Source organism: Kitasatospora sp. NPDC096077 (assembly GCF_040303245.1).
Classification (GTDB): domain Bacteria; phylum Actinomycetota; class Actinomycetes; order Streptomycetales; family Streptomycetaceae; genus Kitasatospora.
In genome coordinates this window covers 1-53959 of record NZ_JBEOSV010000023.1, presented here as the reverse complement: position 1 = coordinate 53959, position 53959 = coordinate 1, and the positions used below count along the sequence as shown (strand labels likewise).

54 protein-coding genes and 1 pseudogene (1 of these 55 cut by a window edge) are annotated in these 53959 nt (G+C 73.7%); 26 read left to right on the top strand and 29 right to left on the bottom strand.

Annotation, left to right across the window (positions count from 1 at the left end):
* On the top strand, positions 1 to 2064 hold the 3' portion of the coding sequence (locus tag ABTZ03_RS21025; RefSeq protein WP_350514546.1) for an error-prone DNA polymerase. The gene continues 1188 nt to the left of window position 1, outside the view; 2064 of the gene's 3252 nt are visible here — the last part of the coding sequence; its start codon lies beyond the left edge, outside the window; the stop codon is at positions 2062 to 2064.
* 13 nt (positions 2065 to 2077) lie between these two features.
* Here ABTZ03_RS21025 and ABTZ03_RS21020 read toward each other — a convergent pair whose 3' ends face one another.
* Both ABTZ03_RS21020 and ABTZ03_RS21015 read right to left on the bottom strand, forming a co-directional pair.
* Positions 2078 to 2635 carry a Uma2 family endonuclease gene (locus ABTZ03_RS21020; protein WP_350514545.1) on the bottom strand — a complete coding sequence of 186 codons (558 nt, stop codon included), beginning with the start codon at positions 2633 to 2635 and terminating at the stop codon, positions 2078 to 2080.
* A 66-nt stretch (positions 2636 to 2701) separates the two neighbouring features.
* Complete coding sequence (locus ABTZ03_RS21015) at positions 2702 to 3553, bottom strand: TIGR03084 family metal-binding protein (protein WP_350514544.1); 852 nt, start codon at positions 3551 to 3553, stop codon at positions 2702 to 2704.
* 145 nt (positions 3554 to 3698) lie between these two features.
* Between ABTZ03_RS21015 and ABTZ03_RS21010 the strand changes: the two genes are divergently transcribed.
* Positions 3699 to 4550 (top strand): helix-turn-helix transcriptional regulator, encoded by an 852-nt coding sequence (locus ABTZ03_RS21010; protein ID WP_350514543.1) that lies wholly within the window; start codon positions 3699 to 3701, stop codon positions 4548 to 4550.
* Here the strand turns inward: ABTZ03_RS21010 and ABTZ03_RS21005 are convergent.
* The 3 genes from ABTZ03_RS21005 to ABTZ03_RS20995 are packed head-to-tail and all read right to left on the bottom strand — an operon-like array spanning position 4543 to position 7348.
* The gene (locus ABTZ03_RS21005; protein WP_350514542.1) at positions 4543 to 6078 is read right to left on the bottom strand and encodes an AMP-binding protein; all 1536 of its coding nucleotides are present in this window, start codon (positions 6076 to 6078) and stop codon (positions 4543 to 4545) included. The two genes, ABTZ03_RS21010 and ABTZ03_RS21005, sit on opposite strands and share 8 nt — an antisense overlap.
* 51 nt (positions 6079 to 6129) lie before the next feature.
* Positions 6130 to 6561 carry a MerR family transcriptional regulator gene (locus ABTZ03_RS21000; protein WP_350514541.1) on the bottom strand — a complete coding sequence of 144 codons (432 nt, stop codon included), beginning with the start codon at positions 6559 to 6561 and terminating at the stop codon, positions 6130 to 6132.
* Between the two features lie 22 nt (positions 6562 to 6583).
* Complete coding sequence (locus ABTZ03_RS20995) at positions 6584 to 7348, bottom strand: SDR family NAD(P)-dependent oxidoreductase (protein ID WP_350514540.1); 765 nt, start codon at positions 7346 to 7348, stop codon at positions 6584 to 6586.
* A 106-nt stretch (positions 7349 to 7454) separates the two neighbouring features.
* On the opposite strand from ABTZ03_RS20995, the gene ABTZ03_RS20990 reads away from it, so the two are divergent.
* Together ABTZ03_RS20990 and ABTZ03_RS20985 are read left to right on the top strand one after the other, a co-directional pair.
* Entirely contained in the window at positions 7455 to 8402 is a 948-nt protein-coding gene (locus ABTZ03_RS20990) for a GNAT family N-acetyltransferase (protein ID WP_350514539.1), read from the top strand.
* Positions 8403 to 8519: 117 nt separating this feature from the next.
* Positions 8520 to 9167, top strand: a complete 648-nt coding sequence (locus ABTZ03_RS20985) for an NAD(P)-dependent oxidoreductase (RefSeq protein WP_350514538.1) — start codon at positions 8520 to 8522, stop codon at positions 9165 to 9167.
* Between the two features lie 62 nt (positions 9168 to 9229).
* Here the strand turns inward: ABTZ03_RS20985 and ABTZ03_RS20980 are convergent, their stop codons facing one another.
* On the bottom strand, positions 9230 to 10012 hold the full coding sequence (locus ABTZ03_RS20980; protein ID WP_350514537.1) for a dioxygenase family protein: 783 nt from the start codon (positions 10010 to 10012) through the stop codon (positions 9230 to 9232).
* A 125-nt stretch (positions 10013 to 10137) separates the two neighbouring features.
* Between ABTZ03_RS20980 and ABTZ03_RS20975 the strand changes: the two genes are divergently transcribed.
* Entirely contained in the window at positions 10138 to 10605 is a 468-nt protein-coding gene (locus ABTZ03_RS20975; RefSeq protein ID WP_350514624.1) for a MarR family winged helix-turn-helix transcriptional regulator, read from the top strand.
* 107 nt (positions 10606 to 10712) lie between these two features.
* Here the strand turns inward: ABTZ03_RS20975 and ABTZ03_RS20970 are convergent, their stop codons facing one another.
* Together ABTZ03_RS20970 and ABTZ03_RS20965 are read right to left on the bottom strand one after the other, a co-directional pair.
* Complete coding sequence (locus tag ABTZ03_RS20970) at positions 10713 to 11960, bottom strand: RNA polymerase sigma factor (RefSeq protein ID WP_350514536.1); 1248 nt, start codon at positions 11958 to 11960, stop codon at positions 10713 to 10715.
* A gap of 65 nt (positions 11961 to 12025) precedes the next feature.
* On the bottom strand, positions 12026 to 12397 hold the full coding sequence (locus ABTZ03_RS20965) for a YciI family protein (RefSeq protein ID WP_350514535.1): 372 nt from the start codon (positions 12395 to 12397) through the stop codon (positions 12026 to 12028).
* 182 nt (positions 12398 to 12579) lie between these two features.
* Between ABTZ03_RS20965 and ABTZ03_RS20960 the strand changes: the two genes are divergently transcribed.
* Positions 12580 to 12984 (top strand): hypothetical protein, encoded by a 405-nt coding sequence (locus tag ABTZ03_RS20960; RefSeq protein WP_350514534.1) that lies wholly within the window; start codon positions 12580 to 12582, stop codon positions 12982 to 12984.
* Here ABTZ03_RS20960 and ABTZ03_RS20955 read toward each other — a convergent pair.
* A complete protein-coding gene (locus tag ABTZ03_RS20955) occupies positions 12966 to 14501 on the bottom strand; it encodes a PucR family transcriptional regulator (protein ID WP_350514533.1) in 1536 nt (511 codons plus the stop codon). The genes ABTZ03_RS20960 and ABTZ03_RS20955 overlap by 19 nt on opposite strands.
* A gap of 400 nt (positions 14502 to 14901) precedes the next feature.
* On the opposite strand from ABTZ03_RS20955, the gene ABTZ03_RS20950 reads away from it, so the two are divergent.
* From ABTZ03_RS20950 to ABTZ03_RS20940, 3 genes are all read left to right on the top strand, one after another.
* Positions 14902 to 15390, top strand: coding sequence for a molybdopterin-dependent oxidoreductase (locus tag ABTZ03_RS20950; protein ID WP_350514532.1), 489 nt, complete (start codon positions 14902 to 14904; stop codon positions 15388 to 15390).
* Positions 15391 to 15488: 98 nt separating this feature from the next.
* Positions 15489 to 16007: a GNAT family N-acetyltransferase gene (locus ABTZ03_RS20945; RefSeq protein WP_350514531.1), complete on the top strand. Its 519-nt coding sequence runs from the start codon at positions 15489 to 15491 to the stop codon at positions 16005 to 16007.
* A gap of 230 nt (positions 16008 to 16237) precedes the next feature.
* Positions 16238 to 17278 (top strand): endonuclease/exonuclease/phosphatase family protein, encoded by a 1041-nt coding sequence (locus ABTZ03_RS20940; RefSeq protein WP_350514530.1) that lies wholly within the window; start codon positions 16238 to 16240, stop codon positions 17276 to 17278.
* A gap of 29 nt (positions 17279 to 17307) precedes the next feature.
* On the opposite strand, the gene ABTZ03_RS20935 is transcribed toward ABTZ03_RS20940, so the two are convergent.
* Positions 17308 to 18342: a LacI family DNA-binding transcriptional regulator gene (locus ABTZ03_RS20935; RefSeq protein ID WP_350514529.1), complete on the bottom strand. Its 1035-nt coding sequence runs from the start codon at positions 18340 to 18342 to the stop codon at positions 17308 to 17310.
* A gap of 182 nt (positions 18343 to 18524) precedes the next feature.
* Between ABTZ03_RS20935 and ABTZ03_RS20930 the strand changes: the two genes are divergently transcribed.
* Entirely contained in the window at positions 18525 to 19478 is a 954-nt protein-coding gene (locus tag ABTZ03_RS20930) for a DUF4436 family protein (RefSeq protein ID WP_350514528.1), read from the top strand.
* A gap of 10 nt (positions 19479 to 19488) precedes the next feature.
* Here ABTZ03_RS20930 and ABTZ03_RS20925 read toward each other — a convergent pair whose 3' ends face one another.
* Positions 19489 to 20355: a MurR/RpiR family transcriptional regulator gene (locus ABTZ03_RS20925; RefSeq protein ID WP_350514527.1), complete on the bottom strand. Its 867-nt coding sequence runs from the start codon at positions 20353 to 20355 to the stop codon at positions 19489 to 19491.
* A gap of 76 nt (positions 20356 to 20431) precedes the next feature.
* Between ABTZ03_RS20925 and ABTZ03_RS20920 the strand changes: the two genes are divergently transcribed.
* Entirely contained in the window at positions 20432 to 21289 is an 858-nt protein-coding gene (locus tag ABTZ03_RS20920) for an EamA family transporter (protein WP_350514526.1), read from the top strand.
* Between the two features lie 38 nt (positions 21290 to 21327).
* Here ABTZ03_RS20920 and ABTZ03_RS20915 read toward each other — a convergent pair whose 3' ends face one another.
* The 4 genes from ABTZ03_RS20915 to ABTZ03_RS20900 all read right to left on the bottom strand — a co-directional run bounded on the left by ABTZ03_RS20915 (position 21328) and on the right by ABTZ03_RS20900 (position 25864).
* Positions 21328 to 22092, bottom strand: coding sequence for a GNAT family N-acetyltransferase (locus ABTZ03_RS20915; RefSeq protein ID WP_350514525.1), 765 nt, complete (start codon positions 22090 to 22092; stop codon positions 21328 to 21330).
* Between the two features lie 153 nt (positions 22093 to 22245).
* Complete coding sequence (locus tag ABTZ03_RS20910) at positions 22246 to 23340, bottom strand: WD40/YVTN/BNR-like repeat-containing protein (RefSeq protein ID WP_350514524.1); 1095 nt, start codon at positions 23338 to 23340, stop codon at positions 22246 to 22248.
* Positions 23341 to 23554: 214 nt separating this feature from the next.
* The gene (locus ABTZ03_RS20905; protein ID WP_350514523.1) at positions 23555 to 25000 is read right to left on the bottom strand and encodes a dihydrolipoyl dehydrogenase family protein; all 1446 of its coding nucleotides are present in this window, start codon (positions 24998 to 25000) and stop codon (positions 23555 to 23557) included.
* A gap of 129 nt (positions 25001 to 25129) precedes the next feature.
* Positions 25130 to 25864, bottom strand: a complete 735-nt coding sequence (locus ABTZ03_RS20900) for an alpha/beta fold hydrolase (protein WP_350514522.1) — start codon at positions 25862 to 25864, stop codon at positions 25130 to 25132.
* Between the two features lie 111 nt (positions 25865 to 25975).
* Here ABTZ03_RS20900 and ABTZ03_RS20895 point away from each other — a divergent pair, with 111 nt between their 5' ends.
* Entirely contained in the window at positions 25976 to 26965 is a 990-nt protein-coding gene (locus tag ABTZ03_RS20895) for a helix-turn-helix transcriptional regulator (RefSeq protein ID WP_350514521.1), read from the top strand.
* Positions 26966 to 27063: 98 nt separating this feature from the next.
* On the opposite strand, the pseudogene ABTZ03_RS20890 reads toward ABTZ03_RS20895, so the two are convergent.
* Positions 27064 to 27465 (bottom strand): annotated as a pseudogene (locus ABTZ03_RS20890) (thioredoxin family protein); the annotation flags it as partial.
* 346 nt (positions 27466 to 27811) lie between these two features.
* On the opposite strand from ABTZ03_RS20890, the gene ABTZ03_RS20885 reads away from it, so the two are divergent.
* Positions 27812 to 28384, top strand: coding sequence for a sigma-70 family RNA polymerase sigma factor (locus tag ABTZ03_RS20885; RefSeq protein ID WP_400927204.1), 573 nt, complete (start codon positions 27812 to 27814; stop codon positions 28382 to 28384).
* Positions 28381 to 29127 carry an anti-sigma factor family protein gene (locus ABTZ03_RS20880; RefSeq protein WP_350514520.1) on the top strand — a complete coding sequence of 249 codons (747 nt, stop codon included), beginning with the start codon at positions 28381 to 28383 and terminating at the stop codon, positions 29125 to 29127. The genes ABTZ03_RS20885 and ABTZ03_RS20880 overlap by 4 nt, the downstream gene beginning before the upstream one ends.
* 56 nt (positions 29128 to 29183) lie before the next feature.
* Here the strand turns inward: ABTZ03_RS20880 and ABTZ03_RS20875 are convergent, their stop codons facing one another.
* The 3 genes from ABTZ03_RS20875 to ABTZ03_RS20865 all read right to left on the bottom strand — a co-directional run bounded on the left by ABTZ03_RS20875 (position 29184) and on the right by ABTZ03_RS20865 (position 31377).
* Complete coding sequence (locus ABTZ03_RS20875) at positions 29184 to 29894, bottom strand: hypothetical protein (protein WP_350514519.1); 711 nt, start codon at positions 29892 to 29894, stop codon at positions 29184 to 29186.
* Between the two features lie 131 nt (positions 29895 to 30025).
* Positions 30026 to 30538: a DUF1990 domain-containing protein gene (locus tag ABTZ03_RS20870; protein ID WP_350514518.1), complete on the bottom strand. Its 513-nt coding sequence runs from the start codon at positions 30536 to 30538 to the stop codon at positions 30026 to 30028.
* Positions 30535 to 31377 (bottom strand): YndJ family protein, encoded by an 843-nt coding sequence (locus ABTZ03_RS20865; protein ID WP_350514517.1) that lies wholly within the window; start codon positions 31375 to 31377, stop codon positions 30535 to 30537. Before ABTZ03_RS20865 ends, ABTZ03_RS20870 begins: the two co-directional genes overlap by 4 nt.
* A 202-nt stretch (positions 31378 to 31579) precedes the next feature.
* Here ABTZ03_RS20865 and ABTZ03_RS20860 point away from each other — a divergent pair, with 202 nt between their 5' ends.
* Positions 31580 to 31849: a DUF1876 domain-containing protein gene (locus ABTZ03_RS20860; protein ID WP_350514516.1), complete on the top strand. Its 270-nt coding sequence runs from the start codon at positions 31580 to 31582 to the stop codon at positions 31847 to 31849.
* Positions 31846 to 32049, top strand: a complete 204-nt coding sequence (locus ABTZ03_RS20855; protein WP_350514515.1) for a hypothetical protein — start codon at positions 31846 to 31848, stop codon at positions 32047 to 32049. Before ABTZ03_RS20860 ends, ABTZ03_RS20855 begins: the two co-directional genes overlap by 4 nt.
* Positions 32050 to 32137: 88 nt before the next feature.
* On the opposite strand, the gene ABTZ03_RS20850 is transcribed toward ABTZ03_RS20855, so the two are convergent.
* The 3 genes from ABTZ03_RS20850 to ABTZ03_RS20840 form a co-directional block, all read right to left on the bottom strand.
* Positions 32138 to 32578 (bottom strand): PPOX class F420-dependent oxidoreductase, encoded by a 441-nt coding sequence (locus ABTZ03_RS20850; RefSeq protein ID WP_350514514.1) that lies wholly within the window; start codon positions 32576 to 32578, stop codon positions 32138 to 32140.
* Between the two features lie 194 nt (positions 32579 to 32772).
* Positions 32773 to 34308 carry an MFS transporter gene (locus ABTZ03_RS20845; protein ID WP_350514513.1) on the bottom strand — a complete coding sequence of 512 codons (1536 nt, stop codon included), beginning with the start codon at positions 34306 to 34308 and terminating at the stop codon, positions 32773 to 32775.
* 177 nt (positions 34309 to 34485) lie between these two features.
* Positions 34486 to 35166, bottom strand: a complete 681-nt coding sequence (locus ABTZ03_RS20840) for a TetR/AcrR family transcriptional regulator (RefSeq protein ID WP_350514512.1) — start codon at positions 35164 to 35166, stop codon at positions 34486 to 34488.
* A gap of 218 nt (positions 35167 to 35384) precedes the next feature.
* On the opposite strand from ABTZ03_RS20840, the gene ABTZ03_RS20835 reads away from it, so the two are divergent.
* Both ABTZ03_RS20835 and ABTZ03_RS20830 read left to right on the top strand, forming a co-directional pair.
* Entirely contained in the window at positions 35385 to 35966 is a 582-nt protein-coding gene (locus ABTZ03_RS20835) for a Uma2 family endonuclease (RefSeq protein WP_350514511.1), read from the top strand.
* 121 nt (positions 35967 to 36087) lie between these two features.
* Positions 36088 to 36876, top strand: a complete 789-nt coding sequence (locus ABTZ03_RS20830; protein WP_350514510.1) for a VOC family protein — start codon at positions 36088 to 36090, stop codon at positions 36874 to 36876.
* 29 nt (positions 36877 to 36905) lie between these two features.
* Here the strand turns inward: ABTZ03_RS20830 and ABTZ03_RS20825 are convergent, their stop codons facing one another.
* Both ABTZ03_RS20825 and ABTZ03_RS20820 read right to left on the bottom strand, forming a co-directional pair.
* Entirely contained in the window at positions 36906 to 37394 is a 489-nt protein-coding gene (locus ABTZ03_RS20825) for a hemerythrin domain-containing protein (protein WP_350514509.1), read from the bottom strand.
* Positions 37395 to 37494: 100 nt separating this feature from the next.
* A complete protein-coding gene (locus ABTZ03_RS20820; RefSeq protein WP_350514508.1) occupies positions 37495 to 38091 on the bottom strand; it encodes a TIGR03086 family metal-binding protein in 597 nt (198 codons plus the stop codon).
* A gap of 192 nt (positions 38092 to 38283) precedes the next feature.
* Between ABTZ03_RS20820 and ABTZ03_RS20815 the strand changes: the two genes are divergently transcribed.
* Positions 38284 to 38856, top strand: coding sequence for a DoxX family protein (locus tag ABTZ03_RS20815; RefSeq protein WP_350514507.1), 573 nt, complete (start codon positions 38284 to 38286; stop codon positions 38854 to 38856).
* Positions 38857 to 39013: 157 nt separating this feature from the next.
* On the opposite strand, the gene ABTZ03_RS20810 is transcribed toward ABTZ03_RS20815, so the two are convergent.
* On the bottom strand, positions 39014 to 39775 hold the full coding sequence (locus ABTZ03_RS20810; RefSeq protein ID WP_350514506.1) for a PP2C family protein-serine/threonine phosphatase: 762 nt from the start codon (positions 39773 to 39775) through the stop codon (positions 39014 to 39016).
* A gap of 139 nt (positions 39776 to 39914) precedes the next feature.
* On the opposite strand from ABTZ03_RS20810, the gene ABTZ03_RS20805 reads away from it, so the two are divergent.
* The 3 genes from ABTZ03_RS20805 to ABTZ03_RS20795 all read left to right on the top strand — a co-directional run bounded on the left by ABTZ03_RS20805 (position 39915) and on the right by ABTZ03_RS20795 (position 42924).
* Positions 39915 to 41036 carry an LLM class flavin-dependent oxidoreductase gene (locus ABTZ03_RS20805; protein ID WP_350514505.1) on the top strand — a complete coding sequence of 374 codons (1122 nt, stop codon included), beginning with the start codon at positions 39915 to 39917 and terminating at the stop codon, positions 41034 to 41036.
* On the top strand, positions 41033 to 41659 hold the full coding sequence (locus ABTZ03_RS20800; protein WP_350514504.1) for an FMN reductase: 627 nt from the start codon (positions 41033 to 41035) through the stop codon (positions 41657 to 41659). Before ABTZ03_RS20805 ends, ABTZ03_RS20800 begins: the two co-directional genes overlap by 4 nt.
* Before the next feature lie 299 nt (positions 41660 to 41958).
* On the top strand, positions 41959 to 42924 hold the full coding sequence (locus ABTZ03_RS20795; protein WP_350514503.1) for a Dyp-type peroxidase: 966 nt from the start codon (positions 41959 to 41961) through the stop codon (positions 42922 to 42924).
* A 205-nt stretch (positions 42925 to 43129) separates the two neighbouring features.
* Here the strand turns inward: ABTZ03_RS20795 and ABTZ03_RS20790 are convergent, their stop codons facing one another.
* A complete protein-coding gene (locus ABTZ03_RS20790) occupies positions 43130 to 46297 on the bottom strand; it encodes an AfsR/SARP family transcriptional regulator (RefSeq protein ID WP_350514502.1) in 3168 nt (1055 codons plus the stop codon).
* A 277-nt stretch (positions 46298 to 46574) separates the two neighbouring features.
* On the opposite strand from ABTZ03_RS20790, the gene ABTZ03_RS20785 reads away from it, so the two are divergent.
* Entirely contained in the window at positions 46575 to 48704 is a 2130-nt protein-coding gene (locus ABTZ03_RS20785; protein ID WP_350514501.1) for an ATP-binding protein, read from the top strand.
* On the opposite strand, the gene ABTZ03_RS20780 is transcribed toward ABTZ03_RS20785, so the two are convergent.
* Together ABTZ03_RS20780 and ABTZ03_RS20775 are read right to left on the bottom strand one after the other, a co-directional pair.
* Positions 48659 to 49243: a hypothetical protein gene (locus ABTZ03_RS20780; RefSeq protein WP_350514500.1), complete on the bottom strand. Its 585-nt coding sequence runs from the start codon at positions 49241 to 49243 to the stop codon at positions 48659 to 48661. The two genes, ABTZ03_RS20785 and ABTZ03_RS20780, sit on opposite strands and share 46 nt — an antisense overlap.
* The gene (locus tag ABTZ03_RS20775; RefSeq protein WP_350514499.1) at positions 49240 to 50520 is read right to left on the bottom strand and encodes a CDP-glycerol glycerophosphotransferase family protein; all 1281 of its coding nucleotides are present in this window, start codon (positions 50518 to 50520) and stop codon (positions 49240 to 49242) included. Before ABTZ03_RS20775 ends, ABTZ03_RS20780 begins: the two co-directional genes overlap by 4 nt.
* 372 nt (positions 50521 to 50892) lie before the next feature.
* Between ABTZ03_RS20775 and ABTZ03_RS20770 the strand changes: the two genes are divergently transcribed.
* Both ABTZ03_RS20770 and ABTZ03_RS20765 read left to right on the top strand, forming a co-directional pair.
* Positions 50893 to 51678 (top strand): electron transfer flavoprotein subunit beta/FixA family protein, encoded by a 786-nt coding sequence (locus ABTZ03_RS20770; RefSeq protein WP_350514498.1) that lies wholly within the window; start codon positions 50893 to 50895, stop codon positions 51676 to 51678.
* Between the two features lie 40 nt (positions 51679 to 51718).
* A complete protein-coding gene (locus tag ABTZ03_RS20765; RefSeq protein ID WP_350514497.1) occupies positions 51719 to 52681 on the top strand; it encodes an electron transfer flavoprotein subunit alpha/FixB family protein in 963 nt (320 codons plus the stop codon).
* A gap of 99 nt (positions 52682 to 52780) precedes the next feature.
* On the opposite strand, the gene ABTZ03_RS20760 is transcribed toward ABTZ03_RS20765, so the two are convergent.
* Positions 52781 to 53215 carry a PhlB family protein gene (locus ABTZ03_RS20760; RefSeq protein WP_350514496.1) on the bottom strand — a complete coding sequence of 145 codons (435 nt, stop codon included), beginning with the start codon at positions 53213 to 53215 and terminating at the stop codon, positions 52781 to 52783.
* Positions 53216 to 53375: 160 nt separating this feature from the next.
* Here ABTZ03_RS20760 and ABTZ03_RS20755 point away from each other — a divergent pair.
* On the top strand, positions 53376 to 53959 hold a 584-nt coding region (locus ABTZ03_RS20755), incomplete at its 3' end, for an acyl-CoA dehydrogenase family protein (protein ID WP_350514495.1).

Genomic DNA, 53959 nt, shown 5'->3' with positions numbered 1-53959 from the left:
CAGGACATCTGGTGCCAGGGCCGCGGCTCGGCCGCCAACTCGGCGGTCTGCTACGCCCTCGGGATCACCGCCGTCGACCCGATCCACTACAAGCTGCTGTTCGAGCGCTTCCTCTCCACCGCCCGGGACGGCCCGCCCGACATCGACCTGGACATCGAGAACCGCCGCCGCGAGGAGGTCATCCAGTACGTCTACCGCCGTTACGGGCGCGAGCACGCCGCCCAGGTCGCCAATGTGATCACCTACCGGCCCCGGCTGGCGATCCGCGACGCCGCCAGGGTGCTCGGCTACCCGCAGGGCCAGGTGGACGCCTTCAGCCGGCAGACCGACTTCCGCTCCGCCCCCGGCGCGGACGCCGTCATCCCCGCCGACGTGCTCTCGCTCGCCGGCCAACTCCACGGCCTGCCACGCCACCTGGGCATCCACTCCGGCGGCATGGTGCTCACCAAGGAGCCGATCGGGGAGATCTGCCCGACCGAGTGGGCCCGGATGCCCGGACGCTCCGTGCTACAGTGGGACAAGGAGTCCACCGCCGGCGCCGGGCTGGTGAAGATCGACCTGCTCGGCCTCGGCATGCTCGCCGCGCTGCACGACGCCTGCGACCTGATCGCCCGGCACCACGGGCTGCACTACGACCTGGCGAGCATCCCGGACGACGACGAGGGCGTGTACGCGATGCTGCGCCGCGCCGACACCGTCGGGGTGTTCCAGGTCGAGTCCCGGGCGCAGATGGCCACCCTGCCCCGGCTCAAGCCGGACCACTTCTACGACCTGGTGGTCGAGGTCGCGCTGATCCGCCCCGGCCCGATCCAGGGCGGCTCCGTCCACCCGTACCTGCGCCGCCGCGCCGGGGCGGAACCGCCCGGCTGCCCGCACCCGCTGATGGAGAACGCCCTCGGCAAGACCCTCGGGGTGCCGCTGTTCCAGGAGCAGATGATGCAACTCGCCATCGACTGCGCCGGGTTCACCCCGCCCGAGGCCGATCGGCTGCGCCAGGCGATGGGCGCCAAGCGCTCGCACGAGCGGGTCGCCCGGCTGCGCGAGCGGCTGCTCACCGGGATGGCCGAGCGCGGCATCCCGCCCGAGGTCGCCGAGGACGTCTACGGCAAGATCGAGGCCTTCTCCAACTACGGCTTCCCGGAGAGCCACGCGATCAGCTTCGCCTACCTGGTGTACGCCAGCGCCTGGCTCAAGCACCACTTCCCGGCGGCCTTCACCTGCGCCCTGCTGGCCAACCAGCCGATGGGCTTCTACTCGCCGCTCAGCCTGGTCGCCGACGTACGGCGGCACGGCGTCCGGGTGCGCGGGGTGGACGTCAACGCCAGCGGGCCGCGCCCCACCCTGGAACCGTACCGGGGGCCGACGCCGGTGCCGCCGCTGACCGCGGGCCGCCCGCAACCCGCCATCCGGCTCGGCCTGGAGACGGTGCGCGGCATCGGCGGCCCGCAGGCCGAGGCGATCGCGGCCGGGCAGCCGTACACCGACCTGGAGGACTTCGCCCGCCGCACCGGCCTGCCCGCGCCCGCCCTGGAGGCGCTGGCGACGGCCGGCGCCTTCGACTGCTTCGACCTGACGAGACGTCAGGCCCTGTGGGCGGCCGGGGCGTTCGCCGGGATCTCGGCCGCACTGATCCCCGGCACCACCCCCGGCACCGAGGCGCCGGAACTGCCCGGGATGAGCCCGGTCGAGGAGACCATCGCCGACCTGTGGGCCACCGGCACCTCCGCCACCAGCCACCCGCTCCAGCACCTGCGCGCCCACCTGGAGCGCGGCGGCGCGCTCAGCGCCGCCCAACTCCCGGACGTACCACCGGGAACGGCGGTGGTGGTCGGCGGCCTGGTCACCCACCGGCAGCGGCCGCCGACGGCCGGCGGGGTGCTCTTCCTCAGCCTGGAGGACGAGACCGGCCTGATCAACGTGATCTGCAACCGCCCGGTCTGGGAGTCCCAGCGCCGCACCGCCCTGGACCGGGCCGGCCTCCTGGTGCACGGCCACATCGAACGCGACCGCGGCGCCACCAACCTGATCGCCACCCGCCTCACCCCGCTCCGGATCGGCCTCTGAGCACGCGGACGCCTCAGTCGGGGTACCGCACCAGCTTGCTCAGGTCCAGGTCGAAGTCGAACGGCTCGGGGATGCGCATGCTGTCCCCGAACTTCCGGTCGTGCCGCACGTGGTAGCGGTCGTGGTTCGGCTCGGAGAACAGCGTTACCGCCCCCTCGCGCGGATCGACGATCAGATAGAGCGGGATGCCCATCAGCGCGTAGTCGCGGAGCTTGTCCACCCAGTCGTTCCCCGGGTTGGACGGCGAGACCACCTCGATCGCGACGAGGGCCTCCTCGGCGGGGGTGGTGTTGCCGGGCCGAGCCAGGGCGGCGATCGGAAGGTAGGTCAGATCAGGGCTGCGCTCCTTCGTCACGTCGGGGGTGGTCAGTGCGCTGTAGCCACTGAAACCGTAGTCGTCCGGGACATGGCGCTCGAACTGCCGCTGGACAAGCAGAATGTTCAGCTGGTGGATGTTGGACGGAGCCGCCTGCATGATCAGCGTGTCGCCGGACCATTCGACCCGGACGCCGTCGGGGGCGGTGCGCAGCACCTCCTCGACGAAGTCGCGGTGCCGCTCGTAGAAGCTCATGGTGACTCCTCCGGGTCTGTGCATTCGGCCGACTCGAAGTCTACGCACGTACCAGGACCGGGCCGTTCAGGCGCCGGAGGCCGGGGCGCGGCCCTTGCCGGGCGGGCCGGCGAAGACCTGGGCGATCGGGAGCCAGGCGGTGGCGGCCGGGCCGGTGGCGGTGAGGGAGAGGTCGTCGCGGTGGCGGCGCTGGGTGACCAGCAGGCAGAAGTCCAGGGCCGGGCCGGTCACCACGTCCGTCGCGTCGGCGGGGCCGAAGGCCCAGGAAGTGCCGTCGGGGGCGGTCAGGTCGAGCCGGACCGGGGTCTCCGGGGCGGGCAGGCCATGGGCGGTGAAGGCGAAGCCGAGGGTGCGCAGGCCCAGGTGGACGATGTGCCGCAGCCGGGCGGTGGGCTCCCGGGTCGCGCCGAGCGCGTCCGCGACGTCCTGGCCGTGCGCCCAGGTCTCCATCAGCCGGGCGGTCGCCATCGAGGGGGCCTTCATCGGCGGGCCGAACCAGGGCAGCCGCAGGTCGGCGGGGGCGGCCGCGAGCGCGGCCAGCACCTCCTCCCGGCCGGTCCGCCAGCGGGTGAGCAGGGCGGCGGGTTCGACGGCGGCACCCTCCCGGGCGCTCTCCTCGACCGGGTCGGCCCCGGCGGCCAGCAGTTCGGTGAAGGTCCCGCCGAGCGAGGCGGTGAAGCCCTCGGGGTCGCGGGCGGACAGCGCCGTCCAGTCGTCGGTCCAGGCCAGGTGGGCGATCTGGTGCGCGACCGTCCAGCCCTCGGCCGGGGTGGGCGTGGCCCAGCCCTCGGGCGGCAGCCCGGCCACCAGGGCGTCCAGGACGGCGCTCTCGGCCCGCAGGTCGGCCAGCAGGCCGTGCAGCACGCCGCCCGGGGAGCCCGGGGCGGCGGGGAAGCTGGCGGTGTTCGGCTCGGTCATCGGATTCCCCTCGGATCACGGCAGTCGCTACCCGTCGGTAGTCCGCGGCCGCACCCTATGCCCCGCGCGCCGCCGCCGTCCCGAACTCCGGGAAACCCGCATGTCAGGTCTCGCCACCGGCTCCACCGCGTGTGACAATTCCGCGATGACCAGGGCCGCGGACACCCTCACCGCTGCGCACCCGGCCGATGCCGCCGCGCGATCCGCCGACAGCACCGTGCGACCCGTCGGCACGGCACCGGCCGACGACCCCGAACTCGCCGCCCGCGCCGCCGAACTGGTGCGGGACGCGGTGCTCGGCGACCTGGCCCGCCGGGTGGTGGCCGAGTGCGGTGCCGACGTCGGCCTGGTCGGCGTGCCCGAGCCGCTGCCGGGCGCCCGCGCCGGGGAGGACGGCATGGTGCTGCGCCACTGGGCGGGCACCCGCGCCGACCTGCTGCACGACCTGGCCGTCCCGGCCGGGCTGGGCCTGGGCGGCCGGGCGCTGGCCGAGCGCGCACCCAGCTGGGTGCCCGACTACCGTGCGGCGACGACCATTTCGCACCACTACGACGCGGCCGTGGCCGCCGACGACCTGTACGCGATGCTCACCGTCCCGCTGCTGGACGGCGACACCGTGCACGGCGTGGTGTACGCCTCGCTGCGCGCCGTGGTGCCGTTCGGGGACGTCCGGATCTCCGCCGTCGGCAAGCTGGCCGCGACCGCCACCCGGGCGCTCGCCGGGGCCGCCGCCTGGAGCAAGGAGAACCCGGGACCGACCGCCCCCGTACGGCCGGCGGCCCCCGTACGGCCCGCCCCCGCAAGGCCGTTGACCCCGCGCGAGCACGAGGTGCTGCGCTGGGCGGCGACCGGCCGGACCAACCCGGAGATCGCCGCCCACCTGGGCCTGACCTGCAACACCGTGACCGGCTACCTCAAGTCCGCGATGCACAAGCTCGGTGTCCGCAACCGCACCGAACTCGCCCTCACCGCACGGGAATCCGGACTCGTCAGTTGACCTGCCGCTCCCGCCCGCTCCAGTACGGCTCGCGCAGCCGGAACTTCTGCAGCTTCCCGGTGGCCGTGCGCGGCAGCGCGTCCCGGAACTCCACCGTGGTGGGCGACTTGTAGCCGGCCAGCCGCTGCTTGCAGTGCGCGATCAACTCCGCCTCGGTGACGGGCTCCTGGCCCTCCCGGAGCACCACCAGCGCCTTGACCGTCTCGCCCCACTTCTCGTGCGGCACCCCGATCACGGCCACCTCGGCCACCGCCGGGTGGCCGTACAGGCAGTCCTCCACCTCGATCGAGGAGACGTTCTCCCCGCCGCTGATGATGACGTCCTTCTTCCGGTCCGAGATGGACAGTTGGCCGTCGGTGAGGGTGCCGCCGTCGCCGGTGTGGAACCACTCGTCGCGCAGCGCCTCGGCGGTCGCCGCCGGCTGCTGCCAGTAGCCGGCCAGCACGGTGTTGGAGCGCACCAGCACCTCGCCGGACGCGTCCACCCGCAGCTGGGTGCCGAGCGCCGGGGCGCCGGCCTGCACCAGCTTCTCGGCCCGCTCGGCGGTCGGCAGGGCGTCCCACTCGGCGCGCGAGCGGTTGACCGTGACGATCGGGGCGGTCTCGGTCAGCCCGTAGAGCTGCATGAACTCCCAGCCCAGCCGCTCCTCGACCTGCTGCACCACCGAGGTGGGCGGCGGCGCGCCGGCCACGATCATCCGCACCCGGTCCCGGCCGGGCACCGGGCCGTCCCAGTCGGCCGCCGCGTCCAGCACCATCTGCACCACGGCGGGTGCGCCGGACAGGAAGGTCACCCCGTGCCGCTCGACCCGGCGCAGGATCTCCGCGCCGTCCACCTTGCGCAGCACGATGTGCCGGGCGCCGAGGCCGGTGAGTGCGAACGGCAGGCCCCAGCCGTTGGCGTGGAACATCGGCAGGGTGTGCAGGTACACGTCCCGGTCGCTCGCGCCGTAGTGCAGGCCCATCAGTGTCGCGTTCAGCCACACGTTGCGGTGGGTGAGCTGAACGCCCTTGGGGCGGGCGGTGGTTCCGCTGGTGTAGTTGATGGTGGCGGTGTCGTTCTCGGAGATCGCGTATCGGCGGGGCTGGTTGGCGAAGTCGTACAGCAGGGCGTCGCTGTCCGCGCCGAGCGTGAACTTGTGCTTGGCCACCACCCCGTGCAGCGCGTCGGCGAGTTCGGGGTCGACCAGCAGGACGGAGGCGCCGCTCTGCTCGACGATGTACGCGACCTCCTCGGCCCGCAGCCGGAAGTTCACCGGCACCAGGACCCGGCCGTACCCGCTCACCCCGAAGAAGGAGGTGAGCAGCCGGGCCGAGTTGTGCGAGACGATCGCGACCCGCTCGCCCGGCCCGACGCCGAGTCGGTCCAGTCCGGCGGCCTGGGCGCGGGCGAGTTCGGCGATCCGCCGGTAGCTCGGCCCGCCCCAGGACTCGGCCGGCTGCTCGGGTTCGTCGACGATGCCGACCCGGTCGCCGTAGACCAGCTCGGCCCGGTCGAGGAAGTCCAGCACGGAGAGTGGAATCTGCATGCGCCCACTGTCCTCTCCGGCCAGCCCCCTGCACACCCCCGATCGGGGGTGTCACCCTTCCGCAGCAGCACCCGCAGCAGCACCCGTGACAGCACCCGCCGAAGCCGCAGCACCCGCAGCACCCGCCGAAGCGGCGGCACCCGCCGCCGCCAGGCCCGCGACCAGCCGGTCCCGGGCCTCGGTCTGGGCGGCGATCCGGCGCTCCAGCACCGCCAGCCGCTCCCGGACGATCCCCAGTACCTGCTCGGACGGCGGTTGGGAGAGCACGTCCCCGTCCAGGCAGCCGAGCAGCGGCCGCAGATCGTCCAGGGTGAGCCCGGCGGCGACCAGGGAGCGGATGTTGCGCACCCGCGCGACCGCCGGATCCGCGTATTCCCGGTAGCCGTTGGCCGCCCGATCGGACGTGATCAGCCCGGCCTGTTCGTAGTGCCGCAGCGCCCGGGCGGTGCTGCCCGTCCGCCGTGCCAGTTCCCCGATCCGCACCGCTGCCCGCCTCGTCCGTCGCTCAGGCCACCAGCGCGCCCCCGTCCACCGAGAAGACTACGCCGGTCACGAACGAGGCCTCCGGCGCCGCGAGTTGGGTGATCGCCCAGGCCACCTCGGCAGGTCGGCCGATCCGGCCCAGCGGGGTCTGCGCCAGCTGCCAGGCGCGCAGAGCCGCGGTTTGCTCCGGGCTGTACCCGGAGTGCTCGCCGATCGGGGTGTCGATCGCGCCGGGCGCCACCGCCACCACCCGGATGCCGCGCGGGGCGAGTTCCACCGCCCAGCTGCGGGTGATCGTCTCCAGTGCGGCCTTGCCCGCCGCGTACACCGAGTTGGTGGGCCAGCCGCGCTGCCCGACGGCCGTGCTGACGTTGACCACCACGCCCCGGCTCTCGGTCAGGGCCGGCACCGCGGCCTGTCCGAGCAGCACGGGGGCGACCAGGTTGGTGGACAGCAGTGCCTCGATACCGGCCCGGTGGAAGCCGCCGAGGTGCTGGCCGCTGTGCACGATGCCGGCGTTGTTGACCAGGACGTCGAGCCGTCCGTACCGCTCCAGGGCCGTTCCGACGACCTGTTCCGGGGCGTCCGGCCCGGTGATGTCGGCGACCAGCGGCTCGATCAGCCCCGGGTGCGCGGCCGCCGTCTCCGCCAGCGGCCCGGGCCGGCGCCCGACCGCCACCACCCTGGCGCCCCCGGCGGCGAAGGCCCACGCCGTCTCCCGTCCGATCCCCGTCCCGGCCCCGGTGACCACCACGACCCGCTCCGTCACTGCGTTCTGCTCGTTCATGGGGCCACTCTCCGACCCTGCCGCCAGCGTCAGGGTCAAGCCGCAACCGCGGGGCACCCGCCCGTCGTCCGTAGAGATCGCAACGAACCAGCGGGGGAGACCACTTGTGAAACGCCTGACCACCCGTCCGACCGCCGACGGCCTGCTGCTGCGCCCCTTCGAGGACGCCGACGCCCCGGCCCTGATCGAGGCCTACCGGGACGCGACGCTGCGCCGCTACACCCGTACCCCGGTGGACGATGCCGAGCAGGCCGCGCGCTGGCTGGACGTGCAGTACCAGGGCTGGGCGGCCGGCCTCCGGTACGCCTTCGCCGTCCTGGAGGCCGGTGAACTGGTCGGCAACGTGGTGCTCAAGCGCGGCACCCCGGGCGCGGAGCACGCCGAGGTGGGCTACTGGACGGCGGCCGCGGCGCGCGGCCGGGGCGTGGCCCCGCGCGCGGTGGAGGGGCTCACCGCCTGGGCCTTCGACGCCTTCGCCGAGGACGGCCTGCTCCGGCTCGACCTGTTGCACGAGGGGGACAACGACGCCTCCTGCCGGGTCGCGGAGAAGAGCGGCTATCCCTTCGCGAGGATCCTTCCGGCCTTCCCGCCGTACCCGTTGGACGGTCATCTGCACTCCCGGAAAAGGGCTGGACACGACCGAACGGCACCCGTGAGAGTGGGCGGCATGGCTTCCTTGGTACGACACGTGACGATCGACTGCGACGACCCGTTCACCCTCGCGGACTTCTGGGCGAAGGTGCTGGACGGCACCGTGGGCGAGGACGACAACCCGGGTGACCCGGAGGCCGTGGTGAAGTCCGCCGGCGCCGATCTGCTCTTCATCAAGGTGCCGGACGCCAAGTCGGTGAAGAACCGGGTCCACCTCGACCTCCAGCCGCAGGACCGCAGCCGGGACGAGGAGGTCGAGCGCCTGCTCGCACTGGGCGCCACGGTCGTCGCGGACCTGCGTCGCCCGGACGGCACCGGCTGGGTCACCATGGCGGACCCGGAGGGCAACGAGCTGTGCATCGAGCGCAGCCAGGCCGAGCGCATCGCCACCGGCGCCGCCTGAGCCCCGCAGACCCGAGCCCCGTCCGCGCTCGCCCGGGCCGTCGGCGGAGGTCCGGCCGATAATCGACCCTGTCTGATCCCAACGAGGCGATGCCTCCGAGCACCAGGCAGGTACCCCATGGCCGGAATCGCCGTGATCGGCGCCAACGGGACCATCGGCAGCGCCGTCGTCGCGGAGGCGGCGGCCCGCGGACACGAGGTCGTCGCCGTGGTCCGCGACCCGGAGCACTACCGGGGCCCGGCCGTCGCCGTGGTCCGCGGCGACGTGCTGGACCCGGCCGACGTGGCCCGGGTGGCGGCCGGCCGGGACGCCCTGGTGAGCGCCGTCGGCGGCGGCGACGGCCCGGGCCACCTGGCGTTGATCGAGCCCGCCGCCCGCTCACTGGTGGCGGGCCTGCGCACGCTCGCCGATGCCGCGCCCCGGCTGCTCGCGGTCGGCGGCGCGGGCAGTCTGGAGACCGCGCCGGGCGTACGGGTCTGGGACGCCCCGGGCCTGGCGGAGCCGATCCTGCAGATCATGCACGCCCACGGTGCGGCGCTGGACTACTACCGGACGGTCTCCGACCTGCGCTGGACGGTGCTCAGCCCGGCGGCCGAGATCGGCCCGGGGGAGCGGACCGGCCGCTACCGGACCGGCCTGGAGCAGCTGCTGTTCGACGCCTCGGGCCGCAGCCGGATCTCGGTGCCGGACTACGCGGTCGCCCTGGTGGACGAGATCGAGCAGCCCGAGCACATCGGCGAGCGCTTCACCTGCTGCGCCCTGTGACCGCCTGCGCCCGGTGACCACCCGTGCCGCTGCCGGTGACCGCCGCGCTCGTGCTCACCCGTTCAGCCCAGCTGGACGGACCGCTTCGCCAGCCCCATCCAGAACCCGTCGATCACGCTGCGCTGGCTGCCGAGGTCGGCCTCGCCGGCACCGAGGGTGACGAACAGCGGGGCGAAGTGCTCGGTGCGCGGGTGGGCCAGGCGTCCGGCCGGGGCCTTGTGCTCGAAGTCCAGCAGCGCGTCCAGGTCCTGGGCGTCCAGGGCGCGTCGGCCCCAGTCGTCGAACTCGGCCATCACCGAGCTGATCCGGCCGTCGCTGCTGAGCGCCCGCAGGTTGTGGGTGAAGAAGCCGCTGCCGATGATCAGCACGCCCTCCTCGCGCAGCGGGGCGAGCCGGCGGCCGATCTCCAGCAGCCGCTGCGGGTCGAGGGTGGGCATCGAGATCTGCAGCACCGGGATGTCGGCCTCCGGGAACATCTCCACCAGCGGCACGTAGGCGCCGTGGTCGAGCCCGCGGTCGGGGATGTCCTGGACGGGCGTGCCGGGGGCGCGCAGCAGCTTGCGCACGCGCTCGGCCAGCTCCGGCGCGCCGGGGGCGGCGTACTGGACGGTGTAGTAGTGCTCGGGGAAGCCCCAGAAGTCGTAGACCAGCGGGACGGTGGTGACGGCGCCGACGGCCAGCGGGGCCTCCTCCCAGTGGGCGGAGACCATCAGGACGGCCTTGGGGCGCGGCAGGTCGGCGGACCAGGCGGCCAGTTCGCCCGGCCAGACCGGGTCGTCGGCGAGCGGCGGCGCGCCGTGCGACAGGTACAGGGCGGGCATGCGCTCGGGGGCCGCGGCGCTCATGGCGTCCTCCTCAAGGGATCGGGCTGCGGGGGATCGGGCCGATAGTTCAAATTTGAACCTCTCCCGAAAACGCTACACCTTCGTTCGAATTTGAACAACAGGAGTAGGCTTCACCCATGTCCTCATTGAACGAACCCCGCTGGCTCGACCAGGACGAGATGGCCGCCTGGCGGGGCTTCGTCGTCGCGAGCAACCTGCTCAACCGGCGGTTGGAGCGCCAGCTCAAGGACGACTCCGGCCTCTCCCACCAGCAGTACGAGATCCTGGTGCACCTGTCCGCCGCCCCCGGCGACTCGCTGCGGATGACCGAACTCGCCGACAAGCTGGTCACCTCCAAGAGCGGACTGACCTACCAGGTCACCCAGCTGGAGCGGATGGGCCTGGTCGCCCGCCGTTCCTGCCCCAGCGACGTGCGCGGCGTCTTCGCCGAACTCACCGACCAGGGCCGGGAGATGATCCGCCGGGCCGCCCCCGGGCACGTCGCCCTGGTGCGCGAGCTGCTGATCGACGTACTCACCCGCGAACAGCTCGCCGTCCTCGCCGAGGCCCTCGGCACGGTCAGCGCCCGACTGCGCCAGGACGACACCCCGTAAACCGGCCACCCGCGCAGGTCGGCCACTCGCGCAGGTCGGCCACTCGCGCAAGCCGGTTGCTCACGCAGGTCGGCCCCTCGCGTAGGTCGGCCACTCGCGCAAGCCGGTTACTCGCCCAACGAGGCCGCCCGCGCCCGCAGCAGCTCCCGCTCCCGCTCGTTGCGGGTCAGCTCCGCCGCCCGCTCGAACTCCGCCCGCGCCTGCGCCGTCCGCCCCAGCCGGGCCAGCAGGTCGCCCCGCACGCTCGGCAGCAGGTGGTACTCCCGCAGGGCCGGCTCCGCCGCCAGCGCGTCCACCAACTCCAGTGCGGCGGCCGGGCCCTGGTCCATCGAGACGGCCACCGCCCGGTTCAGCGCCACCACCGGCGAGGGCGTCAGGACCAGCAGTCGCCCGTACAGTGCGGCGATCGTCGCCCAGTCGGTGTCCTCGTACCGGCGCGCCCGGGCGTGGCAGGCGGCGATCGCGGCCTGCACCGAGTACGGACCGCCGCCCGCCCGCTGGAAGGCCTCGAAGCCGCGCCGGATCAACAGCCCGTCCCAGCGGGCCCGGTTCTGCTCGGCCAGTAGCACCGGTCGCCCGTCCGGGCCGGTCCGGGCGGCCGTCCGGGAGGCCTGGAACTCCAGCAGCGCGGCCAGCCCGTGCGCCTCCGGCTCGGCGGGCACCAGCGCGGCCAGCACCCGGGCCAGCCGCAGTGCGTCCTCGCACAGCTGCGGGCGCAGCAGGTCGTCCCCGGCGGTGGCCGAGTAACCCTCGTTGAAGATCAGGTAGATGACCTCCAGCACCGAGGACAGCCGCTGCGCCCGGTCCTCGCCGTACGGCACCTCGAACGGCACCCCGGCCTTGGCCAGGGTCCGCTTCGCCCGGACGATCCGCTGCGCCACCGTCGGCTCCGGTGCCAGGAAGGCGCGGGCGATCTCGGCGGTGGTCAGCCCGCCGAGCAGCCGCAGGGTGAGCGCGATCCGGGCCTGCGCCGACAGCACCGGGTGGCAGGCGGTGAAGATCAGCCGCAGCAGGTCGTCGTCGATGTCGTCCGGCCCGGCCGGTTCCATCGGCTCCGGCTCCGGTGCGTCCTCCAACGCCCGTCCCACCTCGGCGAGTTTGCGGGCGTAGACCTCCCGGCGGCGCACCAGGTCGATCGCCCGCCGCTTGGCGGTGGCCGTCAGCCAGGCGCCCGGGCTGTCCGGCACGCCGTCGCGCGGCCACTGTTCCAGCGCGGCCACCAGCGCGTCCTGCGCCAGTTCCTCGGCCAGTCCGAGGTCCCGGACGATCCGCGCGGTCGCGGCGATGATCCGCGCGGACTCGATCCGGAACACCGCTTCCACGGTCGCCGTGGCATCCCTCTCCGTCACGGCCACCCATCAGAGCAGCCGACGGAGCGGGAGGCAACGAGCGCCACGGCCGTCAGCGGGCGTCTCCGCCGCTACCGAGGGGGCTGCGGCAGCTCGTCGATCTGCCGGACCTCGGCCTCGACCGGCCAGTGCACCGGGTGGGTCTGCAGGAAGCGCCGGGTCCACTCCAGGGCCTCCGCCTTGTCCTTGCACTGCAGGATGGCGTAGCCGCCGACGACCTCCTTGGTCTCGGTGAACGGCCCGTCGGTGTAGCCGATCTTCCCGTCGGTCCAGGACACCCGGGTGGCCTGGGCGGTCGGGGTCAGCCCGGCGGTCTCCAGCATCACCCCGGCCTTGGTGATCTCCTCGAACAGCGCCCCCATCCGCTGCTCGAACCCGGGGTCGGGCTCCCAGCCGTCCCGGGCGTTCTCGTCGATGCGGATCAGCGTCATGAAGCGCGGCATGGTGACTCCTCGGTCGTGCGGACGGGGCCTCTCCCCGGCCGCTCACCCCTGCGTCGAACGGGCCGGCGCCGGATCGACACCCGGCACGGAACATCTTTCCGCCGCCTTCCGAACCGGGCCCCCGGGCCGGGCCACCCGTGATCGAATGGTTCGAACACGAAAGCGGTGGAGGGGAGCGGGAGATGCTGGGGGAGATTCTCGACGTGCTGACGGCCGCGCTGGGGCCGACGTCGACGGGGTCGGCGCAGTCGCACGGACAACTCTTCAAGGAGGGGCGGGTGCTGGTCTTCGGGGGCTGCGTCGTCGGCACCCGGCCGTACTGCCGCCCGGAGGCGGCGTTCCTGCACCTGTCGCTCACGGCGCTCGCGTTCTCGCCGGTCCGGGAGGCCGACGTACGGGCCCGACAGCTGCCGGTCGACGGCCTGGAGACGGTCGAGGTGCGCAGGTGGCGCACCGGCGACCCGGCGGCGGTCAGGAGGAACTGGGACGTGGTCGAGTGCCGGGACGGCGAGTCCACCGTGCTGATCGGCTGCGAGCCCTTCTACACGAAGTACGTCCGCCAGGTGCTTCAGCCGGTGGGGGCCTGACCGGCCGCCGCCGGCCCGCACAGCAGGGCCGCCCGCAGGTCGAGCCGGTCCCGCAGCCGGGCCAGGTTGCGTCCGGTCAGCTCCTCGATCCGGCGGATCCGGTAGTGCACGGTGTTGACGTGCAGATGGAGCGCCTCCGCCGTCCGCGCCCAGGAGCCGTCGTGCTCCAGGAACACCGCCAGGGTGCCCAGCAGCGAGACGCTGTTCTCCTCGTCGTGGGCGGTCAGCGGGGCCAGCAGCCGGGCGTGGAAGGCGGCCGTCACCTCGGCCGGGATGCCGCTCAACAGCCCTGCCAGCGTGTCCAGTTCGGTCGCGCTGCCGACCGGTCCGGCCGGGTCCGGCAGTACGTACCGGGCCTGCACCAGGGCGGCCCGCAGCGCCCCGGCGGTGGGCGGGGCGGCCGGGCCGACGCCGATCCGCAGGGTGCGCCGACCGGTCAGCCGGGCCTGTAGGGCGGGCCGGGCCCGGCGCAGCCGCTCGGTGACCCGCTCGGCGGGCGCGGCCACCAGCGCGGAGCCGCGCCCGGTGCGGTCGGTGCCGGCCGCGTACGGCACGCCCAGCGGGTGCAGCGCCTCCGCCAGCGCGTGCGCGGCCCAGTCGGCGGGCACCTCGTCGCCGGTCCGGCCGGGTTCGATCCGTGCGGTGACCGCCGTCAGCGACCCCGCTCCGCCCAGCCCGCAGCCGGCCAGCGGTTCGGCGAGCCCGCCGTCGTCGACCAGCGCGTCCAGCAGCCGTCCGGCGGCCCGCCGCCGGGCACCGGCCGCGGCCCGGGCCCGGGTGGCGAGCGGGGCGAGCAGCTCGGCCAGGCCCTGGAGCGCCGGTTCCGCGCCCGGGGTGTGCGGGTGGGTGCGCAGCCGCCAGCCGTCGAACGGGGAGCCGTCCTGCGGGCCGACCGGCAGCCCGGGCCCGCCGCGGCCGACCGGTCCGTCGGACGGGGAGGCACCGGTCGACGCCTCGGGCCGGGAGCGGGCGATCCGTCGTCCGCCGGCGGTGCTGATCGAGCAGTCCGGCAGGCCGAGCCGGCCGACCGCACGGGTCAGCACCTCGTCCGGGCCGGCCTCGGTGCGGACCAGGTCGAGCAGTTCGCTCCGGACAGTCTCCGGGATCGCCGCGGTGTCCTGCGCCCCGGCCCGCAGGTCGCCCCAGAGCCGCAGGTAGACCCGGTCGGTGACGGCCCGGAAGCTCACCCCGGCGGGCACCGCGAGCAGCGGGATGCCATGGGTGCGGCAGGCCTCGGCCAGGCCGTCCGGGATGCTGCCGTGGGTGCCCTCGCCGGCCAGCAGCGCGGCGACGCCCGCGCTGCGCAGCGCGGTGGCGAAGCGCAGCGCGCCGGAGGCGTCGGCGGGCTGCCACCAGACCAGGCCGGTGAGCACCAGCTCGCCGGGCTGAAGGTAGCGGGCCGGGTCCTGGAGGTCGGTGGAGCTGACGCCGGTGACCGGGCGGTCGAGCAGGTCCGGGGTGCCCCAGGCCAGTCGGATGGACAGGTCGTCGAGGTGCAGCAGGTCGCCGACGATCATCTCTTGCTCGCTCTCGCCCGGGTGTCGCCTTGGTGCGTCGCCTTCGCCACTCCCGCAGATGAGAGGGCTGTCGGCGCATTGGCATCGTAAATGCCAGGAGGGCGACCGTGAATCTTCTTGTCCGATCATCCAGTGGAGACCCCTGCGGCCGGTGTGCGGAACCAGTGGTCCGCCCGATTGCCCGACTGCTTCACTCGGTGTGCGGGGCGCGCCGAGCCTTCTCCTCCGGCGCGCCCCGTGACCGGCGCCGCACCTGCGAGCCGATGGGCGCAAACACCATGGCAGCTGCGGATGAATACCGGCATTCAGGACCGCAACTGCGAATGCCGGAGCTCCCCCTCGGGTAGTCCTCATCCCGGGCCGCAGCGGCGCGGCCCGGGAGCGGAGCGGGAGGAGCGCCATGACCCCGGCGAGACCCGGTGCGACCTCGGCGTCGCCCACCGTCCGGCTGCTCGGCCACCTCGACGAGCCGGCCGAGCTGACCGTCGAGCAACTGCGCGCCCTCCCGGCGCACCGGGTCGAGGTCAGCTTCGACTGCCGGACCGAGGGCGAGCAGCACCACGGCTACGAGGGCCCGGCCCTGCTGGACGTGCTGCTCGCCGCCCGGCCCCGGATCGACTTCTCCGGCCGCAAGCAGCGACTGCGCTTCCTGCTCGACGTGCTCGGCGCCGACGGCCACCGGGCGGTGGTCTCCTGGGCCGAGATCGACCCGGACTTCGGCGGCCGCCGGATCCTGCTCGCCACCAGCATGGACGGCGCCCCGCTGGACGCCGCCGGCCCGCAGCTGGTCGTCCCCGACGACCACTGCGGCGCCCGCTACGTCAGCGCCGTCACCGCCGTCTGGCTGGGCCCGCTCGGCGACCGGCCCGAACCGGCCCCGACCCCTTAGGGCCGGGCGGGGCGGGCCGGGGCCTGGGCAGGGCGGCGGGCCGGGGCCCGGAGAAAAACCGCTCGCCCGGGGCGGTTTTCCGTGCCAACATGCCCCATATGGGGACGATTCTGCACGGCACCCTGGTCACCCTCCGCCCGGCCACCGCCGACGACATCCCGGCGCTGGTGGCGATCCGCAGCACGCCCGAGGTGTTCGCCCGCTGGCGGGGCGGTGACGACCTGCTCGACGAGGTCGCCCGGGATCTGGATTCCCCCGACACCGAGACCTTCGCGATCGAGCTGGGCGGCCGGGTGGTCGGCGCCGTGCAGTGGTACGCCGAGAACGACGACGAGTACCGGCACGCCGGGATGGACGTCTACCTGGAACCCTCGGTGCACGGTCTGGGCCTGGGCACCGACGCCGTGCGCACCATGGCCCGGCACCTGGTGCACGACCACCACTACCACCGGCTGGTGATCGACCCGGCCGCGGACAACACCGCCGCGATCCGCTGCTACACCAAGGTCGGCTTCCGCCCGGTCGGCACCATGCGCCAGTACGAGCGCGGTCCGGACGGCAGTTGGCACGACAACCTGCTGATGGACCTGCTTGCGGACGAACTGTCGGACGGCTGACGGAGCCCCGCCCGTCCGTCGGTGCCGGGTGCAAGGGTGTACAGACATCTTGTCAGCCGATGGCCCTGAGCTGTACAGACACCTCGTCGCCACAGGAGCGATCGGAACTGATCGCCTGGCGTTCTTCCCGTCGTACCGGGCGGTAGCTAGCGTTCCCCCGCCAATCCCCGGCGGCCGGTCACCCCGGCCGGTCCGGGCCCCACCGGATTGACGGACCCAGGAGAACGCCCATGCTCTCGCGTCGTACGGCCACCGCCCTCACCACGGCGGCCGCCGCCGCACTGCTGCTCGGCGGCGTCGCCGCCCCGAGCGCCTCCGCCGGCACCACGGCGAGCCCCACCACGCTGTCCGTGTTCGCGTTCAACGTCGACCTCGGCACCGCCGTCGTCGACGCCACCCAGAACGAGCGGGCGTCCACCCGTACCCCGGTGATCGAGCAGATCGTCCGTCAGCACAACGCCGACGTGGTCGTGCTGGACGAGCAGTTCAACAACAGCTCGACCGCCGACATCAACAGCAAGCTCGCGGACCTCTACCCGTACCGCACCCCGGTGGTCGGCGGGGTCTGCTCCGGCGGCGGCTGGACGGGCGTCAGCGGCAACTGCTCCAACTCGTGGTTCGTCATCAACGGCGGCACGATGATCCTCTCCAAGTACCCGATCAGCGCCCAGTACGCCCACGTCTTCAGCAACTCCACCTACGGCACCTGGGACTACCACGCCAACAAGGGCGCGGCGCTGGTCAAGGTGACCAAGAACGGCAGCACCGCCTGGGTCGTCGGCACCCACCTCCAGGCCGACGAGTCGGACACCTCCACCGACACCACCCAGTCCACCCGGCTCGGCCAGCTCGCCGAGATCCGCGCCTGGGTCGACGGGATCGTCGGCAGCAGCGCCCCGGTGCTGATCGGCGGCGACCTCAACGTCGAGTACTTCCACGGCCAGGGCCGCGGCGACTACACCAACGCCCAGAACGCGGTGAACGGCGTCCTGGGCACCCCGGCCACCGACCCGAACCAGGCCCGCACCACCATGGACTGCCCGGTCTCCTCCTGGTGCCAGTACATGGCCGGCGTGGAGACCTTCCCGGTCGACTACCGGGACGACCTCGACTACATCGGGTACCTCAACGCCCCGGGCCGTCCGGTGCCGACCTCGATGTCCAACGTGAAGATCGACTTCGACCCGCAGGCGGGGTGGGCGCCGGGCCAGCTGGACACCAACGCGCCCAGCGACCACTACCCGGTCGAGGCCGGCTTCCAGCTGAACTGACGCGCCGCCCCGGCGTGCCGAACCGCGGATCAGGCCCGTCGGAGCGCGGGCTCGGCGGGGCAGCCGCAGGAGCGCCGCACCACCAGCCGGGCCGGGAAGGTCCGGGCCCCGGCGGAGCGGCGCTCCGGTCCGCCGAGCACGAGCTCCACGGCGGCCCGGGCCATCTCGTCCTGCGCGGTGGTGACGGTGGTCAGCGCCGGTCCGGCGATCACCGCCTCGGCGATGTCGTCGAAACCGGCCACCGCGAGGTCCTCCGGCACCCGGATGCCCAGGTCGTCGGCGGCCCGCAGCAGGCCTATCGCCTGGTCGTCCGTCGCGCAGAACACGGCGGACGGCCGGTCCGGCCGGCCCAGCAGGACGAGCGCCTCGGCGTGCGCCCGGACCCGGTCGAACGGCGCCGGGGCGAGCCGGCCGTCGGTGGACAGCCCGGCCTCGGCCAGTGCCTCGGCCCAGCCGGCCGTCCGCCCGCTGACCGGGTCGAGCGGGCTGAGCGCCAGGGTGCCGCCGAAGCAGTGCACCTCGGCGTGGCCGTGCCCGAGCAGGTGGCGGACCACCTCGCGGGCGCCGCCCTCGTCGTCCGCCACCACGGCCACCCCGTCGGCGCTCTCCGAACGGTGGTGCAGCAGCACGACCGGGGTGCCGTCGGCCGAGTCGAAGCCGGTCAGCCCGGGGGCGGCCGGGTCCTGGGTGACCAGGATCAGGCCGTCCACCTGCATCCCGAGGAAGGCCCGGATGTAGTGCGCCTCGCGCTCGTCGGCGTAGTCGGAGTTGCCGATCAGCAGCAGTCGGCCGTGTTCGGCGGCGGCCTGCTCCACGGCGTGCGCCAGCCCGGCGAAGAAGGGCTGGCGGGCGTCCGGCACGACCATCCCGAGCAGGTCGGTCCGCCGCCGGGCCATCGCCTGGGCGACCCGGTTGGGCCGGTAGCCGAGCTCCTCCACCGCCGCGAGCACCCGGGCCCGGGTGGCCGCCGCCACCGGCCGCGGCCCGTTGTTGATCACATAGCTCACGACCGCCGTGGACGTCCCCGCCACCCGCGCCACATCGTCCCGTGTCACCCTCGCCATGACCAGTGAGCCTACACAGCACCTCCGACCAGCGTGTTTTCCGCGTTCGGGGGAGGCCTCGGGGGAGGCCCCGGAGGCGCACCCGACCGGCCCGACCCGGTTGCGGCGGGGGTGGTAGCGTGCCGACGCTGGCGGGACGGGCGGCAGCGGGTGCCGCCGCCGCCGACCGTGGAAGCAGGTCGATGAGCACGCCGCCGCGCCGCCGGACCACCCGGCCCCTGCGCCCGACCACCCGTTCGCGGGTCCGCATCCACGCCCGGGTGCGCGCCGCCAGCGCCACCCGGCCGAAGGTCCGGCCCTGGCGGGCGTACGCGGTGGTGGTGGCGATCGTGCTGTCCGTGACCGCCGGCCTGCTGCTCTACGCCAACGAGCGCTCCAACCGCAGTCGCTCCCAGGTGGTGGGCAACACCTCCGGAGCGGACTTCCTGGAGGTCGACGTGGTGCTCCAGCGGGTGGACGCGGCCGCGCAGTCGGTCGCCGCCAAGGTCCTGGTGCAGCCGCACGGCGCCCTGGCGACGCCCGGCCTCCAGCTGATCCCGGCCCAGGACGTGGTGCTGGAGACCACCTCGCTCGAACAGACCCTGCTCAAGTACCCGGCCGGCCAGCCGATCGCCTCCACCCTGGTGTCGTTCAACCTGGCCGAGGGGCGGGTCACCGACTACCCCTTCGACAGCTACCGTGCGCCGATCGGCTTCCGGGCCACCGTCGGGGGGAAGCCCGCCCCGGTGATGATCGGGATCCAGGAGGCCGACCCGTTCTTCGCGTTCACCCAGGGCGAGAAGGAGACCGAGGGCCTCGGCATCGCGGTCACCGAGCAGATCGACCGCTCGCGCAGCACCTACATCCTGGCCTGGTTCATGATGGCGGCGATGTGGGCGCTGGCGATGTCCGTCCTGGTGGCGGCCTGGCTGATCGTCCGGCAGCGGCGTGGGATCGTCTGGCCCGCGCTGAGCTGGATGGCGGCCACCCTGTTCGCCCTGGTCGGGATGCGCAACGCGGCGCCCGGCAGCCCGCCGATCGGCTCGCTGCTGGACTACGCGGCGTTCTTCTGGGCGGAGCTGCTGGTCGCGGTGGGCCTGACCATGGTCGTGGTGCGCGGCGCCCGGGTCGAGGGCGCCCACCGGCCCAGCACCTGAGGCCGGCCGGTCAGTACACGTAGTCCGCGCAGACGTCCGCCGCGAGCCGCAGGGACTGCTCCGCGCGCGGCCCGCGCAGCGCCAGCAGGGTCTGGGTGAGCGCGTCCACCGCGGCCAGGTGGGCGAGCCGGCTGGCGGTGGTCTCCAGGCCGAAGACCAGGTCCTGCCCGCCCGCGACCAGGACGCAGGTCGATGTCTCGGTGAGCGGCGAGCGGGCGTAGCTGGTGAGCGTCAGCACCTCGGCCCCGGCCGCCCGGGCCGCCCGGGCGGTGTCCACCACGCTGCGGGTGGCGCCGGAGTGGCTGACGGCCAGGCAGACGGCGCCCGGCGGCAGTCCGGCGGCCACCAGCTGGGCGGTCATCGAGTCGGCCGGGGCGTCCACCGGCAGGCCGAGCGCGCGCAGCCGGTAGGCGAGGTCGAGCACCACCGCGCCGGACAGCCCGGTGCCGACCAGGAGCACCCGGGGGGCGTCGTTCAGCAGGTCGGCGGCCGCCCGCAGGTCGTCCGGGCCGAGCGTGGCGGTGATCCCGTCCAGGGCCTCCCGGGCGGCGCGCAGGGTGTCGGTGAGCGCCCGGGCCGCCGGGTCGTCGGCGTCGGTGGCCGGGGCGGGGGCGGCGGGGGCGTGCCGGGCGGCGGCGATCTTCAGCTCCTGGAAGCCGCGGAATCCGAGCCGCTGGCAGGCCCGGACCACCGAGGAGGGGGCCGTCCCGGCCAGTGCCGCGACGTCGCTGACGCTCAGGTGCACCAGATCCCCGCCCCGGTCCAGCACCACCTGGGCGACCCTCGCCTCGGTGCCGCGCAGCTCGCCGAGCCGGGCCCGGATCTGCGCGGCCAGCCGGGATTCCAGGGGCGTGAAAAATTCGGAACGCTCTTCCATGGACCTAGGGTAGCGTGGAATCCGATTCCAAGCCTGCCGGAATTCCCGGCAGGCCGACGGGGAGGGGAGCTTCGCCATGTCGGAGAACGGGGCGGCGGTGCCGCTGGTCGTGCTCGCGGCCGCCGTGCTGCACGCGGTGTGGAACGGGCTGGCGCACCGGATCCCGGACAAGATGGTCGGCTTCGCGCTGATCAACCTGACCTACACCGCCTGCGCCCTGGTGCTGGTCGCGGTCAATCCGCTGCCGGCCGCCGCGGCCTGGCCCTACCTGCTGGCCTCCACGGCGGTCCAGACGGTCTCGACGGTGCTGCTGCTGAAGGCCTACCAGCTGGGCGACTTCGGGCAGATGTACCCGATCGCCCGCGGCTCGGCGCCGCTGCTGGTCGCCCTGCTGTCGGTGGTGCTGCTCGGCCAGCACCTGGGGGTGGGCGAGCTGGCGGGCGTGGTGGTGATCTCCTGCGGCCTGATCGGGCTGGCCTTCGCCCAGGGCATACCCGGGCGGGCGCAGCTGCCCGCTCTCGGGGCCGCCGCCGGCACCGGTGTGATGATCGCCGGGTACACCGTGCTGGACGGCAGCGGTGTCCGGCACGCCGGTACCGTCGGCGGCTACGTGGCCTGGCTGTTCCTGCTCCAGGGGCCCGCGTTGGTGGCGGTGGTCTGGGCCCGGCGCGGCCGCACCCTGCTCACCGGGGTGCGCCCGGTGCTGCCGGTCGGGATCCTCGGCGGGGTGCTCTCGCTGACGGCGTACGGCCTGGTGGTCTGGGCACAGTCCCGGGGCAATCTGGCGACGATCGCCGCGCTGCGCGAGACCAGCATCGTGATCGCCGCGCTGATCGCCACGGTGGTGTTCCGGGAGCGCCTCGGCCGGCTGCGGCTGACCGCCGCGTTCACCGTCCTCGGCGGGATCGCCGTCCTGGAGCTCGCCCGGCCGTGAGCCCCGGCCGGGCGCCCCGGGCGCTGTACGCCCGACCCTCAGGCCGCGTCCGGCACGATCACGGTCAGCGAGGTCTCCAGCAGCACGAAGCCCAGCGCCTCGTAGACCCGGCGGGCCGGATTGCCCTCGGACACCGCCAGCTGCACGTCGGCCACCCCGTGCCCGGCCGCGTCCGCGATCGCCCGGCGCAGCAGATCGGCGCCGAGGCCGCGGTAGCCGCGCTGCGGGTGGCGGAAGACCTCGGCGACCCAGGGCAGGCCGTTGCGGTCGGTCAGCACGGCGCCGCCGACCACCCGGTCCTCGGCGTCCACGGCGAGCAGGCTGGACGGCAGCACCGGGCCGATGGCCCGACCGGCCAGCAGCGGGCCGATCCGCTCGGCCAGGGCCTGGGTGTCGTCGCCGTGGAAGTGGTCCACGTGGGCCGGGTCGAAGGCGGCCCGCCAGGACTCCAGCAGCTCCTCCGGCGCGCGGTCGCAGGGCACCGCCCGCAGGCCCTCGCGCAGCGGCGCCCCGGCCCAGTCGGCGGGCGGCGGGTCGGCGCGCAGGTCACGCCGGAAGGTGTGGGCGTGCCGCAGCTTCCGCGCGCCGTCCTCCAGCAACCGGAGTCCGAGCTCCGGGGGGCCGGACACCACCCAGCCGGGCAGTTCGGCGCGGACGAACTCCGCCGCGCCCGCCGCGTCCAGCGAGTCGTCCACGAGCTCCAGCAGGTCGGCCCAGGGGCGTCCCTCCCGCTCGCCCTGCTGGAAGCGCAGCACCGCCGCGCCGCTTCCGTCGTACCTGACCACCCAGTCGGTTTCGGGCATGGCCCACCCCACTTCACGAGTTCGTTCGTCGGCGGCCCATGCTCACCAGAACCGGAGCGTTCCGGCAACAGGTTTTCGATCAGCGGGTCCGACGACCGGCGGCCCGGCGGCTGCGGTGCCGGCCGGCCCGCCGGCCTCGCCGCCCGCCGGCGCTCAACTCACCACCGCCGCGCGGACGCAGAGCACGTCCGGCAGGTGGGAGACCAGCAGCGACCAGTTCTCGCCCTCGTCGCGGCTGGCGTACACGTCGCCGGTCCGGTTGCCGAAGTAGATCCCGGCCGGTTCGGCGTCGTCGGTGCGCAGGGCGTCCCGCAGCACGATGCCGTAGTGGTCCTCGCCCGGCAGGCCGTTGGCCAGCTGCTGCCAGCTGGTGCCGGCGTCGGTGGTGCGGAAGACCCGGCAGCGGTGGCCGGGCGGGATCCGGTCGTCGGAGCCGCCGAGCGGGAAGAGGTACGCGGTGTCGCCCCGGCGCGGGTGGGCGGCGATGGCGAAGCCGAACTCGGCGGGCAGCCCGTCCACGACGGAGCGCCAGCTGCCGCCCCAGTCGTCGCTGCGGTAGACGCCGCCGTGGTTCTGCAGGTAGAGCCGGTCGGGGTGGACCGGGTCCGGGGCGATCTTGTGGACGCACTGGCCGAACTCGGGGTACTGCCGCTCCTCGGGGAAGAACTCGGCGCGCAGGCCGGTGTTGGCGGGCGCCCAGGACTCGCCGCCGTCCTTGCTGCGGTAGACCCCGCCGCTGGAGACGGCGACCAGCAGCCGCTGCGGGTCGCGCGGGTCGGTGAGGATGGTGTGCAGGCCCTGGCCGCCGTAGCCGGCGCCCCATTCGGGCCGCTGGGGGTGGTTCCAGAGCGACTCGACCAGGGCGAAGGTCTCGCCGCCGTCGGTGGAGCGGAACAGCGCGGCGGGTTCGGTGCCCGCGTAGACCACCCCGGGGGCCTCCGGTCCGGCGGGCTGGAGCTGCCAGACCCGGGTGAGCGAGGCCCCGGTGGACTCCGGGAAGCGGATGGCCGGCCGGGCCGGCTCGGACCAGCTGGCGCCGCAGTCGTCGGAGCGCCACACCGAGGGGCCCCAGTGGCTGCTGTCGGCGCCGACCAGCAGTCTGGTCCGGTCGCCGCGGCGGTCGATGGAGACGGAGTAGATCGCGTTCATCGGGAAGTGCGGCCCGCTGAACTCCCAGTCCAGCCGGTCGCGGCTGTGGCCGAGAAAGAGTCCCTTCTCGGTTCCGACGGCCAACAGCACCTCGGTCATGCCTCACACCACCTACGGATCGGGCCCCCCGGACGGCCCCCTCGGGGCGCACCGGAGGCGCCCCACCGCCAGTGTCCCGCCGTCCACCGGTGGTCACATCTCGCCGCGCCGCTCACTCGGACAGCGGCGGTCGGCCCGGGGACGGCCGGGGGTCGGCCGGGGGTCGGCCGGGGGTCGGCCGGGGTCGGCCGGGGCCAGCCGTTGGGCGCCGCGGTCAGCCCCGGCAGCCCTCCAGCAGCCGCAGCCACACCTCGCTGATCGTCGGGTAGGCGGGGACGGCGTGCCAGAGCCGGTCGATCGGCACCTCGCCGACCACGGCGACGGTCGCCGAGTGCAGCAGTTCGGCGACGGCCGGGCCGACCAGGCAGGCACCGACGATCACCTCCCGGTCCAGGTCGAAGACGACCCGGGCCCGGCCGCGGTAGCCGTCGGCGTACAGCGAGGCCCCGGCGACGGCGCCGATCTCGTGGTCGACGTGCTTGACCCGCAGCCCGAGCCGCTCGGCCCCGGCCAGGGTCAGCCCGACGGCCGCGACCTCGGGCTCGGTGAACACCACCTGGGGCGCGCCGGCCAGGTCGGCGGACGCCGAGTGCGCGCCCCAGCGGGAGGTGTCCAGCGCACGCCCCTGGGCGCGGGCGGCGATCACCGCGCCGGTGATCCGGGCCTGGTACTTCCCCTGGTGGGTGAGCAGCGCCCGGTGGTTGACGTCCCCGGCCGCGTAGAGCCACTCGCCGTCCACGCCCCGCACCGTGCAGCTGTCGTCCACCTCCAGCCAGCCGCCCGGCCGCAGCCCGACCTGCTCCAGGCCGATGTCGGCGGTGCGCGGGGCCCGGCCGGTCGCGTACAGCACCTCGTCGACGGTCAGCCGTCCGCCGTCGCCGAGCGTGAGGGCCACCGGACCGGCGCCCCCGGTCCGTTCCAGCGCGGTCACCTCGGTGCCGAAGCGCAGGTCGACGCCCGCCTCCCGCAGCGAGTCCGCCACCAGCTCGCCCGCGAAGGGCTCCAGCCGCGGCAGCAGCGCGTCGCCGCGCACCAGCAGCACCACCTCGGAGCCGAGCGCCCGCCAGGCGGTGGCCATCTCCACCCCGACCACCCCGCCGCCGACCACCGCGAGCCTCCCGGGGACGGTCGGCGAGCCGGTCGCCTCCCGGTTGGTCCACGGGTGCGCCTCCGCCAGCCCGGGCACGTCGGCGGGCAGCACCGGCCGGCTGCCGGTGCACACGGCGACGGCGTGCCGGGCGGTGAGCAGCCGTTCGCTGCCGTCCTCCGCCTCCACCGTGACGGTCCGCACCCCCGCCAGCCGGCCGTGGCCGCGGACCAGTTCGATGCCGGTGTCCCGCAGCCACTGCACCTGGCCGTCGTCCTTCCAGTGCGAGGCGAAGGAGTCCCGCCGGGCCAGCACGGCCGCCGCGTCCAGTCGGCCCTCGCCCACCGCCTCCCGGGCACCGGCCACCGTGCGGGCGTCGGTCAGCGCGGCGGCCGGGCGCAGCAGCGCCTTGCTGGGCATGCAGGCCCAGTACGAGCACTCGCCGCCGACCAGTTCGGCCTCCACGATCACCGTGCGCAGCCCGGCGGCGACGGTCCGGTCGGCGACGTTCTCGCCGGTCGGGCCGGCGCCCAGGACGATGACGTCGTACTCCTCGGCGGTGCTGCTGGTCATGGGCCGTCCTCCGTGCTGTCGCGCGCTCGGCCCGTGCCGCCGACGCCTCGACGGCCGTCGGCGCGGGCCCCGTCCTGCGCCATCCTGCGGTGCGGACGGGTCCGCGCGCGGGCGAACACGCGGACCGGGTCAGATTGCCGCGAGCTCCGCCAGCACCGCCGCCGTGTCGGCCGGGCGGGAGAACATCGGCCAGTGCCCGGTGGGCAGTTCGCGCAGTTCCCAGTTCGGTCGGCCCATCCCGGCGAACCACGGGTGCCCGGAGGCGATCAGCGCTCGGACCTGATCGAGCGGGAAGGAGCAGGAGACCAGTGCCTGCGGCAGCGCGGCCCCGGCACCGGTCAGCCGCAGCGCGTCCCGGTAGGCGCCGACCGGCTGCGGGGTGACCCGGGCGCGGATCCGCTCCAGTGCGGCCCGGTCCAGGCCCTCGATGCTGGAGCCGTGGGCGGCCAGGTACTCCCAGGAGGGCATCGGGAGGCGGCCGTCGACCGCCGTGGCGTCGGCCTCGGCCCGGAAGTCGGGCTGCCAGACGTCGTACACCGAACTGCCGTCGGCCAGCGGGCCGCTGTCCAGGTGGACCACCCGGCGGATCCGCTCCGGCATCCGGTCGGCGGCCCCGCCCACCGGGGCGCAGGCGCCGCTGTGCGCGACCAGCACGACGTCCCACAGATCCGCGCGGACCAGCAGCCCGGTCAGTTCCGCGATGTGCTCCTCCAGCCCGAAGTCGCCCTGCTCGCCCGCCCGTTCGGCGAGCCCGGGCAGGCTCACCGGGTGGACCTCGTGCCCGGCCGCGCGCAGCGGCGCGGCCACCTCGTCCCAGGCCCAGGCGCCGAGCCAGAACCCCGGGACCAGTACGAACGTGCTCATGGTGCACCGCTCCTTCCGCGAGGGGGATCCCCGTCACCGCCGACTCTAGGATCGGATCCGGACGGAACCCGCCCGGATTCACCGGCGCGTCGGCCCGGAAGGAGCGCCCCCATGGAACGTCCGGAACACCCGGTCAGCCGCGTGCTCGCGCTGCTGGAACTGCTCCAGGACCGCCCCGGCCTGACCGGCGCCGAGCTGGCCGCGCGGCTGGACGTGGACGAGCGGACCATCCGCCGCTACACCGCCCGCCTGGTCGAACTCGGCATCCCGGTCCGGGCCGACCGCGGCCGCTACGGCGGCTACCGCCTGCTGCCCGGCTACCGGCTGCCGCCGCTGATGCTCAGCCCCGACGAGGCCGCCTCGGTGGTGCTCGGCCTGCTGGCCGGGCGCAGTTCCGGCCTGTCGGTGGGGGAGCGGGCCGCCGAGACCGCGCTCGCCAAGATCCAGCGGGTGCTCCCGCCGCCGCTGCGCGAGCGGGTCACGGCCGTCGAGCAGACCCTCGGCCTGTCCGCCGCGCCCACGGCCGGCCCCAGCCCGGCGGCCGCCGCGCTGTTCGCCCTGGCCGAGGCGGCCCGTCGGTGCCGCCGGGTGCGGCTCGCCTACCGGGACCGCGAGGACCGGCCGAGCGAGCGCGAGTTCGACCCGTACGGCCTGGTCTTCCACTCCGGCCGCTGGTACACCACGGGGCTGGACCACCGCAGCGGCGAGCTGCGGACCTTCCGGCTGGACCGGATCGAGCGGGTGGTGGCGGGGGAGACCGGTTTCGAGCCGCCCGAGGACTTCGACCCGGTGCAGCGGGTGGTGGAGTCGCTGGCGGCGACGCCCTGGCGGCACCGGGTGGAGGTGGAACTGGCGACCACCCTGGCCGAGGCCCGCCGCCGGCTGCCGCCCGTGGTCGGCACGCTCACCGAACTCGCCGACGGCCGGGTGCTGTTGCGGGCCCGGGCGCAGCACCTGGACGGTTTCGCGGTGCTGCTGGCGGGCCTGGGCTGGCCGTTCACCGTCCGGGAGCCCGCCGAACTGCGGGCGGAGGTCCGGGCCCTCGCGGCCCGGCTCACCGACTGGGCCGCGGAACCGGCCGACCCCGCCGAACCGGCCTGACCCACGGAACCGGCACGGCGAGGGCCCGGAGAGGGCCAGGCGAGGGCACGGAGAGGGCCCGGGGAGTCGGCACTCCCCGGGCCCCGGTGCGGCACCGCTCAGGCCTGGCCCTCGGCCGCCTGCTCCTCCGCCACCTTGCGCTTGACCTCGGCCATGTCCAGCTGGCGGGCCTGCCCGATCAGGTCCTCGAACACCGGCTCCGGCAGCGCGCCGGCCTGCGAGAAGACGAGCACGCCCTCGCGGATGATCGCCAGCGTCGGGATCGACTGGATGCCGAACGCCGCGGCCAGCTCCTGCTGGGCCTCGGTGTCGACCTTGGCGAAGACCAGGTCCGGGTGGCGCGCCGCGGCCTTCTCGTAGACCGGTGCGAACTGGCGGCACGGCCCGCACCACCCGGCCCAGAAGTCGATGAAGACGAAGTCCTGGCCCTCGGGGCCGGGGACGATGTCGTCGAAGTTCTCCTTGGTCAGCTCGACCGTGTTGCTCATCTCGCGGATCCTTCCCTTCCGAAGGCGGTGGGTACGGGGTCATGCGCCCCGGACAACCGTGATGCCCGCCGGGGTATTCCGGCTCGTCCCCGGGTTGAGCACACGGCCGCCACCGTCCGTACAGAAGGATGTCCCGTCCGCTCGCCGAAGCGGGAGGCGCCATGCGCAGCACACCCGCACACCCCGCACGTGCCGGGCCGCCGCGCCGCACCGCCTCGCCGACCGGGACGATCCCGCGGAGTCCTACTGCAACGGTAGCCGCGCCGCGCCCCGGCCGCCCGAGCAGCCGGACGGCGCGGGCGCGACCGGTGCCCGGCGGCCGCCGGCCCCGACCGCCGCCCTCGCCGGGGAGGCCAGGGTGCGCAACGATGAGATCGTGACCGAGGAGCACCCCGTCGGCGGCAAGGCCGCACACGGCACGGGGGCCGCGGACGAGGATCTGATGCGGGCCCTGTACCGCGAGCATGCCGGTCCGCTGTTCGGCTTCGTGCTCCACCTGGTCGCGGGGGACCGCCAGCGCGCCGAGGACGTCGTCCAGGAGACCCTGGTCCGGGCCTGGCGCAACATCCACCGGCTCGACTCGCACGGCGGCTCGCTGCGGCCGTGGCTGGTGACCGTCGCCCGCCGGATCGTGATCGACGACCACCGCAGCGCCCTGGCCCGCCCGCAGGAGGTGGACGCGGCGGTCCTGGAGCAGCTGCCCGGCGAGGACGACATCGAACGCTCGCTCCGGACGATGACCGTCGCCGACGCGCTCGCCGACCTCTCGCCCGCCCACCGTGAAGTCCTCGTCGAAACCTTCCTCAAGGGCCGCACCGCGAAGGAGGCGGCCGCCGAACTCGGCATCCCGGCCGGGACCGTCCGGTCGCGGGTGTTCTACGCACTGCGCTCGCTCAGGATCGCACTGGAGGAACGGGGAGTGACATCGTGACCGACCGGCCCGCCACCGCCCCCGGGTCCGGCGTGCCCTGCGGCCCGCAGCACACGGACGCCGGTGCGTACGTCCTCGGCATGCTGGAGCCGGCCGAGCACGCCGCCTTCGAACAGCACCTGGCGGACTGCCCGGAGTGCGTCGAGCAGGTGGACCGACTCGGTTTCGTCGAGGTGCTGCTGGCCGACTACGTGGCGGCCGTCGCGGCCGCCGGACTGGACCCGGCCGAGCCGGTGCCGGAACCGGACCGGCGGCTGCTGGGCCGGCTGATCGCCGAGGTCACGGCCGGCCGCCGGCGGCTCCGGGTACGGCGGTTGGCGCTGGCCCTGGCCGCGACCGCGATGGTCGCGGCGGGCCCGGTGGTCACGGCCGCGGTGATCGCCGCCGACTCCACCCCGGCCGTGGTCGCCGTCTCCCAGCAGTTCACCGCCACCGACCCGACCACCGGCGCCAAGGCCGTGGTCGGCGTCGACGCCCGGAGCTGGGGCAGCCAGATCAGCCTCAACCTCTCCGACGTCCAGGGCCCGCTGACCTGCCGCCTGGTCGCCGTCTCGCACGGCGGCCAGCGCCAGACCGTCACCACCTGGAGCGTCCCGGCCGCCGGTTACGGCGAGCCGCCCGACCAGCACGCGCTGCACACCACCGGCGGCGCGGCCCTCCAGCCCGGCGACATCGACCACTTCGAGGTGCGGGTCCAGGGCACCGGCGCCCTGCTGGTCTCCGTCCCCGTGCACGGGGCCTGACTCACACGGGGCCCGACTCACACGGGCCACGGGGCCCGACTCGCCCGGGGCCCGGCTCAGCAGAACGGCGGGTGCGGCGATTCGTACGTGACCAGCCGCTCGATCCGGGCCGTGCCCAGGTGGGCCGGCCAGTGCGGATTCGGCTCCCCGGTGCCGGTCATGTGCTCCCGCCGCCACGTCCGGCTCCAGCCGACCCGCCGCTCCGGCTCGAAGGTGTGCCTCCGCCCGCACGGACAGGGCACCAGGACCCGCGCGCAGGAGCGGCACAGCCCGGCCCGGTGGGGCGCGGTGGACAGCCGCACCACCGGCCCCTCCTCCCCGCAGGCCGGGCAGCCCGGCAGCTCGGCGCCGTCCATCAGCGCGTTCTGCCGCCGGACGTAGTCGGGCAGGCTCAACCGCGGGTGCAGGAAGGGGTCCTGGGCCCAGGCGAGGTCGGGCGAACTCCACCGCGGCCGGTCCCACCACGCCGTGGTCGACGGTGTGCGCCGCCCGGCCCGCTTCTCCGCCCGCCGCTGCGCCTGGTACTCCCGGAGCCGGGCCCGCCACAACTGCCGTGCCTCGTGCAGCTCCTCGACCGCCCGCACCAGTGACTCCGGGTCGGCCTCCAGCCGCCGGGGCAGCCGGGCGGAGACGGTGAGGTGGTGGTAGGTGGCCCGCAGCCCGTACGGGGCGAACTCGGTCAGACAGGTGCGCAGCGCGCTGTGCCGCCGGTACGGCGGGAGGCCGGCGTCGTGCACCCGGGCCCGGTGGGTGAGGAAGCTGGTCACCGCGCGGCCGCCGGGGCCGGTACCGGGGCCGGAGCGGCGGCGTCGGCGGGGGCGTGGATCCCCGGGACCGGCTGCTGCGTCGTCGTCATCCGGCGATGATGCCGGACGCCCGTCCGGCCCGGCCAGCGGATTCAGGCCGCGTCGGCGGCGATCGAGGCGAGCACCCGCCCGCAGCGCCGGGCGAAGGCGCGCTGGGCGAGCGGGAGCAGCGGGCCGGCCAGCCGGGCCCACCAGCTGACCGGGCGGCTGAACGCGGTGACGGTGAACCAGACCGTTCCGTCCGGTGCCGCTTCGAGCCGGAAGGTCTCCTCGCCCCGGGCCAGGTGGCCGTGCCTGGTCCCGTACGTGAAGCCGTACCGGTCGGGGCCGTCGTCGACGGCGAGCACCCGGTTGGGCGCACTCGCCCGGAGCGGTCCGAGCCCCAGGCCGCAGCGCACCGCGAGTCCCGGGGCCGCCCGTTCGGCCTCCGCCGCGATCCGGACGCCGGCCAGCCGGTGCATCCGCCAGCCGAGCAGGGCGGCCGCGGCGACGTCGAGGGCGGCGCGGCCGTGGCCGATCGCTGTCCGGTGCTGCAAGTGGCGGTAGCCGGAAGGGAGTTGGCCGGTGCGACTGGCGCCCAGCTCGGGGTAGCTGTAGTCGTTCATCGCGACACCTCCGGGGTGGTGATCCGGCGCCAGGCGAGGAGTGCGCAGAGGGCGAAGCCGAGCGCGTTGCCGAGGCCGTGGGTGGCGGCCATCCAGGTCAGGGTGGGGTGGGGGAGGCCGGCGGCCCGGCCGAGCGCCCACCAGAGGGCGAGCAGCATGGTGAGCGCCAGGACGGCCGAGGAGGCGGCGAGCAGCCGGGCGGTGGTCCGGTCCGCCGTGCGGGGGCGCAGTTCGCGCCAGCTGATCAGGCCGACCAGCCACATCCCGGTGCTCAGCACGACGGCTCCGGCGAACTGCCACCAGTTGCCGAGGAAGTACCCGGCGAGCACCAGCAGGGTGCCCGCCGGGACGCTGAGCGCCGCGCAGCGGGCCGCGCCGCAGGCCGGGTCGCAGGCCCGGCAGACCAGTCCGGCGACCAGGGCGGCGGTGAAGCCGGCGTAGTGGAAGTGCGGGACGGTCAGCGCCAGGATGTGCGGTTCGAAGCCGAACAGCGGGTAGCCGGAGCGTTCGGCGACCAGCGCGACCCCGGCGACCGAGGGGGCGGCCAGTGCGGTGAGCACGGCGATCTCGGCGGGGGCGAGCGAGCGGGTCCGGGCCAGTCGCCGGGGCGCCTGGAGGGCCACCGCGAGGGTGCCGAGCGCGTAGACGACGGCGGCGCCGGTGGCGAGGCCGCCGCGCGGCAGCCAGAGCGAGAGCGCCCCGGGGACGGCGGCGAGCGGCCAGAGCCGGCGGATCCGGGCGAGCCCGGGTTCGTCGACCAGGGCCAGTCCGAGCGGCAGTACGGCGCCCATGCCGAGCAGGACCAGCAGGTTCACCAGTTCCGTCGTGCCTGCGTCCATGCGGGCGCACCCCCTTCCGTACGCGCGGCGCACACACTTCCGTACGCGCGGCACACAGAGTCTTGAACGCGTTCAAATGAACGCTCGCCGCCGACTCTACCCGGCGGAGTTGAACGCGTTCAACTTCCCTCGCTCCGGCTGGCCTGGTGTTCACGCTGGGTGCGGCGCACTCTGGAGGAGTAACCGATGGAGGTGATCCGCCATGCAGACTCTGGTCGGTTGGCACATCGAGATGGAGTTCCGCGAGGACGGCGCCAGGACGACCGCCGCCGCCCTGCTCCGGCTCGGCGACGGGAGCGAACTGCGCGCCCACGGCTACAGCAGCCGCCACCCCTCCGATCCGGAACAGCTGCGGGTCGGCGAGGAGATCGCCGGGGCCCGCGCGCTCAACGAACTCGCCTCGCAGCTGCTCACCAAGGCCCACGGCGAGATCCAGGAGGTCAGCCCGATCCCGACCCACCCGCTCTCGTGACCGCCCCGCACCCGCACGGCGACCAGGCCGGACGGGACCCGAACCGCCCGCGCATCCCGCTGATCTGCCCCCGCTGCGGACACGAGCAGCAGGTGGTCCCCGGCGGTCCCGAACGGGCGGTCAAGGTGGTGCACGTGGGGACCGGCCGGGAGGCCTGCGAGCCGGGGGACCTGGCCGTGGCGCCGGACGACGGGACCTGAGCGGGCCCCGGGCACGAGCCGATCGCGGCCCGGGACCCGTTCGCACGGGTCCCGGCCCGCGGCGGGGCCGACCGCTTCCCGAGGGGGCTCAGTTGACGCAGTACGTGGCCGGCGGTCGCCACTCCGGCCCGAGCAGCCGCTGCTCCAGCTCGTTCAGCGTGATCCGGATCCCCACCGTCCCGGCCAGCCCGACCCGGAAGCGGCTGCGGGCCAGCACGATCAGCGCCGTCAGGCCGTACTTGTTGATCAGCGAGGTGCGGTAGCGCGCCGTGGCGTCGGGGTCGCAGAGCCGTGCGCGGGCCGGGAACCGGTGGCCGGTCGGGCGCCCGTGGGCGTCGCAGGGGCCGATCAGCACCCGGGGGTGGCGGCGGATCCGTTCGGCCTCGCCGGAGTGGGCGGGGGCCCAGAGGCCGAGTGCCGGGCCGTCCTCGACCACCCAGAGCTGCGAGTCCAGCCGGCTGCCGTCGTCGCCGAAGGTGGTCAGCAGCAGGTATCTGCTGTCGGCGAGCCGGTCGCTTCGGTCGAGCATGATCTCCTCCCTCTGGCGGGGGGCGGGCCATTCCATTCTCATCCACCGCGGGCGGCGGTTCGAGGGGGGTGCGGCCGCTCGTGCGCGATCAGGAACGCGGCGGGCGGCCGGAAACGGCGAGCGGCCCGCCCGGTGTCCTGGAAGACACCGGACGGGCCGCGTACGCACCCTCACGAACCTGGAACGGGCGGGGCTCAGTGCACCAGCACCGGCACCTCGTCGTTCTTCGCCGCGTCGGAACCGGCACCCGCACCCGTCGCGCCGGGGTGGCCGGCGTTGATGAAGGTGAAGGCCACGGCGGCGGCCGCCACCAGGATCCCGAAGGACACCCAGATCGCGGTCGTGAAGCCGTGCACCATGCCCTGGAACTGCAGGGCCTTGGCGGCCTCCGGCGAGGCGGCGGTGGCCAGCGCCTTGCCGTGCGAGGTCAGCCAGCTGGTGGTGGCGCTGGCCGCGATGGTGTTCAGCAGCGCGGTGCCGATGGCGCCGCCGACCTGCTGCGAGGTGTTGACCATGGCCGAGGCCACGCCCGCGTCCCGCGGCTCGACGCCGTGGGTGGCCAGGCTCATGGCCGGCATGAAGGCGGTGCCCATGCCGAGGCCCATCAGGACCAGGCCCGGCAGGATCAGCGCCGGGTAGGAGGTGTCCAGGCCGATGTGGGTCAGCAGGAACATGCCCACCGAGGCGGTCAGGAAGCCGGGCGCCATCAGGTAGCGCGCCGGGACCCGGGTCATCAGTCGGGCGCCGATCTGGGTGGAACCGGTGATCATGCCCGCCACCATCGGCAGGAAGGCCACACCGGTCAGCACCGGGCTGTAACCGCGCACGACCTGCAGGTAGTAGGTCAGGAAGAGGAACAGACCGAACATGCCGATCACGGCCATGCCCAGCGACATGTACACCCCACCGCGGTTGCGGTTCAGCACCACGCGCAGCGGCAGCAGCGGGGCGGCGACGGTGCGCTCCACGATCACGAAGGCGGTCAGCAGCACGACGGCGGCGGCGAACAGCCCCAGGGTGCTGGCGGCCGTCCAGCCGCTGGACTCGGCGCGGGTGAAGCCGTACACCAGGGAGACCAGACCGGTGGTCACCAGGATCACGCCGGGGATGTCCAGCTTGTTGCGGTTGCGGCTCCCGGCGGGCTCGCTGATCACCAGCACCGCGCCGGTGATGGCCACGACGGCGAACGGGATGTTGACGAAGAAGGTCCAGCGCCAGTTCATGTACTCGGTCAGGAAGCCGCCGAGGATCAGACCGATGGCGCCACCGCCACCGGCGATCGCACCGTAGATGCCGAAGGCCTTGGCGCGCTCCTTGGCCTCGGTGAAGGTCACCGCGAGCAGCGACAGCGCGGCCGGCGCGAGCAGGGCGCCGAACACGCCCTGCAGGGCGCGGGCGCCGAGCAGCATCGTGGTGTTCACCGCGGCGCCGCCGAGCGCCGAGGCGAGGGCGAAGCCGGTCAGACCGACGATGAAGGTCCGCTTGCGGCCCCACAGGTCCGCGATCCGGCCGCCGAACAGCAGCAGGCCGCCGAAGGCCAGCGCGTAGGCGGTGATCACCCATTGCCGGTTGCCGTCGGATATGCCCAGGTCCGTCTGGGCGGACGGCAGGGCGATGTTCACGATGGTGGCGTCCAGGACGACCATCAGCTGGGCGAGCCCGATGAAGATCAGCGCCTTCCAGCGCCGCGGATCCGGCTGGGTCGCCGATCGGGAGTCGGTTTGAGACATGGGGGTACCCATTTCACGTGCGTGAGGTGTGCGAGAACGGTCAACTGCCGTACGGGAACGGCAGGTTGCCGTACGGGGTGCGAGGGCGCGCGAACGCGTCCGGGCTCGGCGCCGGTCAGTGGCGCGCGGGCGGGGTGTCGGTGGGTCGGATCAGTGGTGTCGGGTCCAGGTGGTCGGTCAGTGCCGGGGACGGAAGTCCTCGAAGGTCGCTGCCCGGCCGGGCAGCACCGAAGGGGCCGGTGCGCGCAGGCCGTCCAGGAACAGCTGCAGGTGGCGGTGGACGAAGTCGTCGAGCAGCCGGCAGGAGGTGCCCGGCAGCGGGCGGCTCAGCTGGCTGATCGCGACGAACAGGTCGCCGTGGTCGACGTCGGCCCGGAGTTCGCCCGTGGCCCGGGCGCGCTCCATCAGTCCGCTCACGGCGGCCCGCAGGCGCTCCCGCGTCTCGGTCAGCTCCGGATCGTCCGGGTCGACGGTGCTGGTGAAGACGGCGCAGAGCCCGCCGACCTTCTCCGCCACGGTCGCGTGCACGAACCGCTGCAGAGCCTCGAACGGACCGCCGCCGACACCCGCGTCGGCCTCGGCCGTCGCCGTCTCGGCGAGGGCCAGGATGCGGTTCTTGACGAGCAGGGCCACTTCCTGGATCAGCTTCGTCCGGTCCGGGAAGTTCCGGTACAACGTGGCGTTGCCGACCCCCGCCCGCTTCGCGATCTCGTCCAGCGGCACCTCGGCACCGTGCTCGACGAACGCGTCCCGGGCCGCCAACACGATCCGCTCCCGGTTCCGGCTGGCGTCCGCACGCAACTTCGGCGTGCGCACACTCCCCGCGGAACGGGCCGACTCGGCGGCGACGGTGGTCATGACGACTGCTCCTCCAGGATACCGGGGAAATTCTCCCCGCTTCTGCCAACGTACTCGGAAACGGGGAATCCGTCCCCGGAATTTCCGCCCCTGATGTGACCTGTGTCACATCATGGGCGAAGTCGGTCGAGGCGACTATCGTCGAAGCTGGATGCCCCGTAACCACTCGCCGCTGTACTCGTTGCCCCGGCGGGTGCCAAGGCGAAGGAGCAAATCCCGTGACTGCGATCTCCGACCGCCCGCAGATGCTGCCCGAGCAGTTCGAGGACCTCGCGCACGCTCTGGCGCGGACCGCCGAAGGCGTCCGGCCGGAGTTCATCAACGGGAAGCTGGGGGTCAAGCCCGTGCCGGACGGCGATCACGGCCTGATCATCGAGTGGTTGATGCGAATCTGCATCCAGTCGCGTCCTGAGCTGTGGCTCTACGACCAAGGGCTGAAGGTCCAGACCTACCGCAACGGCCATGCGCGTCCTGATGGCACGCTCGCACCCACTGGCACGTTCGGGAGCCAGGGGGAGTGGGCGAGTGCCGACGGAGCACTGATGGTCGTCGAGGTGACCTCCTACGATTCCGACACCGAACGTCGGGACCGCGTCGAGAAGCCCCGGGCCTACGCCGAGACCGGCATCCCGGTCTACCTGCTGATCGACCGGGACTCCGCCGAGGTCGTCGTCCACAGCCAGCCCGACGGCGTCCGGTACGAGAGCGTACGGACCCTCCCGTTCGGCAGGACCGTCCACCTCCCCGAGCCGGTCGGGATCTCGCTCGACACCGAGCCGCTGAAGAACTGGGTGCGCTGAGCCCGGCCATGTCTTCCCCGGGCGGCTCCCTCTGTCGGCCTAGGCTGTGGGCGTCCCGGGCGGCCGGTGGGTCGTGGGAGTCGGGAGGGGCCCGGCGGCCGGGTGGGCGAGGAGGATCGCGATGGGCAGCGAGGAGACGACCGCCCGGGTGCGCTGCGTGGCGGCCGTTCCGTGCTGGGTGAGCCTGATGGCCCGGGACCTGGATGCCGCCAAGGAGTTCTACGGCCCGCTGCTGGGGTGGGGGTTCGAGCCCGGGCCGGAGCGCTTCGGTCCGTACGTGCACGCGGTGACCGGCGGGGAGGCGGTGGCCGGGCTCGGCGTGGCGGGCCTCGGGGCGGTGCCGCTGGCCTGGACGAGCTACTTCGGGACGGAGAGCGCCGACGCCGCCGCCGACGCGGTGCGCGAGCGCGGCGCGACCCTGGCGGTCGGCCCGCTGGCCTTCGACGCCGGGCGGGTGGCCTTCGCGGCGGACCCGGCCGGGGCGGTGTTCGGCATCTGGGAGGGCCCGCTGGGCCGGGCCCGGAAGCTGGACCTGCCGGGCGCCCCGGTCTGGATCGAGCTGCGCACCCCGGATCCGTTCGCGGCCGCGCTGTTCTACGGCGAGGTGTTCCGCTGGGACGGCCGGGACCCGGAGCGCTTCGAGACCCGCTGGGAGCACGACCGGGTGGTGCTGCGCGCGGAGGGGCACAGCGTCGCGGCGCTGGCCAAGGAGCAGGCCGCCGGCCCGGCCGGCCCGCCGCCGCACTGGGAGATCTCCTTCGCCGTCCAGGACGCCGACCGGGCACTGGCCCGGGCGCTGGAGCTGGGCGGGGCGGCGGTCGGTCCGGTCTTCGACTCCCCGTACGGCCGGGTGGCCCGGCTGCGGGACCGTGAGGGCGCCCGGTTCGCGGTGATCAGCCCCAAGCACTGATTCGCGCGGCCGGGCGCCGACCTACGCGGTCAGTCCGGCTGCCCGGGCTCCGGCTGCCCGGGCTCGGGCCGCCCGGGTTCCGCGCGCTCGGCCCGCAGCCGTTCGCCGAGCGCGGCCCGGGCGGCGGCGGGCACGGCCTTGCGGGCGGCCGGGAAGAGCACCTTCTCCTCGCCGGTCAGGTGCCGCCGGAGGGTGCCGGCGAGGCCGCCGAGCAGGGTGTCGAAGGCGGGGTCGTCCGGGCCGAGTCCCTGGAGGTCGGCGAGATACTGCCCGATCGCCAGGTGGTCGTGGATGCTGCTGAACACCAGCGCCCCGCCGTCGGGCACGTCGTGCTGGACGAGCGGGAAGAGGTGTTCCTCCTCGGCGGCGCAGTGGGTGAACAGCAGGTCGGTCAGCCGGGTCACCAGCTCGGCGCGCTCGGCCGAGCCGGCCGGTGCCGCCTCGACCCGGTCGAGCAGTTCGGTGACCGCCTTGTGGTCGGCGGTGAACTCTCCGAGGATGTCGGGCCTGCGGCTCATGGCGCGGCCGCCTCTCGTCCGGGATCAGGACTCGCCCCCGTACTGTCCAGTATCCGGCGCCGCCGTCGAGAACCTCGCCCCGGCCGTCCCGGCCCCGGGTTCAGCCGCCGTCCCGCCGTCCGGTGAGGGCCAGCAGCCGGGTCTGCGGCGCCGCGTCCTCGGGGACGGGCAGTGGCGGGTCGAACAGCCCGCTGCCGGAGAGGTCGCCGTAGCCGGTGAACTCGCCGAGTGCGAAGTCGACCAGTTCCGCCGGGAGCCGGGTGCGGGCCCCGATGCCCTCGGCGAGGTCCCAGCTGTGGATGACCAGGTCGGTGGTGAGCTGGTCCAGGTAGTACTGCCCGGAGACGTCGCCGAAGGAGAGGTGGACGGTGAGCTCGGTGGCGCCGGGCACCTCCCAGGCCCGTCGGGCGGCGTCGGCGGCGTCCGTCCAGGCTCCGACCGGGTCGTCGCCGAGCACGTCGCCGTCGAAGCGGGTGCCGACCTCGGAGACGGTGGCGCCCATCAGCAGTTCGGGTGCCCAGAGCTGCTCGCCGGCGAGGTGGTTGACCAGTTCGCGGACCGACCAGTCGGCGCACGGGGTGGGGGAGTCCCACTGCCCGGGCGTGACCAGCCGGACCCGTTCGGTGAAGGCGGCGAGTGCCTCGGGGTACGGGGTGCCGGGCCGGGTGGCCCGCTGGTGCTGCCTGCGTTGAGCCATGTCTCCACCCTGCCCCGGTCGTGGCGGGGTGCGCGAGTCGCTCACGGGCCGTCAGTTGTTCAAATTCGAACTCCAAGGTACGGTCGAGGAGCGGCCGGTTCAAATTTGAACAATAGGTGCGGGACACCACACCCGGCCCGGCCGCAGCACCGTTCACAGCCCTACGACCGATCCCGATCGATGGAGACGCGCATGCCGAGCAGCAGCCCGAGCACGACCGCCGCCACCAGTTCCACCGTCCGCCCCGCCCGGCAGGGCGCTGGGTCCGCCACCACCTCCCCGCACGCCTACGACGCCGGACTCCTGCTCCTGCGCCTGGCCCTCGGCCTGACCATGGCCGCGCACGGCAGCCAGAAGCTGTTCGGCTGGTTCGGGGGCGGCGGGATCGACGGCACCGGTCAGTTCTTCACCATGAGCGGCTACCCGGCGGGCAACGCCATGGCCGTGGTCGCCGGCCTCACCGAGGTCCTCGGCGGACTCGGCCTCGCCGTCGGCCTGTTGACCCCGCTCGCGGGCGCCGCGATCGTCGGCACGATGGTCAACGCGATCGCCGTCACCTGGGGCGGCGGCTTCTTCGCCCCGAAGGGCAACGAGTACGAGCTGCTGCTGACGGCGGGCGCCGCCGCCCTCGCGCTGACCGGCCCGGGCCGCTACGCGGTGGACCGCTTCCTGCCGGTGCTGAAGGCGCACCGCCTGGCGTACGGTGCGGCCGCGGTGGTGGTCGGCCTGGCGACGGCCGGGGTGATCCTGCTGCTGCGCAAGTAACACGCCGCCGCAGTCAGCCGGAACCGAACGTTCTTGCCCGGAAGCCGTGTTGACGCACCGTCAGCACGGCTTCCGGCGTTCCCGGCGCCGACTGTCCGGCGCCGACTGCCCTGCGCCGACCGATCGATGCCGACCGCCCCGCGTCGCCCGCCCGCCGCTACTCGCCGATCCGCACCAGCGCCAGGGTGATGTTGTCCGGTCCGCCCGCCTCGACCGCCGCCTTCCACAGCTCGAAGGCGGCCTTCCCGTCCGCCCGTTCGGGGCTCTCGTGGGTCCGGGCGAGCAGTTCGGCCAGCTCCTCCTCGGGCACCGGGTCGGTCAGCCCGTCACTGCACACCAGGTAGCGGTCGCCGGCGGCCAGCGGGGCGATCCGTACGTGCGGTTCCACGAAGGTGAGACCGAGCGAGCCGCCCAGGGTCTGGGTGACCAGCGAGGTGGTGCGCCGTCCGGGCGGCGGTGGCGGGCTGTCGTCCACGCTGACCCGCTGCAGTCCGTCCCCGGTGACCCGGTAGACCCGGCTGTCGCCGACGTTGAAGACCACCGCCTGCCCCGGCAGCAGCACCAGCCCGGCGACCGTGGTGCCCATCGCGGCCAGTCCGGGATCCCCGGCGGCGGCCGCGTACACCGCCCGGTTGCACTCCTGCAGCTCCTCCCGGACCGCCTCCTCGCCGTCCAGTCCGCTCCCGCCGGCCGCGAGCCGGCGGGCGACCAGGGTGCTGGCCACCTCGCCGCCCGGGTGGCCGCCCAGGCCGTCGGCGACCGCGACCACGCAGGGCGGTCCGAGCGGGAAGAGCAGGGTCTGCGGGTTGGTGGTGACCGTGGCGCAGAGCGTCCACGGGCCGACCGCGAGGCTGTCCTCGTTGTGCTCCCGCACCAGGCCCTCGTGACTGAGTGCGCTCACCGCGATGTACGGCGCCATCGTCGGCCGCCTTTCCGGAGGGCTCGCCCCCGTCGTCGGTCCCGGCCGTCCCCACCTTCCATTGTCGGCGGGAATAAGGATCCGCCACCCGGATGCTAAGGTGGTTGAAAGTTGGACTACCTGGAGTGTGGTGAGCAGCATGCAGTTCGGAATCTTCACCGTCGGCGACGTCACCCCCGACCCGACCACCGGCCGCACCCCGAGCGAGCACGAGCGGATCAAGGCGATGGTGGCCATCGCGCGCAAGGCCGAGGAGGTCGGCCTGGACGTGTTCGCGACCGGCGAGCACCACAACCCGCCGTTCGTCCCGTCCTCGCCGACGACCATGCTCGGCTACATCGCCGCGCAGACCGACCGCATCATCCTCTCCACCTCGACCACGCTGATCACCACCAACGACCCGGTGAAGATCGCCGAGGACTTCGCGATGCTCCAGCACCTCGCCGACGGCCGGGTGGACCTCATGATGGGCCGCGGCAACACCGGCCCGGTCTACCCCTGGTTCGGCAAGGACATCCGCCAGGGCATTCCGCTCGCGATCGAGAACTACGCGCTGCTGCACCAGCTGTGGCGCGAGGAGGTCGTCGACTGGCAGGGCCGCTTCCGCACCCCGCTGCAGGGGTTCACCTCCACCCCGCGCCCGCTGGACGACGTCCCGCCGTTCGTCTGGCACGGCTCGATCCGCAGCCCGGAGATCGCCGAGCAGGCCGCCTACTACGGGGACGGCTTCTTCGCGAACAACATCTTCTGGCCCAAGGAGCACTTCCAGAAGCTGATCGAGCTCTACCGGAGCCGCTACGCCCACTACGGTCACGGCACGCCGGAGCAGGCGGTCGTCGGCCTCGGCGGGCAGCTGTTCATGCGCAAGAACTCCCAGGACGCGGTGCGCGAGTTCCGTCCGTACTTCGACAACGCGCCGGTGTACGGGCACGGGCCCTCGCTGGAGGAGTTCACCGAGCAGACCCCGCTGACCGTGGGCAGCCCGCAGGAGGTCATCGAGAAGACCCTGACCTTCCGCGAGAGCTTCGGCGACTACCAGCGCCAGCTGTTCCTGATGGACCACGCCGGCCTGCCGCTGAAGACCGTGCTGGAGCAGCTGGACCTGCTCGGCGAGGAGGTCGTGCCGGTGCTGCGCGCCGAGTTCGCCAAGGGCCGCCCGGCCGGAGTGCCGGACGGGCCGACCCACGCCGCGCTGGTCGCGGCCCGCGACGGCCGTGACGCCGACGAGAAGTCCGACGAGAAGGCGGAGGTCGCCCGATGACCGTGTTCAAGCTGGCCGTGGTGAGCGCCGGGCTGAGCAAGCCGTCCTCGACGCGCCTGCTGGCCGACCGGCTCGCCGAGGCGACCGTGCGCCGGCTCGCCGCGGAGGGGCGGCAGGCGAAGGTCACGGTGATCGAGCTGCGCGACCTCGCGGTGGACATCGCCAACAACTTCGTCACCGGTTTCCCGGCCGCCGCGCTGCGCGGGGCCATCGACACGGTGACGGAGGCGGACGCGGTGATCGCGGTGACGCCGATCTTCACCGCCTCCTACAGCGGCCTGTTCAAGTCCTTCTTCGACGTGATCGACGACGACGCGCTCACCGGCAAGCCGGTGCTGATCGCCGCCACCGGCGGCACACCCCGGCACTCGCTCGCCCTGGAGCACGCCGTGCGGCCGCTGTTCAGCTACCTGCGCGCGGTGGTGCTGCCGACCGCCGTGTACGCGGCCACCGACGACTGGGGAACGGCGGGGGACGCGCTCACCGACGGCCTGCCGGGCCGGATCGACCGGGCGGCGGGCGAGTTGGCGGCCCTGCTGGCCGGTCGCGGCCCGGCGACGCGGCCCGCGCTGCCCGAGCAGGTGGTCCCGTTCGCCGAGCAGCTGGCGGCGCTGCGGGCCTGACCCGGCCTTCGGCGCTGACCCGGCCTTCGGCCCTCACCTGAACGGCCCCACCGGAGCGAGCCTCCGATGGGGCCTTCGGCCATCCCGGTGGAGCCGTTCGGCCGTGTGCCGGCCGTGCCGGATCGTCCGCTCTGCGATGTAATCGTTGGCATGATCGGATTCGTGCTGGTCCGTCCCACTTCGCCCGCCGTGTCGATACACCGGTACCCGCCCGATCCGTCCCTGGGCTGGCGAGCGTGAGCGTGCTGCAGGACAACCCCGTCCCCAGGCCCCCGAGCCTCCCGAGGAGGAGCACCGCCATGCACCCCGCACCGCAGCCCGAACCGCAAGCCGTCCTGTCCCCGCTGACCAGTGCGGCGATCTTCCTGACCCTCACCGTCGAACCCGGCGGCGAGTCCACCGTCCGCGAGCTGCTGCCCGAACTCGCCGGACTGCGCCGGGCCGTCGGCTTCCGCGCCCCCGACGGTGGCCTCACCTGCGTCACCGGCATCGGCTCCGAGCTCTGGGACCGGCTGTTCACCGGCCCCCGGCCGGCCGGGCTCCACCCCTTCCGGGAGCTGGCCGGCCCCCGCCACCGGGCCCCGGCCACCCCCGGCGACCTGCTGCTCCACCTGCGGGCCGAGCGGATGGACCTCTGCTTCGAACTCGCCGGCCGGCTCACCTCCCGGCTCGCCGGGGCGGCCACCGTGGTCGACTCCGTCCAGGGCTTCAAGTACTTCGACGACCGGGACCTCCTCGGCTTCGTCGACGGCACCGAGAACCCCGAGGGCCGGGCCGCCGAGACCGCCGCCGTGGTGGGGGAGGAGGACCAGGCCTTCGCCGGCGGCAGCTACGTCATCGTCCAGAAGTATCTGCACGACCTGGACAAGTGGAACGCGCTGAGCGTCGAACAGCAGGAGGGCGCGGTCGGCCGCACCAAGCTCACCGACATCGAACTGGACGACGACAGCAAACCCGCGGACTCGCACGTGGCCCTGACCGTGATCACCGACCCGGACGGCGCGGAGCGGAAGATCGTCCGCTTCAACATGCCGTTCGGCTCCTTCGCGGGCGGCGGCGAGTACGGCACCTACTTCATCGGCTACGCACGCGACCCCGGCGTCACCGAGGAAATGCTCCGCAACATGTTCCTCGGTCGCCCGCCCGGCACCACCGACCGGCTGCTCGACTTCTCCACCGCGGTCACCGGCGCCCTGTTCTTCGTGCCGACCGCCGACCTCCTGGACTCCCCACCGGCCGCGCCCGGCGCCGTCCCGACCCCCTGAACGGGAAGCCGCTGTCGCTCTACGGCTTCAGCAAGCACCACAAGGGCATGGACATGGCAATTGTGAAGCAAAAGTGCTTGACTATGGTCATTGTGCGGCATTGCTTTCTGCTCGATCCCGATCGGCATGATCGCCGAGGTGATCTAACCAGAAAATGAGGACGCCCATCAAACGGGTGTCCCCCCGACCGCGCAGCATCGCGGGATTACTTATTGTATGAAGATCGTTTGACGTTGGCGAGTGCCGAGCGGGCCAATGCGACCTCGTCCGCGATGTCGACTTGTCCGGCCAGGTTCACGGCTGCGGTCAGATGAATTACGGCGGCCGTCGGGTTGCCGAGTGCTGCCTCGCACTGGCCCAGCCCGCGGAGGGCGGCCACTTCCTCCCGGGCCGCGCCGATGGAGCGTGCCAGCTCCAGGGCTGCCGCGTGGTGGTCCTGCGCCTCCTGGAGGCGTCCTGCCGCAGCCAGGGTCTCGCCCAGACCGTTGAGGCTGTCGGATTCATAGCGGGCGCTGCCGACCTCGCGAAATGTCGCCAGTGCCGACCGGTAGAGCGAGAGAGCGCGTTCGAGTTCATCCGGGATCGGCAGCGTGGCTGCCAGATTCGTGCGAATGACGGAAAGGTCCACCGGGGGCATGAGGCCGTCCCCGATATCCAGAATTCTTTCGAACATGTCGCGCGCTGCCGGATTGCGTCCGGAGGTGAGGTGGAGTTCCCCGAGATTGTTGAGTATCCGGAGCTCGAGAACCCGGTCGTTGAAGTTCCGGGCAAAGGGGAGGGCGCTGTCATAGGCGTCCTGTGCCGCCTCCGAATTCCCCATCGAGCGGTGCAGGACGCCGATGTTGGCGAGGCAGCGGGCGACGTTCAGCTGGTCGTCCTGCTCTAGTCGGATGGTGAGCACCTCCTCCTGGAACGCCAGTGACTCGTGGAGGCGGCTCTGGTTCCAGCGCAGCCGTCCGAGCAGGCCGAGCGCGTTCGCCGTCGCGTCCTGGTCGCCCTCGCTCCGGGCGAGGGCCAGTCCGCGTTCGAGCGCCCCGGTCGCGGAGTCGTTGTGCGAGGCGTTGGCGAGCGTGGCCCCCAGGTCGATCAGGGCCCATGCCTCCTGCCGGTCGTTCGCTCGCGATCGCCAGTGCGCCGCGGCTGCCCGGTGCATGTCCTGCGCCTCGCGCCAGTACGCCTCGGCGTCCAGATGGCCGGCCAGGACGTGGGCGAGCCAGGCGCCGGTCTCCGCGAGTCCGACCTGATGGGCGTGGGTGGTCAGGGCGACCAGGCCGGCGTGCTCGGCCTCCAGCCAGTCCTTGGCCGATTCGGGGGAATTGATCGGGACATCTCCCAAAAGGTCGTCTATGACATCGAGTTGACGATCATCCGGGATTCCCGTTCTCGATCTGCGGGGATAGAGCAGCCGGTCCGCCCGGTCAGCCGCGTGCAGGGCGAAGCGGAGCAGTCGGTCGACTGCGGTGTCCTGATGCTCCTCCTCCATTCCCAGGATCACCGCGAACTCCCGTAGAAGATCGTGTAGTTGGTATCTTTCGGGCGAAATTTCGACAATCAGGCTGCAGTTCAGCAGCGCCTCCAGGACCTCATCGGCATCGTCCACCGTCCGCCCCAGCAGCGCGGCCGCCGCGTGCACCCCGAAATCGGGTCCCGGATGCAGCCCGAGCAACCGGAATGCGGACCGCTGCCCCGCCGGGAGGTACTGGTACGAGACCTCGAACGCCCGGGCGATGCTGGCCGAGCCGCTGCGGATCTCGGCGAGGCGGGCCTTGCGGGAGAGCCGGTGGGCGAGGTGGTCGAGGGTCCAGGAGGGGCGGGCCTTGAGGCGGCTGGCGGCGAGTTCGATGGCGAGCGGGAGGAGGCCGCAGCGGTCGACGATCTCGACGACGCGGTCGCGGTCCGTCGAGCGGTCGGGGCCGACCACGCTGCTGAACAGGGCCACGGCGTCGTCGACCGGCAGGACGTCCAGGAACACCGGTCTTGAGGCCGGGAGTTCGGCGAGCCGCTGGCGGCTGGTGACGATGATCAGGGCGGCCGGTGCGGGTGGCAGCAGCGGGCGGATCTGGGCGGCGTTGGCGGCGTCGTCGAGGACGACGACGGCCCGGCGCGTGGCGAGGGTCTCGGCGCACAGGGCGAAGACCTCGTCGGCGTCGAGCGGGATGGTGGTGGCGGGCACGCCGAGGCGTCTCAGCAGCAGGGCGCCGGCGGCCTCCGGGGTGAGCGGTGGCTGGGTGCCCACATGGGCGCGCAGGTTGAGGTGGACGTACCCGTCGGGGAAGTGCTCGCGCATCAGGTCGGCGGCGTGCAGGGCGAGGGTGGTCTTGCCGACGCCGGGCATGCCGAGGATCGCCGACACGGTGATCACCCCGCCCTGACCGGCACCGGCGCCGGGCAGCACCCGTCGGAGGTCGTCCCGCCGCCCGATCAACCGGTGCCGCCCGGGCGGTTCCACGACCGGACCGGGCGCAACGGCCACGGGGGCCGGAGCAGCCGCCGGAGCCGGAGCCGGAGCCGGAGCAGCCGCCGGAGCCGGAGCCGGAACCGCTGGAACGGTCGGAGCCGCCGGAGCGGCCGCCGGAACGGCGGACACCCGGGCCCGCGTCCCCGGCAGCGGTTCGCCGTTGAGCATCAGCCGGTGCAGCCGGGTGAGTGCCTCGCCGGGTTCGGTGCCGAGGTGGGCGCGGAGCAGTCGGACGACGGCTGGGTAGACGGTCAGCGCCTCGGCCTGGCGGCCGGCCGCGTGGAGGGCGGTCATCAGGTGGCCGGCCAGGCGTTCGTCGGTGGGCCGGTGCTCGCGCAGCGCGGTGAGTTCGGGGATCAGCTGGTGGTGGCGGCCGATCCGCAGGTCGAGCTCGATCCGTTGCAGGGTGGTGGCGAAGCGCTGGTCGGTCATGGCGGCGCGGGTGCTGTGGGCCCAGTTGCCGGGCAGGCCGGCCAGGGGTTCGCCGCCCCAGAGTTCGTCGGCGCGGCTGAGTACGGTTCTGGCCTGGTGGTCCTGTCCGTTCTCGGCGAGTAGTCCGGCTTGCTTGCAGAGGTCCAGATATCGGTGCCAGTCGATGAGTTGGGGATCGGCCCGAAGGGTGTACGTGTGCGATCGGGTGTCGATCGTCGGCGCTTCCCCGGGGTTTTCCCGTCCGGCGGCGCGGGCGGCCCGTCTGAGCAGTGCCCGTAGGTGGGACACGTGGCTGTACAGGGTGGTGAGGGCGCTGGGCGGTGGTGCCACGTCCCACAGGAGGTCCACGAGCGATGTGTGGGGGAGCGGCCTTCCGAGCTCCAGGGCCAGCGCGGCCAGCAGCTGTCGGCGTTTGTCGGAGTGGAGTGCCAATGGCTCTCCGTTCACCGACAGTTCAACTGATCCCAGGAGATGGAACTTCACGCGACGCCCCCCGCCGGTTGGCTACCAGCTTGCTGTGTCGCGGGTGAGCATGGCATGCGGTCGGGGCGATCGGCCATAGCACCGAGGGGGTTCGGGAGATGGTCCTTTGGGAATGTTCTCGACTTGACGACATGTCATCTGCTAATGCCGCGCGGTCAATTCGCCGATGACAGTCGATGACGGTCGAGGTCGGTCGAGGGCAGGGGGAGCCAGTGGCAGGACGGGCCGTGGTCGGTGGTCGCGGGTGACGGATGAGGCCAATCTGCCCCTGGGGGTCGTGCGCAACTCGCTGACCGGCGGGGGCGGGGTCGCCGGTTCGGTGGTGCAGGCGGGCGCGATCCACGGCGGAGTGCATCTGCACGCCCCCCAGGTGCTCCCCACACCACGCCAACTCCCGCCCTGTCCGAGGCGGTTGATCGGCCGGGAGGCCGATCTGGCGGCGCTCGACCGGTCGTTGAGCGAGGACGCCGGACCGGCGGACGGCACCCTGGTGGTGACCGGCCCGGCCGGGGTCGGCAAGACGGCGCTGGCCGCCCAGTGGTTGCGCGGCCAGTCCGAGCGCTTCCCGGACGGTCAGCTGTACGCGGATCTGCGCGGCTACGCCCCGGGCGGCCCGGTCGATCCGGCGGAGGCGCTGGGCGCCTTCCTGCGGGCGTTCGGGATCTCGCCGGTGCCCCGGAGCCTGGCGGAGGGCGCCGCGCTGTGGCGTTCGCTGGCGGCCGAGCGGCGGATCGCCGTCCTGCTGGACAACGCCTCGACGGCCGCCCAGGTCCGGCCGCTGCTGCCCGGTTCGGACGGCACGGTGGTGGTGGTGACGAGTCGGCGCCGGCTCACCGGGCTGGGGATGGACGGCGCGGTATTCCGCGCGCTGGAGCCGCTCGCCCCGGAGGCGTCGACCGAGATCCTGGCCGACCGGGTCGGCGGGCGCCGGGTGGCGGACGAGAGCGTGGCCGCGGCCACGGTGGTGGACGCCTGCGCCGGGCTGCCGCTGGCGATCTGCCTGGCGGCGGCCCGGATCGCGGCCCGCCCGGCCCAGTCGCTGGCGGCGACGGCCGAGATGCTCGGGCGCGGCACCGACCGGCTGGCGGCGCTGGACGTGGAGGGTGAGACGGTGCGGGACCTGCTGGACGCCTCCTACGGTGTGCTGGAGCCGGCCGCCGCCCGGCTGTACGGGCTGCTGGGCCTGCTGCCCTTCGCCGAGTTCACCCTGGCGAACGCCGCCGTCCTGGCGGACACCGACCTGCCCGGCGCGGACCGGCTGCTGGACGGCCTGATCGACGTGCACCTGGTCGAGGAGAAGGGCCCGCAGCGGTTCCGCTTCCACGACCTGGTCCGGCTGCACGCCCGGGCGTGCGGGTCGGAGGTCCGGGGAGCCGCTGCCACCCGGGCCGCCCTCGACCGGATCGTGGACTGGTACCTCGCCACCGCCACGGCCGCCGAGGCGGTCGTCTCGCCGAGTCACCGCACGCTCGCCCGCGACCACCTCACCCGGCCGGTGCTCCCCGCCGGCGGGTTCGCGGACGACTCCGGCGCCGTGGCGTGGCTCGACGAGGAGCGCGACCGGCTGGCCGACGTCCTGCGCTGGTGCGAGGAGCTGGACCGGCCCGCGGCCGCCTGGCAACTCGCCGACGCCATGTGGCCGTTGTTCCTGCGACTGCGCCCGGCCGCACTGTGGGTGGAGGCGCACCGGATCGGTCTGCGGGCGGCCCGGGCGGCCGGGGACCGTTCCGGCGAACTGCGGATGCTCACCTCCGGCGGCAACGGCCTGCGGAACGCGGGCGAGGGGGCGGAGGCGGCCCGGTGGTTCGGCGAAGCCCTGGACCTCGCGGGGGAGTTGGGCCACCCGCTGGCTCAGGCGGACGCACTGTACGGGCTGAGCCAGACCCACCGGATGGCCGGGCAGCTGCTCCAGGCCGCCGAGTGCCTGCTCCGGGTGGTGGAGTTGCGCGAGGCCCAGGACTACCTGCGCGGCTCGGCGCTGGCCCGGCTGGCGTACGGGGAGGTGCTGCTGTTGGCCGACCGGGCCGCCGAGGCGGTGGAGCCCATCGAGCGGGCCGGCCGCGAGCTGTCCTCGATCGAGGACGACTACGAGGCGGCCCGCGCGCTGGCCTTCCTGGGCCTGGCACACGGCCGGCTGGGTGCGTACGACCTCGCGGAGGCCCGGCTGGCGGAGGCCCTCGCGGGCTTCCGGGCCGCGCGGTCGGCGCACTGGGAGGCGCGGACGCTGGAGTTCGCCGGGCTGGTCGAGGAGCGGCGCGGCCGCCCGGAGGCCGCGCGCGCCCGCTTCGAGCAGTCCCTGGCCCGGTACCGGGAGGTCGGTGCCACGGCGGAGGCGGCCGGGCTGGCCGACCGCCTCGCCGTTCACGCGGAAGCCGCCACCCCCCGTCCCGGCACCCCGGAGGCGTGAGCCGGCCGGGTGTCGAGGACCCAGGCGCTGACCCAGGCCAGCTCGGTCAGCGCCCGTCCGGCGGCCAGCCAGGCGTGCGCCAGCGAGCCGAGGACCAGCGGCAGCGAGGACGGGCCGGGCGGCTGGGAGGCCCGCAGGACCAGCCGGGCCCCCGTCCGGGCGAGCAGTTGCACCGTCCCCGTACGGTGCTGGGCCGTGGCCACCGCACACCCGGGGTGCGCGGACAGCAGCTCCGCGAGCCGCCCGTGCGCCTCCGCCGCCGGGAGCAGCCCGAGGTGCAGCACGTCGGCCTGCCGCCGCCAGCGGAGGCCGCCCGGCCGGGACAGGTCGAGCACCAGGTGCTCGTCCACGAACCCGGGCCCGGGCCGGTCACCCGGAGCCGTCGACACCGGGGCCGTGGCCGCCGGGTCCGTCGTCACCGGGTCCGTGGCCAGCAGCCCGTGGCCGACCCAGGCGGCGGACACCAGCCGGGCCTCGAACAGCATCGCCGCCGGGGCGCCGACCGGCGTCAGCCGCATCGTGTGCAGTGCCGCGCTCATCCGGCCCGCCGTGCCTCGGCCGCCGCGATCGCGTCCAGCGGGTCCGGCAGCGGCAACGGCTCCGGAGCCGGAGCGTGCGCCGGCTGCCCCAGCCCGAGCACCCGGTACAGCAGTCGCCGGGCGTTCCGGTCGAACCGGCCCGGTTCGGAGCTGATCCGGGCGGCGATGGCGGCGTACTCCTCCGGGCGGTACTGCTCGGCGGCGTACGAGAGCTGGTCGACCAACGGGTGCCCGGGCGAGAGCGCGGGCGCGGTGCGGGCGAGTTGTGCGGCGGGCGAGCGCGGGTTGACGTTGCGGTGCGGGTACTCGGCGAGCAGGACCGGGGCGCCGGTCATCGCCCCGTAGAGGGTGACCGAGCCGTGGTCCCCGATGATGAAGTCGGCGGCGACCAGCAGCGGCCGCCAGTCCGTCTCGGGCGGGACGACCGTGACGACCCCGCGCGCGGTGGCCCGCGCCCAGGAGCGCACGGCGAAGGCGCCGTGCGCCGCCGAGATGTTGGGGTGGGTCAGCAGGACCGCCCGGTAGCCGTGCCGGGGCAGCTCCGAGGCCAGCCGGGGCAGCACGGCGTCGAGCCGGGTGAAGAGCGAGCCGTCGCCCCAGGTGGAGGAGACCAGCACCAGCTTCTCGTCCCGCCGCAGTCCCAGCGCGGCCCGGTGGTGCTCGCGGTGCGGCAGCGCGGCGGCGATCCGGTCGTAGCAGGGGTCGCCGACCACCTCGGCGATCGGCAGGGCCTCCGGGCAGCTGCGCCGCAGTTCCAGCAGCTCCTCCTCGTGGGCGAGCGCGAAGGAGGCGGGGACGAGCCGCCCCTCCCAGTAGAGGTAGTCGGGGCCGAGTCCGACGGCCGGCCGCTCGCCGCCCGGGGCGCTGTTCCGGGCCAGCTTGATGTTGCCCGCCCCGTGCGGCAGCCGGACGACCGGGCCGTGCAACTGCTCCATTCCCTGCGACCCGGCCGCCAGGACCAGGTCGAACTCGCGCCGGACCGCCTGCTCCCACGGCAGTACGGTGCCGCCCATCGCCTGGAGGATCTCCGCGGTGCCCCGGTTGAAGGTGTGCGGCGCCACCGTGAACTGCACGTGGACCCGCAGGTCCGAGGCGAGCAGCGAGTAGAAGTCGTGCAGTCGCTTCGCGTACACCATCGTCTGCGCGACGACCAGCACTTCCTTGCGGTCCCGCAGGGTCTCCCACGGGCCGTTGTTGCTCCACGTCTCCTGGGTGGGACGCGTGGGGTGCGTCCCGTTCGCGGTCGTGATGTCCTGTTCCCCGTGCACCAAGGTCATTCCGTTCCCCCTCCTTGATCGCAGGTCGGGGCCGTCGAGCAGCCCCGCCGCCGATGGTCCCCGGACCGGCTGGCGAATTCGTTGACGGGACCTGGCGGGGCCTTGCGGAAACCTTGTGTCCGCTTGCCGCCCCGGCGGGAGGCCGCCGGGGCGGGGTAGGGTACTGAGTGCCTTTACGAGGGGTACTGAGTGCCGTATTCTCTCGGTGGAGCCTCTTCCGCAAGTCGAACAGAGCCGACCCGGCCTGCCGGTCCAGGTGGTGCTTGCGGTACGAGGGTCGCAGCCGGGCCTGGCTTGGCACTCAGTACCCTCGGCCTGACCTGAGGCCATGGATCCAGTGCACCCGTGCACCCGTGACAGGAGAAACCGCTCATGAGCTTGAGGATCGTCGTCTGTGTGAAGTACGTGCCGGACGCGACGGGCGACCGTCGTTTCGCGGACGACCACACCACGGACCGGGAGGGCGTGGACGGCCTCCTGTCGGAGCTGGACGAGTACGGCGTCGAGCAGGCGCTGCGGATCGCCGAGGCGAACGAGGGTGCCGAGGTCACGGTGCTGACGGTGGGTCCGGACGACGCGAAGGACGCGCTGCGCAAGGCGCTGTCGATGGGTGCGGACAAGGCCGTGCACGTGAACGACGACGACATCCACGGTTCGGACGTGATCGGGACGTCGGCGGTGCTGGCGAAGGCGCTGGAGAAGACCGGGTTCGACCTGGTGATCGGTGGCATGGCGTCGACGGACGGCACGATGGGTGTGCTGCCGGCGCTGCTGGCGGAGCGGCTGGGTGTGCCGCAGGTGACGCTGCTGTCCGAGGTGTCGGTCGAGGGCGGCGTGGTGAAGGGCCGTCGGGACGGTGACGCGGCGACCGAGCTGGTCGAGGCGGCGCTGCCGGCGGTGGTCTCGGTGACGGACCAGTCGGGTGAGGCCCGGTACCCGTCGTTCAAGGGGATCATGGCGGCGAAGAAGAAGCCGGTCCAGTCGCTGGACCTGGACGACCTGGGCATCGAGGCGGACGAGGTCGGTCTGGCGGGTTCGTGGACGGCGGTCGAGTCGGTGGCGGCGCGTCCGGCGCGCACCGCGGGCACGGTCGTCAAGGACGAGGGCGAGGGCGGCAAGCAGCTCGCCGCGTTCCTCGCCGACCAGAAGTTCATCTAGGTCCACCCCCCGATCCAGCGAAACACGGAGACATAGAGCAATGGCTGAGATTCTCGTCCTGGTGGACCACGTCGACGGTGCGGTCCGCAAGCCCGCCCTCGAACTGCTGACCCTGGCCCGCCGCATCGGTGAGCCGTCCGCCGTCGTCCTGGGCGCCGGTGCCGCGGCCGCCGACATCGCCGCCAAGGCCGCCGAGTTCGGTGCCGCCAAGGTGTACGTCGCGGACGGCGCCGAGTTCGCCGACCAGCTGGTCGTCCCCAAGGTGGACGCCCTGGCCCAGATCGCCAAGGCTGGCGACGCGGCCGCCGTCCTGGTGACCTCCTCCGGCGAGGGCAAGGAGGTCGCCGCCCGCGTCGCGCTGCGCCTCGGCTCCGGCATCATCACCGACGCGGTGGACGTCCGCGCCGGCGAGCAGGGCCCGATCGCCACCCAGTCGGTGTTCGCCGCCTCGTACACCGTCGACTCCCGCGTCAGCAACGGCGCGCCGGTCATCACCGTCAAGCCGAACGCCGTCGCCCCGGAGGCCGCCCCGGCCGCCGGCGCGGTCGAGAACGTCGCGGTGGCGTTCACCGGCAACGCCGCCAAGGTCACCTCGCGCACCCCGCGGGTGTCCACCGGCCGCCCCGAGCTGACCGAGGCCGCCATCGTGGTCTCCGGCGGCCGCGGCGTCGGTGCCGCCGAGGGCTTCGGCGTGGTCGAGGAGCTCGCCGACGCCCTGGAGGCCGCGGTCGGCGCCTCGCGCGCCGCCGTCGACGCCGGCTGGTACCCGCACAGCTCGCAGGTCGGCCAGACCGGCAAGCAGGTCTCCCCGCAGCTGTACGTCGCCAACGGCATCTCGGGCGCCATCCAGCACCGGGCCGGCATGCAGACCTCGAAGACCATCGTGGCCGTCAACAAGGACCCCGAGGCCCCGATCTTCGAGCTCGCCGACTACGGCGTGGTCGGTGACCTGTTCGCGGTGCTGCCGCAGCTCACCGCGGAGGTGAAGGCCCGCAAGGGCTGATCCCCCGGAACAGCGCGGAGGGCGTGGCACTCGGTACCCCGGTACCGAGTGCCACGCCCTCCGGCGTTCTCCGAGCGCGGCCCGCGCCACCCGCTCCGGCTACTCCGCGAAGGCCGCGAGGTGCTGGGTGAAACCGCCCTTGGTGGGAGGCAGTGGCCTGGGCTCGACGTCCTGCACCGGCGGCGGCTCCTCCACCGGCAGCAGGCGCAGCTCGGGCTGGTCGGAGCCGGGGGAGGAGTGCAGCCGCACCCGGGTGCCGACCGGGACGGTGCTGCGCATCCCGTCCACGATGCACCAGACGTCGAAGCCCTCCGCCATCCGGATCAGCGACTTCTGACGGACCAGCGGCGTCCGGGCCTGCTCGACCGCGCAGCGCCGGACCACGCCCGTGCCCTCGCTGGGCTCCAGCCGCAGCTCGGTGGAGCCGCAGGTGGGGCAGAGCAGCCGCTGGAAGGTGGGGTTGTTGCACCAGGTACAGCGCTGGAAGTACAGCGTCGTGCTCCGGGTGTCGGCGTCGATGGCTGAGTGGACCACGTTGTCTCTCCCTGCGCTCGGACCGGCTCTCACGGCAGTAGTACGGCAGGAAAAGAATAGGGAACTCAGTGCCGCCCTGTGAAGGCACTGAGTTCCCTTTTTGCCGCGCACGTGCATAATGAAGGGTACTGAGTACCGTCGTGAAACAGGAGTGGCGATCATGAGCCAGGAGTTCGATCTCTTCCGTATCTCCGAGGAGCACGAGATGCTCCGTGAGGCGGTGCGTTCGCTGGCCGAGGCGAAGATCGCTCCGTTCGCGGCGGAGGTGGACGAGCAGGGTCGGTTCCCGCAGGAGGCGTTGGACGCGCTGACGGGCAACGATCTGCATGCGGTGCACGTGCCGGAGGTGTACGGGGGTGCGGGGGCGGACGCGCTGGCGACGGTGATCGTGATCGAGGAGGTCGCGCGGGTGTGCGGCTCGTCGTCGTTGATCCCGGCGGTGAACAAGCTGGGGTCGCTGCCGGTGCAGCTGTCGGGTTCGGAGGAGTTGAAGGCGAAGTACCTGGGGGCGCTGGCGCGGGGCGAGGGGATGTTCTCGTACTGCCTGTCGGAGCCGGAGGCGGGGTCGGACGCGGCGGGGATGAAGACGCGTGCGGTGCGTGACGGTGACTTCTGGGTGCTGAACGGGGTGAAGCGCTGGATCACCAACGCGGGGGTGTCGGAGTTCTACACGGTGATGGCGGTGACGGATCCGTCGGCGCGGTCGAAGGGCATCTCGGCGTTCGTGGTGGAGAAGGGCGACGA

Excerpts from the sequence above, each read along its gene's own strand:
- ABTZ03_RS21020 (WP_350514545.1), bottom strand. The coding sequence starts at position 2,635 with ATGAGCTTCTACGAGCGGCACCGCGACTTCGTCGAGGAGGTGCTGCGC.
- ABTZ03_RS21015 (WP_350514544.1), bottom strand. The coding sequence starts at position 3,553 with ATGACCGAGCCGAACACCGCCAGCTTCCCCGCCGCCCCGGGCTCCCCG.
- ABTZ03_RS21010 (WP_350514543.1), top strand. The coding sequence starts at position 3,699 with ATGACCAGGGCCGCGGACACCCTCACCGCTGCGCACCCGGCCGATGCC.
- ABTZ03_RS21005 (WP_350514542.1), bottom strand. The coding sequence starts at position 6,078 with ATGCAGATTCCACTCTCCGTGCTGGACTTCCTCGACCGGGCCGAGCTG.
- ABTZ03_RS20995 (WP_350514540.1), bottom strand. The coding sequence starts at position 7,348 with ATGAACGAGCAGAACGCAGTGACGGAGCGGGTCGTGGTGGTCACCGGG.
- ABTZ03_RS20985 (WP_350514538.1), top strand. The coding sequence starts at position 8,520 with ATGGCCGGAATCGCCGTGATCGGCGCCAACGGGACCATCGGCAGCGCC.
- ABTZ03_RS20980 (WP_350514537.1), bottom strand. The coding sequence starts at position 10,012 with ATGAGCGCCGCGGCCCCCGAGCGCATGCCCGCCCTGTACCTGTCGCAC.
- ABTZ03_RS20965 (WP_350514535.1), bottom strand. The coding sequence starts at position 12,397 with ATGCCGCGCTTCATGACGCTGATCCGCATCGACGAGAACGCCCGGGAC.
- ABTZ03_RS20960 (WP_350514534.1), top strand. The coding sequence starts at position 12,580 with ATGCTGGGGGAGATTCTCGACGTGCTGACGGCCGCGCTGGGGCCGACG.
- ABTZ03_RS20955 (WP_350514533.1), bottom strand. The coding sequence starts at position 14,501 with ATGATCGTCGGCGACCTGCTGCACCTCGACGACCTGTCCATCCGACTG.
- ABTZ03_RS20950 (WP_350514532.1), top strand. The coding sequence starts at position 14,902 with ATGACCCCGGCGAGACCCGGTGCGACCTCGGCGTCGCCCACCGTCCGG.
- ABTZ03_RS20945 (WP_350514531.1), top strand. The coding sequence starts at position 15,489 with ATGGGGACGATTCTGCACGGCACCCTGGTCACCCTCCGCCCGGCCACC.
- ABTZ03_RS20940 (WP_350514530.1), top strand. The coding sequence starts at position 16,238 with ATGCTCTCGCGTCGTACGGCCACCGCCCTCACCACGGCGGCCGCCGCC.
- ABTZ03_RS20935 (WP_350514529.1), bottom strand. The coding sequence starts at position 18,342 with ATGGCGAGGGTGACACGGGACGATGTGGCGCGGGTGGCGGGGACGTCC.
- ABTZ03_RS20930 (WP_350514528.1), top strand. The coding sequence starts at position 18,525 with ATGAGCACGCCGCCGCGCCGCCGGACCACCCGGCCCCTGCGCCCGACC.
- ABTZ03_RS20925 (WP_350514527.1), bottom strand. The coding sequence starts at position 20,355 with ATGGAAGAGCGTTCCGAATTTTTCACGCCCCTGGAATCCCGGCTGGCC.
- ABTZ03_RS20920 (WP_350514526.1), top strand. The coding sequence starts at position 20,432 with ATGTCGGAGAACGGGGCGGCGGTGCCGCTGGTCGTGCTCGCGGCCGCC.
- ABTZ03_RS20915 (WP_350514525.1), bottom strand. The coding sequence starts at position 22,092 with ATGCCCGAAACCGACTGGGTGGTCAGGTACGACGGAAGCGGCGCGGCG.
- ABTZ03_RS20910 (WP_350514524.1), bottom strand. The coding sequence starts at position 23,340 with ATGACCGAGGTGCTGTTGGCCGTCGGAACCGAGAAGGGACTCTTTCTC.
- ABTZ03_RS20905 (WP_350514523.1), bottom strand. The coding sequence starts at position 25,000 with ATGACCAGCAGCACCGCCGAGGAGTACGACGTCATCGTCCTGGGCGCC.
- ABTZ03_RS20900 (WP_350514522.1), bottom strand. The coding sequence starts at position 25,864 with ATGAGCACGTTCGTACTGGTCCCGGGGTTCTGGCTCGGCGCCTGGGCC.
- ABTZ03_RS20895 (WP_350514521.1), top strand. The coding sequence starts at position 25,976 with ATGGAACGTCCGGAACACCCGGTCAGCCGCGTGCTCGCGCTGCTGGAA.
- ABTZ03_RS20870 (WP_350514518.1), bottom strand. The coding sequence starts at position 30,538 with ATGAACGACTACAGCTACCCCGAGCTGGGCGCCAGTCGCACCGGCCAA.
- ABTZ03_RS20865 (WP_350514517.1), bottom strand. The coding sequence starts at position 31,377 with ATGGACGCAGGCACGACGGAACTGGTGAACCTGCTGGTCCTGCTCGGC.
- ABTZ03_RS20860 (WP_350514516.1), top strand. The coding sequence starts at position 31,580 with ATGCAGACTCTGGTCGGTTGGCACATCGAGATGGAGTTCCGCGAGGAC.
- ABTZ03_RS20850 (WP_350514514.1), bottom strand. The coding sequence starts at position 32,578 with ATGCTCGACCGAAGCGACCGGCTCGCCGACAGCAGATACCTGCTGCTG.
- ABTZ03_RS20845 (WP_350514513.1), bottom strand. The coding sequence starts at position 34,308 with ATGTCTCAAACCGACTCCCGATCGGCGACCCAGCCGGATCCGCGGCGC.
- ABTZ03_RS20840 (WP_350514512.1), bottom strand. The coding sequence starts at position 35,166 with ATGACCACCGTCGCCGCCGAGTCGGCCCGTTCCGCGGGGAGTGTGCGC.
- ABTZ03_RS20830 (WP_350514510.1), top strand. The coding sequence starts at position 36,088 with ATGGGCAGCGAGGAGACGACCGCCCGGGTGCGCTGCGTGGCGGCCGTT.
- ABTZ03_RS20825 (WP_350514509.1), bottom strand. The coding sequence starts at position 37,394 with ATGAGCCGCAGGCCCGACATCCTCGGAGAGTTCACCGCCGACCACAAG.
- ABTZ03_RS20820 (WP_350514508.1), bottom strand. The coding sequence starts at position 38,091 with ATGGCTCAACGCAGGCAGCACCAGCGGGCCACCCGGCCCGGCACCCCG.
- ABTZ03_RS20815 (WP_350514507.1), top strand. The coding sequence starts at position 38,284 with ATGCCGAGCAGCAGCCCGAGCACGACCGCCGCCACCAGTTCCACCGTC.
- ABTZ03_RS20810 (WP_350514506.1), bottom strand. The coding sequence starts at position 39,775 with ATGGCGCCGTACATCGCGGTGAGCGCACTCAGTCACGAGGGCCTGGTG.
- ABTZ03_RS20805 (WP_350514505.1), top strand. The coding sequence starts at position 39,915 with ATGCAGTTCGGAATCTTCACCGTCGGCGACGTCACCCCCGACCCGACC.
- ABTZ03_RS20800 (WP_350514504.1), top strand. The coding sequence starts at position 41,033 with ATGACCGTGTTCAAGCTGGCCGTGGTGAGCGCCGGGCTGAGCAAGCCG.
- ABTZ03_RS20795 (WP_350514503.1), top strand. The coding sequence starts at position 41,959 with ATGCACCCCGCACCGCAGCCCGAACCGCAAGCCGTCCTGTCCCCGCTG.
- ABTZ03_RS20780 (WP_350514500.1), bottom strand. The coding sequence starts at position 49,243 with ATGAGCGCGGCACTGCACACGATGCGGCTGACGCCGGTCGGCGCCCCG.
- ABTZ03_RS20775 (WP_350514499.1), bottom strand. The coding sequence starts at position 50,520 with ATGACCTTGGTGCACGGGGAACAGGACATCACGACCGCGAACGGGACG.
- ABTZ03_RS20770 (WP_350514498.1), top strand. The coding sequence starts at position 50,893 with ATGAGCTTGAGGATCGTCGTCTGTGTGAAGTACGTGCCGGACGCGACG.
- ABTZ03_RS20765 (WP_350514497.1), top strand. The coding sequence starts at position 51,719 with ATGGCTGAGATTCTCGTCCTGGTGGACCACGTCGACGGTGCGGTCCGC.